The organism is Shimazuella sp. NTD247, from assembly GCF_059510415.1.
On record NZ_JCAJZU010000001.1, the window covers coordinates 1 to 57,671 of the forward strand.

Sequence of the window (57,671 nt, forward strand, 5' to 3'; positions counted from 1 at the left end):
CTGCAAGAACGTGCTCAGACAGAAGAAGTAATCAAGGATCAAAAAAATTGGCTTGAAATGAAAAATACTATTTTGCCGCAAGATAAACTCGGAGTGAATATCGAATCGTCAACAGCAGAAGTACAGCTCATTTTGTCAACAAGTGATACAAAGAAACTATTGACAGAAACAACAGGACGGACACATGCCACAGTAGAGGAAATCTTATTAACAGCCTTAATGCAAACTTTGAAAAAGTGGAGTGACAGCAGTACGTATATCATACACATGGAAGGTCATGGACGTGATGAACGAACAGATATAGATTTATCTCGAACCGTTGGATGGTTTACTGCTATGTATCCCATGATGATTGAGGTGTCTTCTATCGAGATGGGAGAAGTTTTACAAGTAGTAAAAGAGACTCTGCGAACCAAAAATAAACAAGGAATGAACTATGGGCTGCTTAGGTATTTTCATCCATCACCAATACCAGCTGTTCAAGCGCCAATTAGTTTCAACTACTTAGGTCAATTTCAAGCCAATCTTATGGATGACCAGAGCAAATTCATTTTAGGTAATGCTTCAGAAGGCTCAGGTAGCCCGATTGCAGTTGATGCAATGCGATCTCATTTACTCGATGTCGTAGCTGTGATTACGCAAGGAAGACTCCAAGTTACTTGGCTGTACAGCAAAAATATTTATCATGAACAAACAATTGATTGTTTGAACAATGATTATCAAGCATATCTGGAAGCTCTGATTCTTGGAAAAGAGAAAAATGTAGGAATGACAGCATCTGATTTTCCAGAAGCGGACTTATCCAAAAAAGATATGCAAAAAATACTTCAACTCCTACAAAAAAAATCAAAGGGGAGATAAATATTGGAAGAAAATCAATTCTCTTTAAATTTAGAGGATATGTATACTCTTTCACCACTTCAACAAGGAATGTTACTGCATTCTGATATAACAACGAGCGATGGTATGTACATCGCTCAGTTATCTTTTTCGATTAAAGGGGAGTTCCACCTCCCTGATTTTCTTCGTGCATGGCAAGAAGTAGTGAACCGGCATACCATTTTGCGAACTGCTTTTTTATGGGGAGAAAATGTAGAGCCACAACAGCTAGTTTTTTCAGGAGTGCAGATACCAGTTTTAGAACTTGATCTTCGTTCATTATCCGATGATGAACAGTGTTTTGAATTACAAAAAATACAGAAAAGAGACAGGGAAACGAAGTTTTCTTTCGATGAACCTCCCCTCATGCGATTTTCTTTTTTACGAATTGCGGATGATGTTGTCACATGTATTTGGAGTTATCATCATGTTTTGATGGATGGTTGGAGTCTTCCCATTGTATTAAATGAGGTATTCCAATACTACGAGGCATTTTCAAAAGGGAAGACGTTGCATTTACCTTCTCCTAAACCTTATCGTGATTATATTTCTTGGTTAAAAAAGCAAGATAAAACAGCAGCAAAAGCATTCTGGAAAGAGCAATTAAGTGGATATGATACTCCTGTAGTTTTGCGTTTTGACCGAAAAGAGACTGATAAAAAAGGTTATCGATCCGTTACTAAACGAGTATCCCCCGAAATAACACAGCTGTTGCAGAAGACAGCAAAGCAGCACCGACTGACCATAAGTACTATTTTGCAAGCAGCATGGGGATTGTTATTAGCACGAACACACTATACAACAGATGTGGTGTTTGGTGCTACATCATCCGGACGTCCAACGGAGTTGCTTGGATCAGAGCAAATGGTGGGGTTATTTATCAATACAATTCCTGTAAGATTGACATTGGAAAAAGAGAAAAAACTGCTCACTTGGTTAACTGAACTGCAAAACAAACAAGTAGAGGCACGCGAATATTCTCTTCCTTCCTTAGTAGATATTCAAGGATGGAGCGATATTCCACGAGGAATAGACTTGTTTGAGAGTATTGTTGTAGTGGAAAATTATCCTATTGGTCAAGATGCTGCATCAGATGAAGCAAAATGGCATATCTCCGGAGTCGAAGGACAAGAAGAAACACATTATCCTCTTACATTGGTATGTACTCCAGGGGAAACAACACAATTAAAAATAATGTATCAAGCTGATCGATTTGCGAAATCAACGATGGAGGATGTACTAGAACGATTTACACTCATTTTAAGGCAAATGATTCACTACCCAACACAGAATATCGATCAGATTTCGATTCTGACAGAAGCGGAACAAAGTCAGATGCTCGAAGAATGGAATCAAATGAAAGTAGATGTACATACGAAACCGATTCATCGAATGATTGAGATGCAAACAAAAGCTACCCCAGAAGGTATAGCGGTAACATGGGGGAAACAAAAACTTACATATCAAGAGCTCAATCAGCGGGCAAATCAATTGGCAGATTATTTACTCTCGAAAGGAATTCAATCAGAACAAACAATTGCTGTTTGTATGCCAAGATCCCTCGATTTAGTCATTAGTTTGCTTGCTGTTTTAAAAACAGGTTGTGCATATGTTCCGCTTGATCCAAAATATCCAAGTGATCGAATTACCTATATGCTCAGAGATTCCAAAGCAAAAATGGTGATTACTACAGAAAATGTATTGGATTTGTTATCCGCATCATCTGTGGAAATCTGCTGTTTGGATAAGCTGGAGTTATCCTCTCGATCCATTACTGATTTGGAAAGAGAAGTAGATACACATCAGTTGGCATATATCATTTATACTTCTGGTTCAACTGGGAAACCAAAAGGAGTAATGATTGAACATCATAGTGTTTCCATGTTGATTCAGTGGGCGAAAAACATGTATCTTCCAGAAGAATATACAGGAGTATTAGCATCTACTTCTGTATGTTTTGATTTATCTGTTTTTGAGATCTTTTTTCCTCTATGTGTTGGTGGAACAGTAGTAGGGGTAGAAAATGCACTTTATATAACAGAAGCCTCTCAAGAGGTTCCGATTACTTTGATCAATATGGTACCATCTGCAGCAAGTGAACTTATAAAAATGAATGCAATCCCTGCCAGCGTAAAAGTAGTGAATCTAGCAGGCGAGCCGCTTGCTCGTAGTTTGGTAGATGAGCTGTACCGTTTTCCTCAAGTTAAAAAGGTATATAACTTATATGGACCATCAGAAGATACAACGTATTCAACTTGTGCATTAATGGAGCAAAAAAGTAGACAGATACCATCAATAGGCAAACCGATTGATAATACCAAGACATTTGTGCTCGATACCCAACTGCAGCCTGTTCCCATTGGTTATACTGGTGAACTCTATTTGGCTGGAGACGGCTTAACTCGCGGATATTTTGGAAAGCCTGAGTTAACTGCAGAACGATACTTACCTTCCCCTTTTAAAAGTACAGAACGTATTTATCGTACCGGAGATCTTGTTACGTATTGTACTGATGGAACAATTCAATATATAGGGCGGGTTGATCATCAAGTAAAATTACGAGGTTATCGTATTGAACTTGGGGAAATAGAAGCAGTTCTCCATGCTAATCCGGATATCAAAAAGGCGATCGTAATCGTAAGCGACCAACGATTGGTTGCATATATTGTCACAGCCAATAAACAGGCAGATTTTCAAACATATTTACAACAGTTTGTTCCAAGTTATATGATCCCTAGTAGTTTTGTATATTTGGATGAATTTCCTTTAACTCCAAATGGCAAGGTAGATCGAACCAAGCTGCCGAATCCGATAGAACAGCAACAAGTTTCACAACAAGATCATTTTCTCTCTCCAGAAGAAGAAATAGTGGCAGTGGTCTGGAAACAAGTTTTAGGTATAAATCATATTCAAACAAGTGACAACTTCTTTCAACTCGGAGGACATTCGCTACTAGCTACACAAGTAACTTCCAGACTTGCTGAATTTTTGAATCGGGACATCCCCCTTTCTTATTTATTTGAAAATCCCACTGTTCGTGCATTTGCAAAGCGGATTATCTCCTTAGATAAAGAAGGGTTCTCTTCTATACCAGTACGTGATCGATCTGATCAATTTGCACCTGCTTCCTATGGCCAGCGAAGACTATGGTTTATGGATCAAATGCTGGATGATAAATCCGCGTATCATTTGCCGTATTCCATTAGAATAAAAGGGAATCTGGATATTTTTGCTTTTCGAAGAGCATTGCAAGCGATCGCTATTCGGCATGAAAGCTTACGAACTACTTTTAAAGAAAAAGATGGACTTCCTGTTCAAGTAATTCAACAAGTTCCTCTGATTGATTTTTTATTTACAGATATGCGGACAGAAGAAGAATCAATGGATGAAATGATTGCTCGCGCATACCATCAGCCGTTTTCCCTTACAACTGGTCCTTTATGGAGAATAAACTTATTTCAAGAATCGGAAGAAAACTGGGTGTTGCTATTCACCTTTCATCATATCATTATCGATGGATGGTCACTTGGTATCTTTGGTAATGAGCTTTTTCGCTTTTATGATGCAAATTGCAAAGGACAACGGGATAAAGTTGAACCGCTGACATTACAATATCGGGATTATAGTGCTTGGCAGCAAGAATATTTGTCTGGATCGCAGTTACAGAATCATCTGGATTATTGGCAAGAACAACTAAAAGACATCCCTGTTTTGCAATTACCCACAGACAAACCAAGACCCTCCGAGCAAACATTACATGGGAAAACGAAAACCTTCTCTATACCTCTTGAGATAACAGATGCTTGGAAACAACTGAGCAAAGAAGAAGGTACGACATTATTTATGAGTTTACTTGCCTCTTGGCAAATTTGGTTGTCTAAGTATACTGCTCAGAAAGATATAGCAATTGGAAGTCCAATCGCCGGTAGAACAAGATCAGAGATTGAAGGTTTAATTGGTTTTTTTGTCAACACGTTGGTATTTCGTACCGATTTGTCAGATAATCCCTCATTTATTGAACTTTTAGAGAGAGTTCGTCAAACTTCTTTAGAAGCATATGCACATCAGTTTATCCCATTTGAGAAAATAGTGGATGAATTGGCTTCTGATCGAAATTTACGGCATACACCTTTATTTCAAGCAATGTTTGTATTACAAAATATGCCTATTCAAATGGAAGAAACATCTGATTTAAAAATATCTGCGTTTCCCCTTGCTCAAGAAACAGCGAAATACGATATGACACTGACCATGATGGATACACCAAATGGGCTGCAAGGAGCTTGGGAATACAATGCAGATCTGTTCAGTGAAGCGACCATCGATCGAATGATCAATCAATATATATTATTGTTGCACGCGATATTAAAAGATCCAACACAATGTATTGGTGAAATTTCTTTGTTATCAATAGAAGAAAGCACATTTATTGCTGGTCAAAATCAATTATTACCATCCTATCCACAGCAAACACTTTGTGAAATATGGGAACAACAAGTTATAAATGAGCCTGCTAAGATAGCTTTGCAGATGGAAAATGAACAATTGACTTATGAACAAGTGAACCAACGAGCAAACCAATTGGCTCATTACTTACGAGAAAAAGGTGTGAAACAGGAGACGAAAGTTGGAATTAGTTTAGATCGATCTCCAGAACTTATTATTGCTATTTTAGCAATAGTAAAAACAGGTGCTCTTTATGTTCCATTTGATGTGACATATCCAATGGAACGATTCCAGTTTTTGGTGGAGGATTCTCAAGTTGCTTTTGTGATTACTGAGAAAAAATGGGGAGATCGATTTCAAGATAATGTGAATTGCTGTTTTGTGGATGAAGAGAGAAATCAGATATATGAGAAATCGAAACATAATTTGGGTGTTTACGTTTCTTTGGATTCTCTTGCTTATATCATGTATACGTCTGGTTCCACGGGAAGACCAAAAGGAGTAGAAGTAACCCAAAAAGGCATCATACGTCTTGTCAAACAGACTAACTATGTATCGATCACTGCTGAAGATGTGTTTCTCCAGTTAGCGCCTGTTGCTTTTGATGCTGCGACATTTGAAATTTGGGGTCCTTTACTCAATGGTGCAAAACTAGTAATTATGCCAGCTGAACTGCCATCCCTATCTCAATTAGGAGAGGCAATAGTAGAGTATGAAGTTACTATTTTGTGGTTAACAGCTGGTTTATTTCGCCTGATGGTCGATCATCAATTACATTCCTTAAAAGGCGTGAAGCAGCTATTAACAGGTGGAGATGTTGTTTCTCCTGTTCATGTACAGAAGGTGCTTGCCCTCGGAAAGGTTCAAATCATAAATGGTTATGGTCCAACAGAGAATACGACATTTAGTTGCTGTTATCGTGTTCCATTTGACTGGCAAGGGGATTCACTGCCAATTGGTAAGACGATTACTGGATCTACGGCATACATTTTAGATGAACACTTACAACATGCTCCCATTGGAGCAATTGGTGAATTGTTTGTTGGTGGTCATGGATTAGCTAGAGGCTATGCAGATCATGTTGAATTGACGGAAGAGCGTTTCTTGCAACATGAACAATATGGACGCATTTATCGTACGGGAGATCTTGTCCGATATTTGCCGGATGGAAACATTGCATTTTTTGGTCGAGTAGATGACCAAGTGAAAATACGAGGATTCCGTGTGGAATTAGCTGAAATTGAATCGACAATTACAAAATTACCAGAAGTTAAAGATGCGATTGTAGTAGCAGAAGAAGGGAAACTATTCGCTTATTTCTCTAGCGATTTGGAAATGGATAGCAATAAGGTGCGGAATTATGTAATAGAGCAACTTCCTGAATATATGGTGCCTGTGTCATTTGTTCCATTAAATGCTTTTCCTTTGACAGAAAATGGGAAAATCAATCGTAAAGCACTTCCCCAACCTGTTAATCATCATACTACAGATAATTTGCCCCTTAATGAAACGGAACAAACGATTGCGAATATATGGAAGGATGTACTTGGTGTTTCGTTTGTAAATCGACAAGACAATTTTTTTCGTTTAGGTGGAGATTCTATACTATCTTTGCAAGTCGTTGCCAGAGCAGCTTCACAAGGAATTGGCATCACGCCGAAACAAATGTTTCAACATCAAACAATAGCAGAACTTTCAAAGGTAGTTACCTACAAAGAAAAACTAGCAGCTGAACAAGGAACAGTAACAGGAGAAGTGGCTCTTTCACCAATCCAATCTTGGTTTTTTGCTCAACAATTGGACAATCCACATCATTTTAATCAGTCTGTAATGGTAAAACTTATGCTTCCACTCTCTATCGAAGAGGTCGAGGAAACATGGAAAAAGTTACATGAACACCATGATGCATTGCGCATGACTTTCACAGCTCAAGAGACGGGATGGCTGGCTGAGATGAATGAAAATGGCAGTGTTTCGATGAAAGTACATGATTTATCTTTGTATTCTGATGAGGAGCAGAAGATGGAGATAAACCGCCTTGCTGAATATTATCAACGGAGCCTGCATCTGTCTGATGGTCCAGTCAGCCGTCTGATTTATTTTATCTTAGGAGAAAATCATCATCCACGTCTATTATTCATTGCTCATCATTTGGTAGTTGATGGGGTTTCTTGGAGAATTATTTTAGAAGATATGTCGACGCTATGTGAGCAAATTCATTTTGGAAAACCTATGCGGTTACCATTAAAGTCGACATCTTACCAAAAATACGCACATCAAGTAACAATGCAGGAAAAAAATCACCATCAAGAGACCAAGATGATAAGGACAAAAATTCCTGTAGACTGTCATGGTGAAAATACAGAGTCTACTTCAAAAATCATGCATCATGTATTCAACGAAAAAGAGACTACACAATTAATTCAATCAGCAGCTAAGATAGAAGATATTTTATTGACTTCATTGATTCGTACGATGGTGAAGTGGACAAAGAATCAGGATGTTACTATTGATCTAGAAGGACATGGACGAGATGTTCTCGATGAAGCATTTGACTTTTCACGAACAGTGGGTTGGTTTACAAAACTGTACACAGTACCTTTCTCCATCAAAGAAAATTTGACAGCATTAGAAGCTTTACGGATGGTAAAAGAACAGCGTTATGAACGGCTTCAACAAATAACAATAGGTCAGAAACAAAGTATAAGCAGCATTAATTTTAATTATTTGGGACAGTTTCGCCAGTTCAACCAAGAATCAGGTATACTCGCTGCGACCTCGGAATCAACAGGAGAAACGGTGCACCAAGCAATGAAGAGGCCATATTTATTGGAAGCCTTTGCTGTTGTATCTGCTGATCAATTAACATTTAGTCTTCGTTATAGTGATCAAATACATCATGCAGAAACAATAAAACAGCTATTAGAACAAATTTGTCAAGAAGTCCACATTATCATGGCTAAATTAAACGAGACATCCGAAAACGTTTATACGCCTGCTGATTTTCCATTAGCAAAGCTTTCATCCGCAGATTTTGCTCATTTACCAAGCAGAGGTGTAGAAGATATTTATCCACTTGCACCATTACAACAAGGGATGCTATTTCATTCCCAATATGCAAAGTCAAAAGGAGAATACATTACACAGTTAGCAATAACGATAGAAGGGGAATGGAAAAAGGACAGATGGATACAAGCGTGGAATCAATTGACACAGCGTCATGAAATCTTGCGGACATCTTTTTGGATTAAAGGCTTAGCCGAAGCTCACCAACTTGTACATGAAAAGGCACAAGTCCCAGTAAAATATATGGATTGGAGTCATCTATCCCAGACCGATCAATTAGAATATTTATCGAGTTGGATGAAAAAAGATCAGGAAGAACCTTTTGATTTACAGCATGCACCAGTCATGCGACTAACTTTTATTCAACTGGAAAAAGAAAAAGTCATCATGGTGTGGACGCATCATCACATATTATTAGACGGTTGGAGTGTTCCACTAGTCTTACAGGAATTGTTTCAGCTGTATCACAAGCAAACATTACCAGTAAAACCAACACCTTATCGAAAATATATCAAGTGGTTATCCGAACAGCCTAAACAAACAGCAAAAGTATTCTGGCAAAAATATTTACAAGGGATAAAAGCACCTACATTAGCAAAAAAAATCGTAGGAAATCAAACTGCAAAACAGAAGAAAAGATTTTTGTCCAAAACGAAAACAGATCAAGTCAAGCAATTTGCTAAAGATAATCAATTAACAGTGAACACAGTTATTCAAGGAGTTTGGGCTCTGCTCTTGCAAAGTATAAGCAGCCAAAATGATTTGTTATATGGAATGACTAGTTCTGGTCGACCAGGGGAGTTACCAGGGGTAGAGAGTATGGTTGGATTATTTATTCAATCACTGCCTGTACGTGTATCGATCCAATCGGATCAGAACGTTATCGATTGGTTGCAGTCTTTGCAAATACAACAATCGAATCTCCGAAAATATGAATACCCAACCCTAGTAGAGATACAAGGTTGGAGTGAAGTGCCAAGAGGTTTACCGATGTTCGAGACATTGTTTGTCTTTGAAAACTATCCTGCTACTGAATCAAATCAGGATCATGCTAGTGGTTTGCGAATATCCAATTTTCATGTGCAAGACCAAAGCAATGTACCATTGGTCTTTATATCCGGACCAGGTGAACAGCTAATGTTTCAATTTCAATATTATTCGCCAGCATTTATCGATAAGGAGATAGAAGGATACTTGGATCAATTCGTCCTTTTACTAGACAAATTGATTAGTAGGCCCGCTCAAAAACTAGCGGATATAGGGGAATGGGAGTGGAGTGCACCTAAACAGCAGGTCGATGTTCTTCAAAAATATCGGTATTTATCTTCCAATAAATCGCTTATGCAGCAGATGAAGCAGATCTGGGAAGATGTATTGAACCAAGAAATTATTGATCTGGATCAGAACTTTTTTGAACTGGGTGGACATTCGCTTGATGCTCTTTCCATCGTTTCTCAAGTCGAACATAAACTTGGTTTTAAAATCCCACTAGCGAAATTATTTCAATATCCGACGATTGCAGAGCTTTGTTATCAATTGGAAAATGATCAAGCTGTTCAATCAGTGGTATTACTGCAACAAGGTGATCCTGCCCAAACTCCGTTATTTCTAATCCATGGACAAGGAGGAGGGGTATTGAGTTACTATGATCTTGTGCAAAAGCTAGATCCTGCCCAAACCATTTACGGCATACAATCAAAAGGGTATGAAGAGGAAGCAGAACCAATGCAATCGATGGATGAAATGGCAGATTACTATGTTTCTTTGATACGAGAAATACAAGAAGTGGGCCCCTACCGCCTCGGAGGATGGTCAATGGGAGGAGTTTTAGCTCATCTGATCGCCACGAAATTAGAGAAACTGAGAGAAGAAGTAGAGTTACTCATCCTAATCGATTCAACTTGGTTGGATCAAAAGACGAACGATCAACTTACTCAGCAATTGCAAACAGCCCATGTTCATTCCACCATGGACATAACCAAAGATAAGTTATGGTTAGAAAATGGATTTGCGTTTGCACAGTATCAACTCAGTCATGTTGTGAATGCCCCTGTTCATCTATTTGTTGCTGAAGATCAAAGTAAAACAATTGGATCAACCAATTGGTCTTCTTGGACGGCGTCTGCTGTCCACGCCAGCATTGTCGATGGAAATCACCAAACGATGCTCCAAACAGAGTACATCAATAAATTGGCAAACTATTTAAATGAATTGCTGCATGCAACATACTTAGCACGTGAGGGGGATAAATAATGTTAAGCCATTGGTTGCCTTACACCAAAGAGATTCGTGCGGATGCACATGTATTATTTTGTTTTCCTTATGGCGGGGGCAACCCCGCTTTTTATCAAAATTGGGAAGTATTTATGGAACCGGATTTTCAGATTTGTCCAGTGCAGTTACCTGGAAGAGGAATCCGTTTTTCCGAGCCGAATTATACAGAATTTCCTGCTTTAGTCAAAGATATTACTGCTGCAATTCAACCTTATTTAACAAATCGCTTTTCCTTTTTTGGACACAGCATGGGTGCATTATTGGGTTTTGAGGTTACAAGAAGCTTGCAAGAAAATGGTTCTCGATTACCAGAAAATTTGTTTGTCTCTGGTTATCATGCACCTCATCTCCCTGATCCAGGGAGAAAAATCCATCACTTATCGGATGATGAATTTATGGATGGGATTATCGGCATGAATGGCTTGCCGCAGGAATTAGCGAAAAATCGTGATTTCTTATCTGTATTTTTACCAGCGCTACGTGTAGATTTTACAATGTGTGAAACATACCAATACAAAACGGGTGAGAAGTTAAGGAGTCCTATTGTAGCTCTTGGAGGCAAAGATGATCCAGAAGCAGGAAAAGAACATTTGCAAGCCTGGAGAGAGCAGACAACAAGGGATTTTTCTCTACATATATTAGACGGGGATCATTTTTATATTCACCATAAAGAAGCGGAAATAGTAGAAATAATTAAAAATCAATGCAAGACACTTTATTTTTAAAATATAGTAGTAAAAACAAAAAAAATATGTTACTTTGATGGAAAGATCCCTTCTATAAAAGAATGCAGAGGAATACCGTGAAGATCTTTCCGATTATCCGTAAGGTTCTGTCCTTCGTTCCGGAGCATGAAACGGATATCCGACTTGCTCATCTGGTGGTTTCTGGTTACTTCTGGATCGTTGATGAAAAGGGAGAAGCAAAGCTTCTTCTTCTGAAGCGTTCTCCTGATGATCCAGGCCAGTATCCTATTGAAGTTTCTGGTGGAGGAGTCGATCCGGAAGATGGTAGTCTTACAGAGGCTCTGAAGCGAGAGCTGATGGAAGAGACCGGGATCACCGACGTAAAAGTCTTCGACTATATGCTCCCGGGTGAGGTTCAGCACATTACCCAGCGGTATCTTTTCTTCTTTAAGAAGCGTGCAACCCGCTATGTGTTTCGTTTCGCTGGTCTGATCAACCACAAGCCTGACGACCTGCAGGTAGTTCTGTCACCTGATCATGTGGATTGGGCGCTAGTGCCCATGTCCAATGAGAAGAAGGATGGCAAGATCTCCTTCAGCGATCTGCCGGAGGATAAGCAAATCATCGCTCGTCTTTCTCACGATGTGGTCTTTGGACCGGTGAATCCGATGATGCATTAGCGGATGCAACTGGACGTAGGTACCCCCTATTGTCCAGCCGTTTATAATGATAGATCAAATAGACAGACCCTCTTCATAAAGAAGAGGGTCAAATTATTTTTATCCACATTATCCAGTAAATACTTGTGTCCAATACCCGTTTTCATCCAACCTTCGACAACAGCTTTGGCTCGCGATCAAACTGAGTTTACTACTTAGTGTCAGTGGTTTTTATCTTCGCTTCTCACAGGGCAATATAATCTATAAAACTTGCATTTTAATCCTTATAAATGACTCGGTGGATCGCTTGATTAATGAAAGATCGATCAAGAGTCCGCCGTTTGAGCCGCGTTGAAGGGAGATTAGTCGGAGTCGCTACGGCGGTATGCTCGCACGATCTCTTTAAGTACATGGTCGATCGCATACTCCGTGTAGTTGTCTGCGTCGTCATCGGTGACGTTCATCTGGCGCTGCTCAGCCTCATTCAGGAAGATCTGTTTCACCTGCTCGAAGATCTTCCCTTCACGAGCGATCTCTCGAGTGAACAGAGGGCGCGCCTTCCCACAGTGCTCCAGGATGAGCTTCTCGGCATTCTCGAAGACCACCTCGCGAATCTCGTTGTGCTCATCCCAAGTTGTCGTTGTTTGGGTCATCTCGACCTCCATGCGCTCGTATTCAACCTTAATTTCATTTTAGAATTACGAATCAACGAATGCAAGATGCGAGTCATATATCAGATGACAATAAGAAAAATTATTATGCTGAATATCTCATTGATTCCCAAATAGTTCGTTTTAGGGATTGATACTTATAGCTCTTAAATCCTTTTTTTATGATGGCTTTTATTCCCTAAAACCAATTCGTTTTTCTAGTTCCCCTTAAATTTATATTTTATTGATTTTAACGAAAATTTTACCGGATGTACTTTTGTATTTTCCAATAAAAGGGACATTGATAAAATTACATACAAGAAATCAGTGTTTTTACGCTTATGTTGCAGAAGTACAAGCTTTGCACAAAACAGGTAACAGTATTTGAACGGCGAAAAATCTTTAATATTTGTAGAAAAAGTGTAACATATAGATAGAAACATCATCCGTACAATTTCTGCACATTCTATTGGAGAGGAGGGATAAGCTTGGATGAGCGTAGTGTTCATCTACTGACACAAGTTATTCAACATAAAGGATACTTGCCAATTGAAGAAGTGCTGGACAAAATGCAAATTTCCAAACGAACACTTTATTATGACCTGCAAAAAATCAACGATTGGTTAAAAACCAAAAAACTCGAACCAATAAAAAATGTTCGTTCGCTTGGATTATCTCTTTCAGAAGAAGCGAAAGAGAATGTTTCTGTCTTGTTAAAAGAAATGGATACCAAACAGTACTATTTCTCAGAAAAAGAGAGAAAAAACTTGTTGGCTGTTTTCTTGCTTACGTATCGAAAGCAATTATTTTTAAAAGATCTAATGGATAAAATTAAAGTAAGCAGAGGGACAACGATTCATGAGTTAAATCGGCTTAAGGAAGAATTCGTTTCTTTCTCTCTCCATTTGCATTTTCAACATGGCAGAGGATATGTCGTTGAAGGAGAAGAAAATCAAAAACGAAAAGCTCTCTTGCACTATTTGTCTCCTATTGTCATTTCGGACAGCTGGAGTCAAATATTAAATGAAGTACAAGTAGTACTCAATGAGAAGACTACCGATACGAAAAATGGACAACAAAACATATTATTATTCATTCACACTTATTTTCCTTCTATTGAAAAACTAATCAATGAAAGCGTGTACAAATTTGATGTTCAAATTACCGATGAGATGCATCGTCAACTGGCGCTCCGTTTATTGATTTTTAGTAAACGCATAATAGAAGATAATCTGGTTGAAATAGATCAAGAAGAAATAGAAGTATTACGGACTACTTCAGAGTTTAAAGTAGCAGAATATATTGCTGGAAAGCTGGGCTTGATTTTTAATCTTACTTTTCCAGAAGATGAAGTGGCATATATTACGATGCATCTGTTAGGGATATCAATACAGTTGGATCGGTATGAATTGGATCATACCGAGTTAACGAATAATCTCAAATGGATTATAGAAAAAATGGTATTTGACTTCCAGCGATATGCTTGCGTATTTTTTCTCGATTCACCACGGTTAAAAGAAGATTTGCTCAAACACCTTAAGCAAACGTACTACCGCTTAAAATACGATTTGGAAATTGAAAATCCGTTGGTTGGGACCATTCAGCAAGCATATGGTGAAGTTTTCCAACTTACGAAGAAGGTAGTTCATCATTTAGAGTCTTATATTGGAAAGCGGCTCAACGAGGAAGAGATCGGATTTTTAGCAATGTATTTTGGTGGCTGGTTAAAACGTGAAGGCACAGTTCCACAAGCGAGAAAAAGAACAATGATTGTCTGTGGAAATGGTGTATCAACTTCTTCGTTGTTACAATCGCAGATCGAAAACTTGTTAACAACCGTTGACGTGGTAAATATATTATCGCTCCGAGAATTCGATGAATATAAGCCTTATGATGTTGATTTTATCGTTTCTACGATTCCTATTAAACATGAACTGCCCGTTTTTCATGTTAATCCGATTTTAACAGATTTGGAAAAAGAGACATTGTTGAATCAATTTAATTCCCTTGTTCAACGAAAATCAAAGCGAACAGATCAATCACTAGCAGATTTGCTAGATATCATAAAAAATCATGCAATGATCAATGATGAATCCAGATTAGTTGCCGATTTAGCGCAATTTTTATCAATTGAGAAACATTCGATTAGGAAAGGGGTGAAACCTGTGCTGAAACAGTTATTGACTGAAGATGTGATTCAACTTCAACAAAGTGCAAAGGATTGGAAAGAAGCCATCCGATTGGCGGCAACTCCTTTATTAGAAAAAGGGGCAATCCAAGCAGAGTATATCGAAGCAATGATTCAAAATGTATTGGAGCTCGGTCCCTATGTGGTGATCGCTCCTAAAATTGCCATCCCACATGCCAGACCAGAGCAAGGAGTCAAAAAAATGGGTATGAGTTTACTCACCTTGCAAGAAGGCATCCTATTCGAAAATAGCGATACTCCGGTAAAGTTGATGATTGTATTAGCAGCAGAGGATAAAGAATCTCATCTAAAAGCACTAGCCCAATTATCAGAGCTGCTATCCAACGAAAATGATGTGGAATCGATTTTGAATGCAGACAAAAAACAGCCTGTAATCGAATTGATTGATCGATACTCAAAAATTTAGGAGGAAATAAAGATGAAAATATTAGTTGTTTGTGGATCAGGTTTAGGAAGTAGCTTTATGCTAGAACTTAATGTCAAAAAAGCAATCAAAGAGTTAGGAATTGAAGCGGATGTAACACATACAGACTTAACAACAGCAAAATCAGAACAAGCAGATTATTATATTGGTTCTGGGGATATCATGGATCAACTAAGCGGTAAAAAAACAATTTCCCTTAAAAATATGTTCAACATGGACGAGCTAAAACAAGCATTGCAAGCAAACATTTTAGATACTTAAAAAACAATATCCATCAAGGAGGTTTTCTTTTATGCTAGATTTGATCATGAAAGATATTTTAGGTACACCTGCGATATTGGTTGGTCTATTTGCACTCCTCGGATTGTTGTTACAACGAAAAAGCGCAGCAGATACCGTTTCTGGTACATTGAAAACGGTGATGGGTTTCTTCATTTTATCAGCTGGAGCTAGTGTGATAACAGGTACACTTGATTTTTTTGGAAAGATGTTTGAAAAGGGATTTCATATTCAGGGGGTTATCCCGAATAACGAAGCGATCGTAGCGTTAGCACAAAAAACATTTGCAACAGAGACAGCTATGATTATGTTGTTTGGGATGATTGTCAATATTATACTCGCTCGATTTACACGTTTTCGTTATATTTTCTTAACTGGTCACCATACACTGTACATGGCTTGTATGATCGGAGTTATTCTTTCTACTGGAGGAATCAAAGGAGTTGCTCTTGTTATTATTGGTTCCATCATTCTTGGTCTCCTAATGGTTCTCATGCCTGCTTTATTACAACCAACGGTACGGAAAATTACTGGCTCTGATGATATTGCAGTAGGTCACTTTGGTTCAGTTGGATATTTTGTTTCCGGATTAGTAGGAAAATATTTAGGAAATCCTAAAAAATCGACCGAAGATGTGAAAGTGCCAAAAGGATTAGGCTTTTTGCGGGATACATCTGTAGCAATTTCATTAACAATGGCAATCATGTTTTTCGTTGTTGCTTTCGCAGCAGGAAAATCTTATATTGAATCACAGCTTAGCGGTGGACAAAACTTTATCGTATTTTCCATAACGCAAGCGATTACATTCGCAGCTGGTGTTTATATTGTACTTGCTGGTGTACGATTGGTTATTGCTGAAATTGTTCCAGCCTTTAAAGGAATTGCTGATAAAATTGTTCCAAATGCAACTCCAGCATTGGACTGTCCTTCTGTTTTTCCATTTGCGCCAAATGCTGTTATTATCGGATTCTTGTTTAGTTTTGTTGCAGGGGTAGTCAGTATGTTTTTACTCCCGTTATTTGGATTAAAAGTTATCGTTCCAGGACTAGTTCCACACTTTTTTACGGGAGCGACTTCAGGGGTATTTGGAAATGCAACTGGCGGACGAAGAGGAGCAATGCTTGGATCATTGGCAAACGGTTTCATTATTAGTTTCTTGCCAGCACTTCTTCTTCCTGTACTTGGATCTCTTGGATTCCAAGGAACAACCTTTGGTGATGCCGATTTCGGAGCAGTTGGTCTGATTTTTGGAAACTTAATTAAACTATCTTCTGCTTTGGTTTATATTGTTCCGATCTTGGTAGTTATTCTTCTTGTTATACTTGGTATTGTTAAAAACAGAAAAGAAAAAACAACAGCGTAAGTAACCCAGGAAAGTAACCCCATTGTAATTATCCCTCTATACAGGAGGGCAATGGGGTTACCTATTGTGAAACAAGAAATGAGGCGAACTTCAATGCGGTATAGACATAACGCTTTAGAACAACTAACCATTGACACGATTCGTACTTTGTCTGTCGATATGGTTGAGAAAGCCAATTCAGGTCATCCAGGTATGCCTCTTGGTGCTTCTCCAATGGCATATACACTTTGGACGAAGTTTTTAAAGCAAAACCCAGCAAATCCAAATTGGTTTAATCGTGATCGTTTTATTTTGTCAGCAGGACACGGTTCTCCACTGCTGTACAGTATTATGTATTTGCTCGGTTATGATTTAAGCATCGATGATCTAAAAAATTATCGTCAGTGGGGCAGTGTGACACATGGCCATCCAGAGTATCGTTATCCTGCTGGAATAGAGGCGACAACAGGTCCGCTTGGCCAAGGGATTGGCATGGCAGTTGGTATGGCAATGGCAGAAGCACATTTAGCAAGTGTTTATAATCGTGATTCATTTTCCATTGTTGACCATTACACCTATGCAATATGTGGTGATGGAGATCTGATGGAAGGTGTGACAGCAGAAGCTGCTTCTTTAGCGGGACATCTTGGATTGGGTAAATTGATTGTCTTGTACGATTCCAACGATATCTGCCTTGATGGAGATTTGGATCAGTCATTTACAGAAAAGACAGCTGATCGTTTTGGAGCTTACCATTGGCAGTATTTGCGAGTAGAAGATGGCAATGATATAGAAGCGATCGCTAACAAAATTGCTGAAGCAAAAGCGGATACAAGTCGTCCAACATTGATTGAGATAAAAACGGTGATTGGATATGGCAGTCCAAATAAAGCAGGGAAATCAGCAGCACATGGGGCACCACTCGGAACCGAAGAGGCTAAATTGACAAAGCAGTCACTCGGTTGGAAATATGATCCTTTTACAGTGCCTGAAGAAGTGAAATCTTATTTAGAACCATTAAAACAACAAAGTCAACAGCAAGAAGAGGAATGGAACAAGCTATTTGCTTCTTATCAAGAGGCTCACCCTCAGTTGGCAAAGCAATTGTTGCAAGCACTCGATCAAGAGCTGACAGAGGATTGGGACAAATTTATTCCTACGTATGATGGTGATTCTGCTCCTCTTGCTACGAGAGATGCCTCGGAAGCAGCACTAAATGCACTAGCAAAAACAGTACCTGCTCTCATGGGCGGTTCAGCTGATTTAGCATCATCAAATAAGACACATTTAAAAGATCAAGCAATTTTCAGCAGAAATTCGTATGATGGTCGAAACATTTGGTTTGGGATTCGTGAGCATGCGATGGGGTCTGCATTAAATGGGCTTGCATTACATGGGGGGATTCGCCCTTACGGTGCTACTTTCTTTGTATTCTCTGATTATTTGCGGCCTGTGTTTCGACTTGCTGCCATGATGGAGCAGCCAGTACTTTATATTTTTACCCATGATAGTATTGCAGTTGGGGAAGATGGACCAACACATGAACCAATTGAACAACTACCTTCCTTACGTGCCATTCCCGATTTAACGGTTATTCGTCCAGCAGATGCTACGGAGACGATGGAAGCTTATCGTTATGCACTAAGCAAGGCAAAGGAACCTGTCGCGCTAGTTTTATCAAGGCAAAAGCTTCCTCAATTAACTTATAACAAGGCACAAGATGGTTTGGTTCGAGGAGGATATGTGTTAGCAGATCCAAAAGACGGTAAAAAACCAACTGCCATATTATTAGCCACTGGCTCAGAGGTGAGTCTAGTGATGGAAGCACATTACCAGCTCACAAAAGAAGGTGTTGCAACAAGGGTTGTCAGCATGCCAAGCTGGGAATTATTTGAGCAACAAAGCAGAGAATATCAAGATTCTGTCCTTTTACCAGATGTTCCTCAAAGATTAGCAGTTGAAATGGCTTATCCATTAGGATGGGAGCGATATACTGGAAGAGATGGGGATATACTAGGCATTACTACCTATGGCGCTTCTGCACCTGGTGAAGTAATACAACAAAAATATGGATTTACTGTGCAAAATGTGGTAGAAAAAGTAAAACAGTTATTGAAATAAATGAAGTATTAGAGGTGTCGAGAATGGATAATATTGCACAATATATTGATCATACATTATTGAAAGCTGATGCAACTACTGCAGAAATTCAAAAACTAGCAGAAGAGGCAAAAGAACATCATTTTGCTTCTGTTTGTGTTCAACCCAATAAAGTAGCAACAGCATATGAGATTTTAAAAGATACTCCTGATGTAAAAGTTTGTACTGTCATCGGTTTTCCACTTGGAGCGACACTTTCCGAAGTTAAAGCTTATGAAACCAAACTATCCATCGAAAAAGGTGCTACTGAGGTGGATATGGTAATATCCATTGGTGAACTAAAAGAGGGCAATGATGAATATGTGCGAAATGATATTCGTGCAGTGGTGGAAGCAGCAAAAGGGAAAGCTTTAGTAAAAGTTATCCTTGAAATTTCTCTTTTGACCGATGAGCAGATTGTTCGAGCTTCTCAGCTTGCCGCAGAAGCAGGTGCAGATTTTGTGAAAACATCTACTGGATTTTCTACAGGTGGCGCGACGGTGAAATCAGTTGCATTGATGCGTAAAACCGTTGGGGAGAAACTAGGAGTAAAAGCCTCTGGAGGAATTCGTAGTTTTGAAGATACAAAAGCGATGATTGATGCAGGGGCAAATCGGATTGGAGCAAGTGCAGGTGTAGCGATCATTTCAGGGGAAAAAGCAAATACTGATTATTAATACGGAAAAATTTGGGGCTGCGGGTACAAGAGATCTCTTGTACCCGCAGCCTTTTTGTCAGATCAGGCAGAGCTGGATGTTCGCCTCGAAGGTCAGCACCGCCCTGTCGTGCACCTTCTTAGTATACTGAGTGAAGCTAACCTCACCGACCTTGCTGTCGTACCACCTCAAGTTGTAGCTGTTCTCGTCTCCGTCGAGCTTAGTGAGTCGGAACTCGAACTAGACATCGTTCAGCTCCCATCAGAAGGTGGTCTTGTGACGATGTACCGACTTGTCGTGTTTTTGCTGATAGCCTACTCACACTCTACCTCGATCCGCATCTTCGGACAGATTCCTCGAAATTCAGATCGATTGGTAGAGAAGAAGCAGATTTCCCGACTGTATGTACTCATGTTGATGAGTGACCACTCGATCGAATGGAAGTTCGGCATCACCGGAACGGGAACGGCTTGTGGATGGTGGCGAACATGACTCTCCTTGATTCTCTACAAACTATACTTTTAGTTGTTTTTCACTCCACTCATCTTTTTTTGATTTATTCATTGTTTTGCAGATACTGCCGAACATTCACTTCAAAAAAGTGATTTTTGGGAAATGTCACTGCTCCAATATAATCATCATGCTCAAATGATAATAAATCCCATTTTGCCTGATTGTTTGGATTTGCTTGATCTTTTAATATTTTCGCATCTTCCTGTAAACTAATGGTTACTTGATCAATTGGATAGGATAACCCCATACCGATTCCTTTGATATAAGCTTCTTTTCTTGTCCAAGCCCGGTAAAATGCAAGTTGTTGTTCTTCTTGTGAAAGCGTTTGAAATTTTTTTCTTTCTTGCGAAGATAGAAAATGTTTCGTTAAAGATAAATAGTCTTCTAAAGGACATATTTTTTCTATATCTACCCCAATCGGACAAGTAGAGATAGCTAACGCTCCCAGTTCATGAGAATGGGTTAAATTAAAATGAATAGAAGGATAGCTGGCAGCTAAGGATGGTTTTCCATATGCATTTGTTTGGTATGATATATCGTTTGGCTTACATCCGAGGTAGGAGGACAATAATTGACGCATTATACTATGGCTGATAATATATTTTTCGCGATCAGCAGCAAAATGAAATTTATTCGCTTTCTCTTGTTCAAACGGACATAATAAGGAGTAAAATGCAGCAGCACGATCAGTGTAAAAATTAGGTTCAATCGAAAATAGCCATAAATCAACATGTGATGAAGATGATAACGTATACATAAAAATCCCTTTCTTGACAGTGAAGTAATAACCATATTATTTCGAGTGTTTTCTTTCAATTCCTGTATGATATAAAATTTTCACAACTTTACCTCATTCCTTTGACTTATTGGCAAAAGGATGCTATTCTTTTTCGCAATAGGATAAAAAGCGTTGAACAAGAAAAGTACACTTTATCTTCTTTTTTCAGAGAGCTTGTGGGTGGTGTAAACAAGCAAAGGCATATTGTGGAATGGGCTTGGGAGCTTTTTCGTATTACTCACGTTACGAGTAGAGAGCGATTTTCAATTGAAAATAACTAGGGTGGCAACGCGGTCCATTCGTCCCTAACCATAGGGATGAGTGGGCTTTTTTATTTTGAGGAGGATTTGAAATGGCAGTTGTATTTTCGGGTGTACAGCCAAGTGGAGCATTTACGTTAGGAAATTATTTAGGTGCAATAAAACATTTCGTCCATTACCAAGAGGAAGAACAAAGCTATTTTTGTATTGTTAATCAACATGCGATCACTGTTCCTCAAGATCCAACACAACTTCGCGAAAATACAAGAAGCCTTGCTGCATTGTATTTAGCAGTTGGTTTGGACCCCAAAAAAACAACGCTGTTTGTTCAGTCAGAAGTTCCTGAACATGCGCAGTTAGCTTGGATTATGCAGACGATTTCTTATGTTGGGGAACTGGAGAGAATGACCCAGTTCAAGGAGAAAGCGCTAGATAAAGGGGAATCCATTCCTGCTGGTCTGCTCACCTATCCACCATTGATGGCAGCTGATATTTTACTATATAAAACAACTGATGTTCCTGTTGGAGATGACCAAAAACAGCATATTGAAATCACACGTGATCTCGCACAGCGTTTTAATCATCGATATGGTGAATTATTCCCGCTGCCGAAAATGCGTGCACCAAAAGTAGGTGCGCGGATTATGTCGCTGCAAGAACCAACCAAAAAAATGAGTAAGTCAGACCCAAATCAAAATGCTACCATTCGTCTGTTAGACAGTGAAAAAGATATTTTAAAGAAATTAAAACGAGCTCAGACTGATTCAGATAGCATGATCCGTTTTGATAAAGAAGCAAAACCCGGAGTTTCCAACCTTCTAGCGATTTATTCTCTTTGTACTGGCAAAACAATCGAGCAGTTGGAGAAAGATTATGAGGGAAAAGGCTATGGACATCTCAAAGTAGACACAGCAGAAGCAGTGATCGAATTGCTCCGTCCGGTTCAAACTCGTTATCATGAGTTGATTACCACATCTGAATTAGATCAAATTTTGGATGAAGGTGCAGCAAAGGCAAGAGAGGTTGCATCCGTCACATTGCGAGAAGTAGAACAGGCAATGGGATTACGTAGGTAGTAAAATAGAGAGCATGATTAGGAATTACTTCTAGTCGTGCTCTTTAAATATAAAAGGGGAGATCGATGGACAAGGAAAGCAAAGAGATTCAAGTGATAGTAAAGCAACTGTCAAAAAAGCATTTTCTCTTTCATCAAACAGCCCCGATCGACATTCTGTATTCAATTGCTATTGCTTTATTACAAGAAGAATCACAAATTGGCAGTGTTTATTCTGATGTCTATCCCAATGATCCCGGCAAATTAGGTTTGGAATTATTATACTTCGCTGCAGAGAAAAATCATCGAAGTGCGATGTATGAATTAGGTTACCACTTAATCGAGGATAGCCCTAACGAAGGAGCGAAATGGCTGCGTCTTGCAGCAGAAGCGGGCCATATTGAAGCGATGTGGACATTAGGGAGTTATTTGATTGATGGAGAAATAGAGCAGAAAGAAGACAAGGAAGGAGTGATATGGCTGCAAAAAGCGATACAACTTGGTAGTACAGGTGCACTTTATGAATGGATTGGCCGTTTATTGAACGGGGAGGGTATAGAACAACAAATAGAAGAAGGAGAAAAACTTTTACGAAATGCAGCGGAGATAGGGCAGAAAATAGCAATGAGAATGCTTGGTGAACGGCTTCTAACAGGTACTATTTTAGAAAAAAAACAAAAAGAAGCTGTTCATTGGTTAACAAAAGCGGCAGAAGCCGGAGATGGTTATGCTAGTAAATTATTAAAAGAATCAATGAATAAATAACAGAATCCTATTGCTTTTTTAAGATTGGTAGAATCGACTTTCCAATTAGAATTGAAAGTAGTATGGTTATTTATAATACTTTTATTATTTCAATAGAGTTGGAGGTTTACTATGAATAGTACATCTGTACAATCAAAACCTTTATTAAATAGCCAAACAATGTTTACTTATGGAATCGGTTGTCAAGCTTTAATGGTGTTGCACACCGTTGGGATTCTTCCAATATTAGAAAAAAGAGCAATTCAAAAAGAAGAAATTGTGGAGAGTGAACGGTTTCCCCATCCCATGGCGGTAATTGGTGCGTTTCAGGCTTTGGCATATGCAGGAGTAGTAGAAGATAAAAAGGATTATTATTTGTTAACAGATGCAGGTAAGGAAGTAGTCCAAAATATTGATATGTTCGTTCACTGGTTTAATGCATATGGAAAACTGATGGCGCATAGTGTAGAAATCGCCAAGAACCAATATCATCCATTGCCAGATGTTGATTATGATATGGATCAAGTCGCATATTCTGCTTCGCTTATTAAACGCAGATTAATTACACCGCAATTGAAAGAAATCATTTCAAAACTGGAACCAAAAGGTGTTTTATGTGATATGGGTTGTAGTTCTGGTGAAGTCCTCATCTCACTTTGCGAAGATTTTCAAGTAGATGGATTAGGTTTTGAAAAAAATCCAAAAATGGTAGAATTAGCAAATAAAAATATTCAAATGAATACTACTTCTTCCATTCAAGCTTACTATGCGGACTATACTAATATTCAAGGTGTATATCCGGAAGTTGATATATTGATTTGTGATTTCTTTATGCATCATATTACCGATGATGATATGTGTGTTAAAATGCTCCAATCTTTCAAGAAATCGTTTCCAAATAGTCGGTACATGCTTTTTATTGACAACTTTACTCCTGAACAACATCATGCAACAAAGCCAGAACTATTTGCTCCGGCATTTGATTTTGTGCATCGGTTGCAAAAGATCGAGACAAGAAACTACACATCTTTGGAAGATATAATTTATCGGAGTGGTTATTTGTTATTAGAGTTGGTAGATATAGCGATACCAAACGGATATTTGTGGGTCTTAGAGATGAAAAGATAAAATGAATTCAATTAGCGGTAAAAAAAGAAGTGTAGAGGATTTCTACACTTCTTTTTTTGTTTTTATGTATTAAACATTTGTTTGGTATAAGAGTTTCTCGTTATATTGTTTTACAGCGATTATTCCCCAAACGATGGTAATAGGATGAGTGATAAAAAGTCCAAATCCAAACGTTAGTATTCCAACAACAAGATCCACAAGTAACATAATAAAAAAGCCTAAAATACTGCAATATAGCAGTCCAAATGGTCCAAATAAAAAGGTTAAGAGTATCGAGAGACCCATACTTTTCATAGGCATAGTAATGACAATATTATTTCTGTTTCCTTCCATCTAATCAATTCTCCTTATATTTGAAATCATCTAAAATAATACCATATCAGGTAGCGAAGTGGTTTATATTCTTAAAAAATATTTCCCCTGTTTTTAGTAATCATTATATTAATTAATTTGGGAACATTTCTGGAAAGTTGCATTGGATGTGTTGTTCAAGATAGTATCACGATTTTCTTTAAAACAGGAACCATGGTACGACAATCTATATAAATTACTACAGATGAGCAAATTTAATAACATTTTGTTCCAAATGTGTTTGATGTGTACGTCTTTCGCGTCTGTTGTAAAAAGCAACAAAGGATGCTACAGCCAGTCATATCTTTGCTTGGGATTTTTTGTATCTATTTTTGCTCAAGTAGAGTAAATTAAATATTTATTCATATCTACAGAGTTATTCTCTTTTTTATTCAAAAAATGAATCAATTTGTATTAACTAATCCCAAAATTTACGATCCAATGTGCGATATTGAATTGCTTCTGCAATATGAGAAATTTCGATGTTTGTGCTGCCAGCTAAATCGGCAATAGTCCTTGCTACTTTTAAAATCCGATCGTGAGCTCTTGCACTTAATCCCAAAACATCAAAAGATTGACGCAGTAATTCTTGTGCATTGGAATCTAGTTCACAAAATGCTCTTATTTCAGATGGGGTCATAGTGCTGTTGCATAGCGTAGCTGACTGGGAAAATCGTTCTTTTTGAATATTTCGAGCCTTATTGACACGTTCGCGAACTGTCTTAGAAGATTCATTCGCAGTTTTATTGGATAATGTTCCAAAGTCAACTCTAGGAACTTCGACATGCAAGTCGATCCGATCGAGCAGCGGGCCGGATATTTTTGCTCGATAACGCTGAATCTGTTGCGCATTACATGTACAAGGCCGATCATCATCGTATTTATAATATCCGCACGGGCAAGGGTTCATCGAACTAACAAGCATGAACTCAGCTGGAAATGTCAGCACTGCACGTGCTCTTCCCAAGGTGACTTCACGGTCTTCTAACGGCTGTCGCAATACTTCCAAAGCGGATTTTGAAAACTCTGGTAATTCATCTAAAAATAATACACCGCGATGAGCCAGACTTACTTCTCCTGGTTTAGGAATAGCGCCGCCGCCTACTAATCCAGCTTGAGAAATGGTATGGTGCGGTGATCGAAACGGTCTTTCCGATATTAATCTGCCTCTGTCTTGAATCAATCCGGCAATACTGCAAATTTTGGTCACTTCTAATGCTTCTTGTTTCGCTAAGTGAGGCAGGATAGTTGAAATTCTCCTTGCTAACATGGTTTTTCCCGAACCAGGCGGACCGATTAAAATGAGGTTATGGGAACCAGCAGCAGCTACTTCCATGGCTCTTTTAACATGTGTTTGACCCTGAACATCTGCTAAATCGAGTACAGTTTGAAAGGATTGTTCTGCTACTTCTTCCGGTAATGGTGATGGTTTCCATTCTCCTTTAAAAAATTGCATTGCTTCTTGCAAGGTTTCTACAGGTATTATTTCCATCCCGTTTACTAAAGCAGCTTCGGCTGCATTTTTACGCGGCAAAAGCACTTTTGTCAATCCGCTTTCACGGGCTGCCATAACCATTGGCAGAACACCAGAGAGAGCACGAAGTTTTCCATCCAGAGCCAGCTCACCGATAATTAGGTATTGTTCAAAATCAGCGATTTCCCCTTGCCCGCTGGAAACGATAACACCAAGCGCGATAGCGAGATCAAAAATGGAACCTTCTTTTTTTATATCTGCTGGAGCTAGGTTCGTAGTAATTCGTTGAAGTGGAAAATTTGCTCCACTGTTTCGGATTGCCACTCTCACTCTTTCTTTTGCTTCCCGTACAGCAGAGTCAGGGAGCCCGACGATATCAAACATCGGCAATCCATTACTAATATCTACTTCCACTTCTACCAAGAAACCGTCAACTCCAAGAACACTCGCACTCATCAGTTTTGCGTACACTTCTCCACCACCACGAACGTATTTTCTGTTTTATAATTCCACACATATGATCGTATTCCTGCTACATATTTGATTTTTAATAGTTATAATTTAACCATTTTTATTTTTATCGTAGCTATTTGACTACTGGAAAGAAGGGTTGTTATCGTATGGAATTCGTAATTCCATACGATAACTAAAACAACTTAGAAAATCACTACCCAATGAACTTCTGCCTCTTTTGAAAATAAACACAACATACCCAGAATATGGTGTTTACCACGATCAGGACATCAATGCAGCCAAAAACATCGTGAAAGAAGGCAGACGATTACTTGCCGAGGGGCTCTCGGTCTAAGCTTTGTAAATTTCCTTATAGTATGGAGGATTACCCAAGAATCCCATGGTGTCAAAGGAAACAATTGATATTGAAGGGTATTATTATGTAAAATATTCACATAGTAATCCCTTTTAGGAGAAAGACATGGACACATCCATCACACCATTCAAAGTTGAGCACATGGTTCGGACACTTTCGAAAGCGTGTAACCGCAACTTTGAGCCAACTCTAAATTCGGAAACCAACACTTGGTTTATTGATGTGGAAGAGCTGAGGGAGTGCAGCCACATTCTGCACAAGGTACTCGCTTCCCTGACAGGCAAGTCATACCATGACTGCACCGCCGGACACCACATTTGCAGGATTAAGATGGAGTTTAGGAAAGCAGGTAAGAAGTCGACTGCCAAACGCTGGGTCAGCAAGACTTATGCATGGATTGATAGCCAATACGGTGGATACATCAATTCGATCCAAAGCACGTCGCTGATTATGTCATTGTTGGCTAAGCCCACTAATCCAGAGGGTAGAGATAAGGTCAGTGGTGAGGCAGCTGGGGATAACAGTCAGAACATGAAAGTCAAGAAGACCACGGTTATCCGAAGGTAGCTGAAGTACAGATTTCCGATGTGATTCGTTAGCTTCTGAAAGGATCTGACCTGCTGCTTCTTTGGATGTAGCAGGTCGCCTAATTTTACGCATAAAAAGTGAGAGGGAATCCTCACTTTTTATATTTTATATCACATCTAAACTTTTCTTATTCTGGCTGGCTATCGCTGGTCAGTTTTTTATTTTTTGCTTTCCTCATTTTAGTCTCTTTTTAATTCTTTAGTAAAAATAATACCCTTCATCATTTGTTAGAATATTATATAAAATAACAATTTTATATAATATAATTAAAATAGAAAAAATAGGAAGGGAGAAATGGCATGAAAAAGATAATTCTTCTTTGGATTTTTGTTTTAAGTTTAATGGCAGGTGGGTGTATTCCAAATCAACCTAAAGCAGATACTTCAAAGATAAAAATAAATAAACAAGTGGAAACCTTTCTGAATCAACTAGATGACTTAGAGAGTTTGACCGCACAAAGAGATACCCTATCAGTTCCGGATTCGTATACAAATCCAAAAATCGTAGAAGCTCTTTCCAAATTTAAAAAACAACCTCAATCTACTGAAGAGGCTGCTGAACAACAAGAAAAACTAATAGCAACAACACTTTCTTTTTACTATACAAAAGATAAACAAAAAGAACTTGATGATATACACCAAGAAGCGCTTGACCTACTAAGTGAAGTAAACAGTCAATCTGGAGAAAATAAAGCTTTAGTACAACAGGCAGTAAATAACTTTATAAAATTGACTGAAGCAGATATTAAGTCATTCAATGATGCTTTAAGTTTCATAAGTAGTGTAGATCCTGAACTGCCTAAATTTTCTTTTATTGGTGTTGCAGAAGCTAGTACGAGTAATTGCGATTGTAAAGAAATAAGTAGAACGAGAGTTTCACCTACACTTATCTTAATTAGATACCGTTGTATATGTAAAGTAACAATAAAACTCGTCCAAAATCAGGTGCAAAGTCAACGATTGGCAGCAAGATCGAGGATAGCCCTTAATGAATTACAAAATTTAAAAGCAATAGCAGATAAACAATATCCGAGAGATCGATCAGTTCCGACTAAGCATACTCCCAATTCCAATATGGGGAAGGTAGAAGCAGGTTCAAGAGGGAACAGATATGTAACTGATTACTTAGGCAATAAGGTTAAACTTAGAGGTAACAAATATTGGAATAAAGGAAAAGAAATTGAGATAAACGGGCAAAAAGATACTATAAAATATAGTAAGGACGGTTTTCCTGATTTTAAACGTTATACTACTTATGAAACCAAACTACAACAAAAAGATTGGTTTCAATCGGATACAGCTCAGTTTAACAAGTTGAACAGAGAACTCTATACGAAAATGAGTAATTCTCCTTCTTTAAAAGGAAAAGTCGATGATACATTTTTACGTGTCTTGCAACATGGAAATGGCATTGGAAACGGTAAAGTAAAGATGGAAAGTTTTCTGAAGGAAACACCTAATGTGGAGCAAATGGGTTTAACCACAGTAGATCAACTAATGCTAAAAAACGGATTAGGAGTAACTCCACAAACGTGGAATAAAATTAACAATGATCCCAACTTGAAAAGACAGTTACTTCAAAGTAATATGGATTGGATCAAAAAAGGACAAACCCCTATTGGCTATGTGTGGAATCACAACGAAACTCCAGGCAGAATGCAACTTGTTGATCAACAAGTACATGATATGATTCCACATACTGGAGGTCGAACTGTCTGGGGCGGGGGAAATTACTACAGGTAAAAGATAACTGAAACGAGTTAGGAAAGGATGCGGGAATGATGTTTGATCATGAATGGAAGCAAAAAATTATTGCTTCCTATGATGAAAAACGAGAAGCTACTCTAGATGTATTAAAGAAAATATTAAATTTTCCTTTTCATCCAGATACCCATCTCATTTTATTTGAGATACAAGGTTATTCTGGAACCTTTGGATTTACCCCTTTTGCTATGAAAGATAGTGATTATCATATAGACGAAGATGCATTTGGTACTCCTTTATATAAAACCCAATTTGGTAAGTTATCCTTCGGGTTTCTAGCTTATAATCACTTAGATGAAGTCAAACAAATGAGTTCTGAAGAAATTGGGGAGTTAGATGATTTAGCAATTGATTATCTATGTGAATGGTTTGCTAATTTATATCACGAAGCAAGTGGAAACTCTCCAATCACTGGTATGATCCAGATACACGACACGACGGGAGTGTACTCTCTACAAGAAAGAGAATGGCTTACAGAAGAAGAATTCGAAGATTATTTTGAAACAAAAGAGGATTAGGTTTATGTGATTAAACTTCATAGGATGGACAGAAAGATAGAGTAAGGAAGTTATCAATAATGCAGTATTAGGGATAGGCCGCTGATATGAAAATTCGCCACCTTCACAGGTGGTTTTGTTGTGTTTGTACAGCTTGACGATGTTTTCCTATCATTAAATCACGGTCATATGAACGTGTTTTTAATTTATATCGCCATATTCGAACTCTACGTGGTCAAATTCAATAAATATATCAAGGTAATATAGGATTTCCCTTAATTTTATTTTCGTTCGTCTCAGAGGAAAATAGATGCCTATTTTATATACAAGAGTTGATAGAATGATTCGAATACTCAAAAAAAGGAACATCGTCCAATTGAAAGGTGGTCAGCGTGGAGTTTTATTCTACATTAATCGTAGGATTTTATATTATCAGACTATAAATGAAGTATATCACAAGTGGTATAATCAAGAAAATTATGTCTTTATGGTGAATTTTTTGTCCGGATTGAAATGAGAATTGAGTGGAAGAGGGTATAGCGCAAAAATAGTTAGAGGACGAACCATTTCAGCAGATCATGGGGAAGGATTTGAAAATGGAGTAATAAATAGAATCGATAAACAATCACATAAGGAAAAGGAATTGAAAAAGCGATTAGAAAAACAATTAAAAAGGCGCAAAAAAAGAGAGGCTGAAATAAAGCGATCTATCTCAAATAAGGAAGAGAAAAGAAAATTAACTAAATTGGAAAAAGCTCGTATTGCAGCAAAACTAATATCAAATAATCCAAAGATGAGAGGTAGTCGCAAACGATGAACCATCATGCGTGCAGTCAAGTACAATTACCCTAATAAATGGAATTTATCTGACGAGTACAGCAGCAAAGGAGGATTGGGATGTTTGAACGAATTTCTTAAGATTCTTGCTTATCCATTCTCTAATATGATGAGAGGTGGACTTAATAAGAGAGCATCTAAAGTGCTCCATATAGCTCAAAAAGAAGCGTTACGTCTAGGGCATAGTGCACAGTTACGTTTTGCGTAACTCAGGTTTAGTGGCGCTTTTTTATTTGTTTTCGTTATAAGCCAATTCAGACGACAATAACACTATTATACAGATCGGCGTATATAGTTTTCGGATACGAACAACGTTACAATCATCTGATTACTAAAATAGTAAGAGTATGTTAGATGATAATATTGGTATTAAAGAATTGTTCTATTCTATAATGGGTTTAGGCTGAAATACAGTCTGTGACTTTGAGAGGATTCTCACATGAACAAACTAACGCTTAAATCTGTTCTTGGAGATTATTGGGAGATCGAATACGATGATGCTTACACAATTCATAATCACGAGATTGGCAGCACCAAGCTAAATGGAGATCCACAAGAACCGCGTGAGACTGTCACTTTGGGTAAGTTCTCCAATCCCAAGAAAGAGTATCTTCTAGTTGTTGAACGCAAATCTGTAGACCTTATTCGAGTAGAGAAGTCTCGTTGGAATACGTTCATAGATAGGTCGCAAACAGAGGTTGTGAAAAATAATCCTCTCTGTGATCCTAAATATCGAACAAATACGATTCAAGTAGGAAAATCAGAGATTCTAGAAGACAACGGCGAGATTAAGTGTTCAATTAAGCGTTTGAAGTAGCATTTACTTCATGTTCTTTGCTGGAATCCTAGTAAATGTGCACACCTGATGCACTCGTCTGGTCAACATCCAGTTGTCCAGGCAGCCGAATACGAGGAAAGTATATACATGAGAGTCGTCAGATGACGGCTTTTTTCATTTGCACACAAAAATGATCGCCATGCTCAAAACAGGAGCCAAAATCAGCGATCGAACAGAAAGCATCGTCGATGTCAATCGCTTGATCAATTGTTATCAGATTATGTACACGAAGAAACGTGGGGGATCGTGCGTTTGAGGATTTGAAAGTAGGTGGATCAACGAGAAATTCGCAACTAGTTCGTGAATCTTAGAATAGGGAAAGTGTCATATTTTAAATTCCTGAGTCTCTTCAGTCTGGAGGTTCGTTTGAAAAGTACTATTATCTACAACGACAAGTAGGAAACGGCTACCGTCTTCATATTCTTGGAAAATAGTAGTTCCTCTATACCAGACCATGAATGTTTCACACCTTATCGGATTTGTTTTTTTATATGACTGTAGCTTGTTCTAATAATTTTTTATAATCTGTCTCTCTGCAGGAAAAGGTTTATACTATACAGTATTAGTTGGGAATGAGTTTCGCGCATTGTATTGAAGTTGGATAGAAAACAATTTGTTTTTCCCCTTCATCCTTATATAAAGCCAATTAACATAAAGTGACATTTTATTAAATTAGTATTTTTTAGCGTTTATAAAAGTATAGTAAATTGGGAAAATGACTCAGTTAAGGGAATGATGAAATGAAGAAAAAAGGAAAATACGGGATAGATGCTCCCTATGTACCGTTGATGTTTTTTGCTTTAGGTCTGGTGTTCGTTTCATTTGGTTTGGTTTTCATTAGTCAAAGGTATTCATGGTTTTATTGGCTTTTCATATTGGGAGCTTTCTATTTAATATGCGGGTCTATTTATTTACATTCGACTTTTCGTGGAAAGTTTAATATTTGGGAGAAGATCTTTGATCATCTATCCATTCATCCAGATTCAGAAATATTGGATTTAGGGTGTGGCAGAGGAGCTGTTTTGGTGATTGCTGCTAAACGGCTTGGGAATAAAGGGAAAGTAGTGGGTGTTGATATATGGAGAAGCATGGATCAGTCTGGTAATAAAATAAACGTTACAAAACATAATTCAGTATTGGAAGGTGTTGATGAAAAGATTGAGTTGAAGACCGCCAATATGATGGATTTACCGTTTGAAGATGAGCGTTTTGATTATGTGACGAGCAATGTTGCTATTCACAATATCAAAGATCAAGCAGGAAGAAAAAAGGCTTTAACAGAAGCCTATCGTGTATTAAAAAAAGGCGGAATTCTTATCATAGCTGATTTAAGTAAATCAAAAGAATATGTGGAAGTTCTAAATTCGATGGGGATGAAAAATGTTCAAATGAAAGATGCTGGGTGGCAAGGTTGGTGGTCTGGCCCGTGGGTACCTACAAAGATTGTTAGCGCTAGGAAATAAACTATGACGAGTTTCCTTATTCTCTATTTCTGACATTAAGTGAATCTTAAAAGAGAAATCGGTAGATCTGGATCGTTTACAATGATCTGGACAGAAAAAACAACGTCACTTACACTCATCAAAAGAGCAGATTCTATGTTAGAGAGTCTGCTCTTTTGATGAGAATATGTAATTTTTGGGGATAACCTATTCTGTTAAATCATCCACTTCATAGCCAATTCGTGCAATAGTCTGACGTAAGTTATCTGTCATTTCACCAGTAAACCTTTTTTCTTTTCCGGTAAACAACGAAACATCACATTGGGTAACTTTTGTTGTCCTTGTATTACTTCTTCTATATTGTAGGAGTGTTCCAGCTTTGCTTTGCTGTTCTTCTGAAAGTACCAAACAAATTTTTCGAAGAGAATTAGTCGTGCCCGATGTTTCAATCAGAATGAGGCTAATTGAAACATCGAGCGTTGTTTTACAGAAAAGAGGTTGCTTCGTCACAACCCGTGCAAACTTCCAGACTGTAGAGAAAATTCTTCAGTTGCCGCATCTGTGTAGGAGTGTAGTTCTTCTCTCGACTTGTACGCTCAACGACCTTATTGATGATAGACTCCCGTGAGTAATTATCCGTCTCTCGGAAAAAGTCGATCACCCTGCTAGTAGCCCGAGCAGACTTTGTGGGCTTCAGAGGGTGGCAGTGAAGCTTGGTGGACTGCTCATCAGACATGTATTTTCTCTTTCTGTGTGAAGAATCATTATTACCTATTTATTATAATAATTAGTAAGTTGTTTGTAAATCTATCAATTTAAGTAGGTTACATTGAACTCGAATGATAGACGAGTATCGATGTAATCAAATTGCATAGTTGGTTTAACTTTCAGTATCCCATCCTCATGATGGTGATCAATACTATTTGCCCTGATTCTGTCATCGGATTGATTTGAGATTTGAACTTTTTAATCCATTGATACTCATTTATAATGGGTATAAGGTTTTTATTTCCTACACGCCTACTGGAGCTGTGATGTTTGACTATGTTGGTATGCACGAGGTTCCTTTCATCGTCCGACCGAATACAGATGGCACCTTTCAGATCGTGGGGAGGTTCGAGGGTTTTATTCGGCACATGCGTCACCGATTCGAAATGTCTGCATCAGTTTCCAATGAAATGGAGATCGTTATTGGGCATTCAAATCGTCAGAATGAAGAAGTTACTGGTTCTCTGTGGATGAATAACACAGCAATGACCTTTTCTTACAAGGGTGCCGATTTTCGTACGCCTCTGGAAGGCCATTCAGAGTTCGTCGTGTCAACAGATGGACCGTCTATCTTTTTCGAAAAGGATGGACTCATGCTTGAGTCTGCTCAAGTGCAGAAGGAATCGGAGACGTTCAAGACCCCTCCGAGTTTCCGCATTACTTATGCAGAACTCTTCGAGTTGAGTTTCCTTCCTTTGAACGAGTGGGTAGCTAAGTACACTTGTTCCAAGTAGGTGAGCGTGACCACTTGAGTTGATCTTCGGATTGATTCAGGTGGTCACTGTCGTATTGTGATGAGAAGTAGTAGGAAAGAAGGACCAGACCTATCCATTTTCCTGATTTTGATAACGTATTATTCATATTAAACTAGAATCCTTTCTTAAAATAGATATAAAATCATTGATTCTCTTTCGATATTTCTCGCTAGTTTTCGGATATCATTTTCCCAATTATTCAAGAAGATAGAGGAAATAAAATTGAATAAACATATTGAAGAGAAATGGTTCCTGTAAATTGCAAAAAGACCGAATAAGGGGAAATTTACATTTTGGAAACAAATTGTATATTTTTTTGAAAAAAATTCCCACTAGAATAAAAAATGTAACCAGAAGAGGGATAATCATTTCCTCATCGAGCTACCTAGGAGAAAAACTTGTCTGGTATCAGTGGTAATATTGGTAAGGAATACACGAAGAAGACGGACTGTCCTGAGGAAATCCCTGGGGAACAGCAGAGGAATGCTGAGATTTTGTGGGAGGCAAGGAAGGATGAGAACCATCCTCTTCTGCTAGCGGCTCTGGGAAAGAAGCCGCAGACTGCACTGGACAGTGAAAATAGCTCCTGAGGGAGCACGGTGAGCTGCTATGTCTTCGGATGTAGCAGGTCGCCCGCTTTTAAGAGCCTGCGTGCAAATTTTATCCTAGTATAGAGCTGATATGGAAGTCCTATGGGAGACGTTGAATGAGATGTTCCAAATAGTAATAAAGATTTTAATTACCCAAATTATAGTGATAAAATAAAAAAATGACAGATAACCCATCTGTCATAACATAGGGAGATGATCATGCGATCGATCATTGCATTCATCTGTAGCCTTGTGGGATTATGCGGTCATAAAGCTCTTTCCACATGTGGTTACTGTGGTAACTGCTCCTCTTGCTGTGATGGGTTTGACTGTCGCACGTAATGAGCTGCTCCTATTGTGTCTGCTGAGTCTATCTATAAGATTGTTCAGCAGACACCCAATTTTACAAATTAGAAAACGAAGGTTTTCCCTCTCTTGTGGCATTCTATATCAACTTCTAAAATCTCTCTATTTCTGGATGGCTGTAAAAGAAGAAATTTAGGGATAAACGAACAGTTTCTATATTAATAGAAAAGACAATAAATTTTGTCAAAGAACAAGGAATCCAAAAATGATTACTAGATTAAAGAAAAAATTATCCAATGTTAGCTGTTAATCAAGGCTACGGATTTTCATGAAAATGAATAAGAATCATTTAGGATGGCTGTTTGGATGCTATCCTTTATTTATTAATAATGTCCTTCTCCGCTGTCTAGCAAGTGCAGAATCACTGAAACTTTTGGTTGATCGGTATCTTTGAGAGTCGGAAAGAGGAAAGGATTCTTTTTTTGATGTACATAGAGGACGTTATCTGTATTCGCTATACGATAAGAAGGAGTATAGTAACTTTGGAGGTTAACAAATATAATAAGAATAAGTTCGTTCTAGTGATTGGGAGATCACCATGTCTGAGAATGAAGAGTTCTATTTTCATAAATCTCCTGAGTGGGGAGTGCTTAATGCGCTTGCCGATGAAGAACTCACGGAGCTGATGCTACAAGAGTTCCCTAGTCTGTTCAAGAAACTCAGTGAAAACTACAAATTTCAGGTGTGGAACGTGCTTACTCTACGGATTAAGAACCCTAAGGATTGTGACATCAGTGGTATGTTCATTCAGGTTGGGAGTGCTCCATTGATTTCCGAATTTGATCTGATGATCGGTGCACTACTCACGGCGCGACGAGAAACTCTTGTGAAGCTGTACTTCAAATTGTTCACCTTCGTTGCTACAGATGAGGACAAGCATATTCTGCTGGCTCGCATGCAGAAAAGGGAAGAGATCCGTCGCTCTCTGTAACATCTGGTATTTCGGACTAGTACCAACTCACCGCATCGGTGATCACCCACCCCTGTCAGCAGCAAGATGGCTGATAGGGATGAGCAAATTATTTCTCTATTAAAATAAATAAACATAACTCTCACCTTTTACTAGGTATATGCAAGATCTGTTAAATCGAGAGAGGGAATCACTTTTTTGATTCTGTTTTAAACTTGCTTGAGAATTAGGATGCATTTCTCTTAATGGTGAATTCTGCTGTGATTATAAACACATTGATTGCAGACGAAAAAGGATATGATTGAGATGGATTCCCAATGACAATGTGTAGAGTAAGTGGGAGCCGTACGTTATATTAAATCAAAGGAAAATAGAAGAGCTGATTCGTGATTTTTCAGTCAAGTAGAAATTTTCCAGATGGAACTGTTGCTAAGATGGTTGTTCCTTAGATGGAGACTATCTGCGAATTAGAGCACAAAACGGTTCACACCCATTTAGGAGGATAGCAAATATGAAACAGGTGATAATTTTTAGATCAAATTCAGAAGAGCATATACAAAAAACAATTAATAACTGGATTATAGCGAATCATAGAAAAAATGAAATTCTGGATATTAAATTAAGCTCCTATCAAGATAATAATTATTCTACCATGCATCATTTTACAGCTATGATTATCTACGAGAAGTAGAATAGCAACCCAGTCACAAACCAACACATGAGTTATTGTTGTAAGCATAAGAAGAGGATGGAATCGAGAACAATCCAAAACTAACATTTCTGGTGTATTTCTTATTAAATTATTGGGACCATCTAAGGAGTGCTTTACAGAACAATCATAGGTATGGGCAAATAACCAGCACCTTGCAACTAAGAGATAACAGAAATCATATAATGGAATCTCTGACGAATCGGGACTCAAACTATCATACTATGATTCAGGAGGTTAATACTTGAAAAAAGACAAACAATTAGGTATAGAAATTAGGGGCACTATCTTTGCAAAAGATGAACAAACAAATATGAACCACGATGAGTTTTTGGATAAATTTATTGCGTTTGTGGAGAAAAATAATTGGTTATTTGGAGGAGGAACAAAGCAAATAGATGAGAACGGAGAGGAGTTAAATAATTAAATATCTGTTATCCATCAACTCAACTGCCAACAAGATCATTATTTTTGGCGAAATTGTTAATGGATAGATATCTTGATCGAAGATTATTCCTTATAGGAATGCTCTCTTGGTGGTTGAACTTAAATTAATTTTAATCAACAAAATGAGTACAAATATGAATAATATCTTGCAAGGTTAATGAACATACCCAATTTTTTCATCTTTCAACATACAGTATCTTAAATTTTTTAAATGACTTGCAAACCAAGCTTAACGTGTCGAAGACATTAAAACAAGAGGGTCACCCCTCTTGTTTTTGTTCTCTAAGTTTGTAACTCATATATTATAAGGTTTAAGTTGTCTTCTGTGGTGTTCCATTCATTTGGGGTCAGGATAATTCTTTCGATAAGAAACACTCCCTTTTTGTAGATTCACTAATATTTATATTATACCATCTATTCAAAATAAAGGGAACGATAAAAAAGGAAATAAAAGTGGTAACCTGGCGTATATGTTAACGAGCGTTAAGCAAGAGAGATTCACTCCTCTCATAGAGTTCAACACTTTTTTCGAGAATTGTATTTACAAACATACAGTCAGTGGTATACTGTCATTACTTACAATTTTTGGATAGTTTTAGATGTGAAAAAACAAGCAGGTAGACTACTTTATGAGATAAGGGAAACATGGAGCTCACGGGTTCAGCTTGGTAATGAAGGATTCAGAAGACTACCATACCAAGAATCTTATAGTTTATCCGTGTGGAGTGTTAATTGTTCATATGTTAAACTGTATGAAAGTGAATCTAGGCGATGGAGTTCGCCATAACTGCTGACAAAGCTGATGACTCCTACCAGTATAAATACTGGTAGGAGTCTGTTTATTTTTAGGAGGCGATCTCATATGATTTATTGGGTAATTGGAATTGCAGGAGTAATTGGTGCATTACTTCGTTATTATGCAGGGATATGGATCCCGTCGAGTGAAGTGTGGGGATTTCCAATTGGAACCTTGACAGTGAACTATATTGGCTGTTTTTTACTTAGTTGGTTCACTATCTGGACTGTACAGATAAAAAATATTCCAAAATGGCTTCAGGTAGGCTTTTCTACTGGTTTCATTGGTTCTTTTACTACTTTTTCAACCTTTAGCTTAGAAATAGTAAAGATGATAAAAACTAGTTCATGGGTTATGGCGTTTCTTTATTTCTTACTAAGTTTATGGGGCGGTTTATTATTAGTTTGGTTTGGATACCAAATGGCAATGAAACAGAGAAAAAAGAAAGTGGTAGAAGGTGATTACGTATGATGATAAATAGTGTATTGGTGGGAGTTGGAGGTTTTTTAGGAGCCGTCTCTCGTTATATTATAAGCAGATGGCTAAATAAACCTATACCAAATTTTCCTTATGGAACGCTGATAGTGAATCTTTTAGGTGCTTTTTTATTGGGGTGGATCGCTGGAATACCCTTATCTGAACCTTGGATTTTATTAATCGGAACCGGTTTTATGGGTGCTTTTACTACGTTTTCCACTATGACATGGGAAAGTATTCAGTTGAAACAAAGACACGAGTGGAAAAAATTTTTAGTGTATATAGGAGTAAGCTATACATTTGGAATCCTTTTGGCGTTTGTTGGTTATTGGCTTGGAGTAAAAACGGGGCTGATGATTTAAAATTAAGTGAGAACTACACTTGATGAACTAATGCTTCATTCATCAATGTGCTTTGCAGCTGCAGATGTATCCTTCTGATAAAGAATCATAAAAAAACTGCTAATTACCTTTGCAAAGAATGAAGACTATTCAAACTCATCAATAAAGATAGTATAATATAATAGTCCGAATATAGAGATAAGGAATGAAAATGACAAGAAAGAAAGATAATGAAACATGGTACAGTGGTATTGTGAAGATCAAAGACAAGCCAGCTAAACGATTTGGTGTGGCTGAGCTGAAAGATGGAGAATACTCCCGTCTTATTGTTGAAGGGAGACTCGCTGTACAGATCGTTGATGGAGAACTAGAGATCGATTATGTATCCTATTATCCATCAGTTTTTTCTCCGATCGTTCTGATATTTTAACCTAATTATTTCCCTCTGTTGATAACAACAGAGGGAAAGCTATGTATAAGTAATATAACTGGAAGTTATTAAAGGTGATGATAATGTGTGTGGCTCTGATGTTACTTCAAAGAATAGACCAACCATGCAGCAATAGTAACATCAGAGCGTAATTTCGATATAATAACTAAATTTTAATATGATGATAAGCTATGGTTATAACCAAGGAAAAGTACTTTTTAAAAATTTTTTTGTAATTTTTGGTCCTGTCAATCGTAACCAAACTGAATTATTGGATTTCACACACAGTTCAAATGTTAAAAATGGGCAGCATAATCGTTCTATTGAAATAAACTCAGCAAGCTTTTTAATAATCAAAGAATCGTCAAATCATTTTACTGGTAGTCTAAAACAAAAATCAAGAATGAATATGTTGAATTTTCATCCGGTCTTTTGGAGAAAATTTTTTGATGATTTCTACCACTTTCATTGCTAATAGAACAGAAAAAATGGTTTTACTATATTCTTTGGTTGCCTTTGGCTTGCAGATAGGGAATATAAATATTATATTATCATAGCGTTCTATTATTTATTCTTTGTTCTAAATATTACTTAACAAGGAGACTATTGTATTATGCTCAAACTACGACCCTTTTTATATGCGCTATTTTTTCCGATGCTTTTAGTCGCATGTTCTAGTCAAATAAAAACGCTTACACAAACAGAAAAAACTAGTAATATATCCTCTGCTGAAGTTGCAAAAGCAATAGCTCCTTTTCTGCCAACCGGAGCGACATGGACTTTTCCAAAGTTTGGAGAGAATCGCACCCCTTTTTTCGCAGCAGATCTTGATAATGATCAATATGCAGAAGGAATTGGCTTATTCAAACAAAATGAGAAATTAGGAATAATTATTATTAAAAAGGAAGGTCAAAAATGGAAGAAAGCAACCGTAGAAACCTTCAATGGAGATGATTTTCAACTCGCTGAAGCAAAAGATTTAACGGAAGATCAACTACCTGAAATTGTTTTAAGTCTGCAAGAAGGATCTGAGATAGAAGCACAAACAAAAGTATTTCAGTGGAGTAAACAACATAAATTATCCCCTGTTCTCGATCAAATGACATATGCTACCGTAGTGGCAGATTTGGATCATGATCAGAAATCAGAATTAATTCTTTTTCAAAAATTATCAAACATGGAAACGGAGATCGTTCTTTACAAATCGAATCAAAATAAGCTTCTTCTAAAAGACGCAAAAAAAATTAATGGAACTGTTCAAATGGATTATATTACTGTTGGACAGGTGCAAAAAAATCGCAAAGGTATCGTTGCAGATATCTTTGAAGGTGCACACGGTGGAAAAGCTGGGATTTTCTACATCGATGACAATAAGCTGTACAATGCATTTGACGACCTTAAAAGTGATAAAAATTACCGATTATATAATATAAAAAGTCGAGACATGAATCATGACGGGATAATTGACATTCCATTCACGGATATTGTGAATAACAGCCAAAACCTTTCTAATGCTGAGCAGCCATCATTTTATAGCTGGTATAATTGGAGTGAAAATAATCAATTAAAATTAGTCTATCAACAATATGAAGATGATATTTTAGGTTTGCGCTTATCTTTTCCTTCACAATGGAGAGGAAAAATACAAGCATCCATTAATCCAGATACACGTGCTGTAAGTTTTGGTCTTCCCTTACCGCAAAATAAACTGACTATGTTAGTCTTGGCAGAAGTTTCGGCTGTTAAGAAATCCGATTGGCCAAAACTAAAACAAAGTTTAGACGCTTATCAAAAACTCGGAACATTTGACTATTCCATCATATCTGAGCAGAATGACACAGTATATATATCTACTATCTATAACAAAAAAGCAGCTCATCAGATGAATGCAGAAGAGACTTATGACCAGGCAAAACAGTCAGGAGTAATTCCTACACATTCTGATTTAAAAAAATGGACTGATATATATCATGCTGCAAATAGAGAATTTTTACAAATGCCGGCACTGCCCTAGTAATTTGTAATTTTGGTTATAAAGGAAATAGCAGTTTTAAACAAACAAGTGGAGGAAAAGCCAAATCCGAATCAACAGGAAAATTGGCTTTTTTTCTATGAATGAAAATCAGTATTATCTGTCTGCTAGATATTGATCGAATCTTTTTGTACTGTTATCATGTGAACAATTGATGGAAAAGAAATTTGAAAAGAGAAGGTAATTATGTATATTGATTTGTTGGTTCTACATCTGATTGAAATATCTCCTGTGCATGGGTATGAAATTAAAAAGAATATCCAAGATCAATTAGGGGAAGTAATCGATGTTAATCATAACTTGTTATATCCATCCCTCAGAAGATTTGAAGAGAAAGGAGCAATCATCAAAAAGGTAAGTGAACAAACTGGAAAACCCAATCGACATGTATACTACATCACAGATAAAGGCAAAGTTCTCCTTAGCGAAATGGTAAGTGATTTTCATGCCAAACATGCAAAGAATGATATTGAATTTTTAGTGAGAGTGGCCCTGTTTGACAGAATTAGTAAGAGCGATAAGATGCGTATATTGGACTTGCGAAAAAATCATCTCATTAAATTACTATCAAGAGAACCATCAGAAATCGAAAAAAATGAGTATACAGAAGAAGTACTGCGATTTTCAACAAATCGACTCCAAGAAGAGTTGAATTGGATAAATAATTTGATGCGAAAAGTAAAGTGAGTAATAAACAGAACCTAATAGGTTCTGTTTTTTGATTAGAAAGTGAAATAGGTTAAAGAGATAAATAATTCAAAATTTAGGAGATTATTCTCTTGATAATCGTAATTGCAATGTGGTAAATTAATATATGTTAAATTAACACAAAGGGGAAAATCTGATGAACAAAGAGATTATTTCCACCAATAATATTACGAATTTTTCATCTCGATCGATGGAATTTTTTCCGTTGGAATGGTACAAAAAGATGCTGCAAGATAATCCTGTTTATTATCATCAAGAAACGAATACATGGAATGTGTTTAAATATGAGCATGTAAAACAAGTGATGGGGGATTTTGAATTTTTTTCTAACGTGGGAACAAGAACGACGACAAGTGTGGGTACAGGTGAAAAGTTATCCCATAAATTGGCTTTGACTGATCTTGACCCTCCTCTGCATCGGAAAAGCCGTTCTCTGTTTTCATCTGCATTTACTCCTCGTAGTTTAAAAGAGTGGGAACCGAAAATTCAGAAGCTTGCTAATGATCTGGTAGCAGAAATCCCCGCTAATACAACGATTGATGTGGTACATAATCTAGCAGCACCTCTGCCTAGTCTAGTTATTGCGGATTTATTTGGAGTTGCAATAAAAGATAGGGTACAGTTTAAACAATGGGTGGATATATTGTTTCAACCATATGACCAGAGCAATGAAGCAGAAGTATTGGTAAAGAAGCAAGCAGCCGCAAAAGAGTATTATGAGTATTTGTACCCGATTGTGATAAACAAACGTACAGATGGTTCGGATGATATTATTTCTGATTTAATAAAAGTGGAAGTTGACGGAGAAAAATTTACAGATGATGAGATTGTCAAGGCAACCATGCTTTTATTAGGTGCAGGAGTCGAAACCACTAGCCATATGATTGCAAATACCTTTTATTCTTTTCTTTATGATGATAAAACGCTTTATGAGACGCTTCGAAACGATTTCAATTTAATACCAAACGCAGTAGAGGAAATGCTGCGGTATCGTTTCCATATCGCCAAAAGAAATCGTACAGTGAAAGTCGATAATGATTTATTAGGTGTACCGCTGAAAAAAGGAGACGTAGTAATTGCATGGATGAGTGCTGCTAATTTGGATGAAGATATGTTTGAAGATCCTTATACCATAAACATTCATCGCAAAAACAATAAAAAACATCTCACTTTTGGCAATGGTCCTCACTTCTGCCTTGGAGCACCACTAGCTCGATTGGAAGTGCAGATGGTATTACGATCGTTTTTGCAAAAGTTTTCTCGTATTGAGGCTGTTGCATCTTTCAATCTAGAAAGGAATTTGACAGAATCTGCGACAGGTCAATCATTAACTTCTTTGCCAATAAAAGTGTTTGTTTAGAAAGGAACCGTCTGACTTAAAAATCAGACGGTTTTCTGTATAAAGCATTATTCGAATATATATCACTATTTGTAGTGAATGTGCATCCTTTGACAATTCCATATGGCTGAACTTTAGGCGAACCGATTGGGCAGAGATCATGGAGCTGGACAGATTTATGAAACCTATAAATAGGAGACAATCTGATTCAGATTTATTTTGGACAAAGGTTACTGATTTAAGCAAATGATTGGTTTTGTCTTATCGTTAAAAGGATGTTATTTTTTATAAAAAATGATATATACTACGGAAACAAAGAAATCGACCGAATCATTCTATTTTTCGCAGTTGTTTTTTTCTCATACCTGCTTAGTACTTCTTATGCTTTCTTATCCTGTTTTATTCGGAATGATTGATTCGATAAAGATAGGGTAAACTACTTTCGAGGAGGGATAACATGTCTACTCAAAAGAAAGTATGGATGACAGGTCTAGCTTTATCAACCGTTGGTGTTGCAACTTATGTGTTAGCGAAAAAAAAATACCGTACAAAACTCATTGATGGATTTAGGGATATGTACACTGATTTACAATCGCCGCCCCCTGAAAAAGATCACTATAATCAAGATATAGAAACAAAGATAGGAAATCCTCACCCTCGTGATGAAGGGGATAATAATATGGTTTCGGAAGGGTCATTGTATTCGGTAACCTATTATAATGAGAAAAAAGATTAGAAGAAGACTCCTTGGCTCCTGTCAAGGAGTTTATTTGTGAGAGGCAGAAAATTGAATTAGACAAAAAAGTCTGATTCATTTATGATAAATCTGCAATAATGTCGCACAAAGGAGTAGCAATGGCCGCTAATTCCAATAAAAAGTGCAAGTGTAAGTGTGGTCCTCTCCATAAAGGGGGGAAGGGACGAGTGTATGTCATGTGATTGCACTTGTCCCCCAGTGATGAAAAACGGCAATACTACCTGTGTATGCTGTGGAGCTGCTGACACTGGGGTTATCAAGTAGGTAAATGAGTAGGTGTGACAAAGAGCCTTTCAGGTAATAACTTGAGAGGCTGCTACTTTCTATACAATCTATGTTTCTATATAATAATGATGTATCAACTACTACGAAGGAGCATTCATGTCGAAGCCTAGGGTGGAGAAGGATCGGATTACTTTTGTAAATTCTGATTTTACGTCCAAGAGGCAGGAGGGTCAGATCATTACCCCTACTGGTAAGACACTGAAATACATGTGGTATGGGCACATGATGAATGGGGAAATCGCTGAGAAGAATGTTGATGTATTCGATGGTAATGGAAAGAGGCTGAAGTTTCTTACTGTAGGCAGTGATCCATGGACATATGAGGGCATGACATTCGTGCACAACGGCGATTATTCTAACCTTCCTTAGCTTAGTAGTTACAACCGCTTCATTCGTCTTTCCATGAATGGAGCGGTTGCTCGTCTTTATGATAATTAGAGATGAATTCATTTTCTGTTCATAAAGTGTATTTATACTCTACTTATAAATACACGAAAGGATTTCGATATGATGAATAGTGTAAGTGCTAGTGTAGATTCTTACACACCAAGCAAAAGCAATAAAATACTCGTGATGATCGGACTCTTGTTAGGACTGATTTTTTCCGAATTGGATGAGACGGTAGTGAATACAGCACTGCCTACGATTATAAGAGATCTTGGCGGATTATCCTTGTACGGATGGGTCGCTGGCGTTTATATGCTTGCGATGTCCTCTTTTATGCCAATTTTGGGGAAATTAGCAGATTTGTTTGGCCGAAAAAAAATATACCTTGTTGCGATGACTCTCTTTATCGCTGGTTCTATTATTTGTGGATTTTCTCATTCGATGACTTGGCTACTCATCGGCAGGGGGATACAAGGGATGGGTGCAGGCGGTTTGATGCCTCTTGCCATGACGATTTCTAGTGATCTTTTTCCGATTGAGCAAAGAGCAAAAGTTCAAGCTTTTATGGGTCCGATTATGTTTATTCCGATGCTGCTCGGTCCTTTTATGGGTGGTTATTTTGTTGATAAATTGAGTTGGCATTGGATATTTTTTATTAATATTCCTGTTGGTTTAATTGCTGCATTTTTCCTGACTCTAGGTTTAAAAGAATCAAATGAAAAACAAAAAGTTTCCATCGATTGGACTGGAGCGGTTTTGTTAATGACGTCGATCGTATCGCTGCTCATCACACCTGTTTTAGTTGATAATAACGGCTATGCATGGAGTTCGCCATTGATTTTAAGTTTGTTGGGATTAGGTGTTGTTTTACTCGGTCTGTTCATTTGGGTAGAATCCAAAGTAAAAGAGCCGATTGTGCCTCTTCATTTATTTCGTAACCGAAATATCCTTGTACTGTCTTTGATTGTGTTTACAGTAGGCTTAGGATTGATGGGGTCGTTCTCTTCCTTCCCGTTTTATGCACAGCATGTATTGGGGCTTAGTCCGACTAATGCTGGTTATCTTACTCTGCCAATGATGGTAGGGGCAGTTTTATCATCTATGATTTGTGGATTTTTGCTGACGAAGGTGCGTTATCGTGAATTAATGGGAGTAGCATTTATTCTCCCAGTAATCGGTTTTTATTTGTTATGGCATATTCACCTTGGTACCACTGTCATTGATATTATTATCTTCCTTTGCATAACTGGTTTTGGTCTGGGTGTTTTATTTGGGGGAGATAACTTGATCATACAAGAATCTGTAGAAGATAAGCACAAAGGAGTTGCATTGGCAACAGTACCTTTGTTTCAAACGATTGGAGCTACAGTAGGAGTGAGTGTTTTTGGAACTATTTTGTCCTCTACGCTAATGAGCAAATTAGAGGGACTTGGAGATAAGCTGCCAAAAGGTTTATCTGAAAATGCAAGTCGCTTGGCATCTGGTGGAATTCCTAACAATCTCCCTCCTGATTTGGTTACTGCAATAAAGACGATGTTTGTAGAATCATTCCAACACATCTATTCCATTGCCTTTGTTTTGTCTGTAATCGTATTTATTTTATGTTGGTTTTTGAAGAAAGAAGTACTTTTATCGAAAGAAGAAAACACACAAGAAATCCAGATGAAAAGCGAATAGATCTTCCCAAAACAACCGACGCTAATAACAGTTGGTTGTTTTCTTTTTATCGGGGGGTGAATCGTATTTCTATTTTCGATTGTGCAGTTATAGGTGGTGGACCTGCTGGTTTAAATGCAAGTTTGGTACTTGGAAGAGCTCGCAGAGAAATAATTCTTTTTGATGATAATATGAATCGCAATCGAGTAGCACAAGAAGCACATGGCTTTCTGACAAGAGATAAAATAAGTCCAGAGGAATTAAGGCAAATTGGGCTAAAAGAAATACAACACTATCCATCGATTCAGTTTTTCTCCGAAAGTGTTATTCAGATTACCCAAATAGCAGATAAACCTATTTTATTTGAGCTCAAAACAAATCAACAAAATTCCTACATAGCGGAACGCGTTATTTTGGCGGCAGGAGTGAGAGAAGTTCATCCAAATATTCCAGATTTACCGGAGTACTATGGGAAAAGTATTTTTAGTTGTCCTTACTGTGATGGCTGGGAACATCGAGATCAGCCGCTTGTGATTATCGCAGAAGAGGAAAAAGCCATATTTCATATGACTAAATTAGTCTATAATTGGTCGAAAGATTTAATCATTACTACCAATGGTCATTCAATTTCAATGCAATTACAATGGAAATTAAATGAAAAACAAATTACAATTATTACCGAACCGATTGAGAAATTGCACGGGGAAAACGGCTGTTTACAGGGAATATCTTTTCCATCCGGTTTGGAGATAAAGCGCTTAGCTGGATTTGTGACTCCAAAATTTATTCGACCAAATGCTTTTGCCGAACAGCTCGGTTGTGAACTAAATGACAAAGGTATATTTGTAATGGATGGACTTGGCCGCACTACGAAAAAAAATATATATGTTGCAGGGGAGTTCTCACAGATGAGTCCGTCAGCATTAATTCTCGCAGCGGCAGATGGGTGTAATGCTGCATTTGCAGTGAATGCAGATATTTCTAGTGAGCGGTTTTAGTGAAGGGAGAGGCTGGAGTTTTTTGTGATAAAACAATGATCGGCAGATTTATCGATGATAAATCTGCCAATCGTAACTCCTGCTAGAAGTATTAATTCTTCTTAAGGGAGCTCAAATACTCCCAACCAGAGGAATGTTCTTCTCCAATTTTCCGAAGAAGCTCTTCAGCTGTTTCTGTATCCCAATTTGCAAGCACATCAAATGGAATCCATTCCATTTTGCCATGACCGAAGAAGTCGATAAGCAAGTAGGTTTTTTCGAATCCGAGTTCGTTCAATGTCTCAAGGAATCGATCGGAAATGCCAGTCAAGTTCAGAATATACAGAAGTGCATCTCGGTACTGTCCTTTGAATTTTTCGTAAAAAGACAACTTTTCAGATGCTTTTCGGATTGCTTTCATCAAAGGAAACTCAAACATCAGATCCTCCATCTGGCAGGTGGGGTTTTCGGATTTATTATACTATAAATTATGAGTATTCCAAATAAATTGATATCTGGAGTGGATTTTTTTGTTAAAAGTTTGGATAAAGGTTATGTTCGACTCGTTAATCATATGGGTTCAGATTTGACTGTTGTAAATGCTGCTAGGGTGTCCTATGAAAAAGAATCGATGGAGTGGAGTGATAAAGATCAAGGATTGATAAAATTTTTGGCGAGAGAAGGACATACTTCTCCTTTTCGACATGTTCTGTTGCAGTTTGAGGTCTATGCTCCATTGATGGTAGCAAGACAATGGTGGAAGTATGTTATTGGTTCTGCCCATTTGGAATCAACTGGTGATAGTTTAGAAGCATGGAATGAATCCAGTAGAAGATATGTAACAGAAGAACCGAATTTTTACATTCCCAGTGCCAGAGAATGGCGAGAAAAACCGGAAAACTCCAAACAGGGCAGTGGTGATTTGATTTCATGGGAACAAGGAGAAAAATATACCAAAGAGCTAATGGAATACGTAGAGCAAGGTGTAAAAAAGTATGAAGCAGCATTAGCAGATGGTGTATGCGCAGAACAAGCTCGCTTGTTTTTACCTTCTTACGGGATGTATGTTCGCTGGTATTGGACAGGTTCGCTTCAATCCGTCAGCCATTTTCTTTTGCAGCGATTGGAACACGATGCACAGTATGAAATTCAACAGTATGCGAAAGCCGTTTTGCAATTGAGTAAACCGTTATTTCCAAATGCTTTGTCAGAGTTAGTAAAGGATAAATGGTAGTCCCAACACAAACAATCCATGATAAGATGGGAGTAGAAGTACACTCTCAAGTGGATAGGATCTATAAAATGGACAGACGAGATACGAATCGACGAAGAGAGCACAGCGAAAAAGGTCATCTACTTCGTGATGCAACAGATGATGTGGTACGTAGGAATATCGAAACTACTACCAAACGATTTTTTCGTTGTTCAGATGCCTGTGGGTGGTTTGGCTGGCTGAACGTTTCGTTCTAAATAGTACTTCATCGATTGGCTGAATGTATCTCATTCAGCCAATCAGTACATTTAATTTTGTCTAATTTTCGGAATAATGCTGCCTGTTTTCTCCTTGTACCTACGATATTCTTCTCCAAACTGCTCCACCATCATTTTTTCTTCTTCTCTTACACGAAAGAGATATAAAATCAAAATGGATAAAAACGGAGCTGTTCCTGCAATCCAATTTGGTATGATCAGTATTTGTGCTAATGCCCATAGTAAAGAGGATGCATACATGGGATGGCGCAGATAATGATAGATACCAGTTGTAATAAGTGTGTGATCTTCTCTTATCTCCAATGTAGGTGACCAGTTTTTTCCCAGATCAATGTGAGTTCGCCAAAATAGCAAAAGTGCTAGTATACTTATGATCGTACCTGTAATAGGAATCCACAATGACGAGGTAAACTGTGCAAAATCAAACCAATTTGTAAACGCATACAGAATGGGGATTAAGGAAGTACCGATTGACATTATCGTTAAAAGTGTTTTCTCCAATATTGTTTTGTGGGCTTTTATGATTGTGTTATTTTTTGTTTGTTTATAATGAGGAAATCGGATGATAATCATTGCGAACATACCAAAAAAATAGATAATAGTAAACATATTTTCACCTCATAGATTCAGTATAGATGAAAAAGGGTAGAACTAAGCGGATTGACTTATAAAACACAGAAACTACTGAATATTATATACAAATGCCGTTACAATTGGTAGAATTTCCATCTATTATAAAAGAAAGAGGAAGGAGTAAAGGGGAATGGAGATCAAACAAAAATTAATACCTGCTAGCTTAAAAGATACTAGACCGGGAATAGCAATGGATCCTGTTTATATCACAATACATGAAACAGATAATACAGATGCTGGGGCAGATGCTGAGGCACATGCTAGATTACAAGCTTCTGGAAATAATAGATCTGCCAGCTGGCATTATACCGTGGATGATCATGAAATTTGGCAGTCAATACCGGATGATGAAGTTGCATGGCACGCTGGAGACGGTTCTAAAGGTACTGGTAATCGGAAGAGTATTGCTATTGAAATTTGCGTAAATTCAGATGGAGATTTTACGCAAGCGAAAGCAAATGCTGCATGGTTGGCAAAGACCTTGATGAATCGTCATGCCATTCCTATCGGCAATGTAGTCCAACACCATCATTGGAGTGGAAAAAATTGTCCACGCAATCTTCGGGTAAGTGGCTGGAGTCAATTTGTAAGTCAGATTAATTCCATAGGGAGTGGAGATGACATGGTAGAGAACATGTATGATCTCTCTTATTTCAAAGACTATCAATTGATTGGCATCCGAAGCAGCAAACATCCAAGTGAAATCAATGAGAAAGTAACTTGGGCGATGGAAGCCAATGCAAACTGTGTATTGCTGCTAAAAAGAGGTTTTGATTTGCGAGCACTGCAAAAGATGCTAAATGATATGTATCCACCCGCGTCTTAATAGGATGGTGCCCCTACGAACAACATAAATTATTGTCCGTAGGAGCTTACATAATGCTGTTCATACTGTTTACAACAGCAATGACCTCGGTTTGATATATCTTCCACTTTCTATCTATTCATATTCGCAAGAAATGGTATAATTATTATCGTACACAAAAACCAAGCGGAAGGCCGAAAATGAAGATCAACGTACGGCACGTTCACGTCGAGCCATGGAAGATCCGTATTGTGCTGGCTCACTCTTGGATGACGGCCAAGGAGGGCCACCGCGCGTTGCGGATCGTGCAGATGCATCTCAGTGGCAATTATAACATCAATGATCGCGTCATTGAGTTCTATCGTGGACTCACGGAGAATGTGAGTCCACACACGGTCGGGGCACTCAACACGCTCGAACACTGTCAGCGCACGATGGATGCCCATGCAAACACACGTATCACTGCCAAGTTCGGTAAACTGGAGGTATGGGCGCACCGAGATCAGCCAGAACACAAGAAATACGCTGAGAGCCTGGGCTACAACATCAGCAGGCGCGAAACGCTCGTTGAAGCAAGTGCGCGCGGACTGAGTTTTGGCGCACGGCTGCCGGTGAAGTTGAGCCTGCCTGTGTTGTCCGAAGATAGAGAGCTGATTCGAAAGCGTCTTGCCCGCTCCTCTAACCCACTTGTCGAGGTAAGTCGGCATAATACAGATCCCTACATGTTCCACGTGCACTGCTCGTTTCACGGAGCGCTCGACATCTGGTCGGAAGCCGACCGGTGGAAGAAAGAGATCCCCAAGGTGATCGTCTAACGCTCTTTCCTAGGTCGATCCGTGCCCTCGTCTATGTTAGGCGATGGCACGGATGCAATAAGAAAAGGTATGTTGGGTTATAAATCCACTTAGATCTTTCTTTTTATTTGCGGTAGCGTCACTAATAGACTTTATCCGTCAATGCTTGCCGGCACTCCTCATGAGTACGAGTTTTATAATCTTGCGAGTGAGAAAACCCACGGTTTGAATCGTGGGATGTTAGCGAGCATCACTACAACGGGAGCACAAGTTTCGCCAATTCACTAAAGTAGCAAGTCTCACTTTGTAGACGAGGGAGGTTTCTACCTCTCGTAAATCTGACAAATTTTTCAAAAAACACTTTACAAACATACATTCTATTGTTAGACTATCGACAGTTGCTCTTTGAAAAGTGGATAGTATATAGGGTTGTGCAAACCAATCGTTTTGCACGTAAAATGCTATGCGTACCGAAAAATGGCTAGACTGAAATACGAAAACCAAGCAGTAAGTCTTTGCTATGACGTAGCAACAAAAACTCTGTTCAACCGTGGGGCTCACGGAGTTAGCTTGGTAATGAAGTAGTCAGAAGGCTACCGTCCCAAGAATCCCATGGCTTCAGCCATGTGGAGTGTCAAAGATTAATATATCACTGTTTTGAACTCACAAATTCAATTTACTGGCTACTAACGTATCTATCTCGAGAAAACCCCATTATAAAACTTCGATAATTTCCCAATCATCATTATTTCCCCTCAATCCTTCAGCAAATGCCCTAATTTTACTATTTTCCTTCAGCTTATACCAGATTAACAGTATCCCTGCTGATGAGTGATTCTTCTTTTACTATCTATACCACGAGAGCTTATTGAATCCATGAGCCGCCCCTTCAATGAAGCTACAAGTTGTTTGCATTTTTTTAATATAATGAAAAAGTGTTACCTTTTAAATTAATGTTCAAAGAATAGGATAATACCGCTCAAAACGCGGATTGCAGAAATAAGGCGGTCTTGGTCCGATTAATGGCATTTTCCAAGTGTAAGGATTGGCATTGTACTGCATAGATACTTTTTCATCGGAATATGGTATTAGCAGCAAAAGCCTGTGCTTATCGCTATTTGTTCTCATTGATAACTAATCCCCTTTTTAACCTGTCTTCTTTCTAATATAGGCACCTATCTACAGCATGTGCATATCTTGTAGCAATAAAATTTATCTAGGGGGGTTGGTTTCATGTCATCCAAAGAACACAAACGATCTCAACAGCAGGACTGTGTATATCCGATGCATCCGAACTATGGCACCATTACTCGTTACGAAGAAGTGCCAATCACCGTTCCTGAACAGCGTCAACTTCGCCAGCCAGGATTAGAAAAATATATGGTTCCTCGGCCGATTATCGAGAACCAAAATTATAGAGGAAGCAAAAAGTTATATGGAAAAGTGGCGCTGATCACAGGAGGTGATAGTGGAATAGGAGCAGCAGTTGCCATAGCCTTTGCTAAAGAAGACGCAGATGTTGCTATTTCTTATTTGGATGAACAAGAAGATGCGGAGAGAACCAAAAGACGAGTCCAACATTTTGGAAGAGAATGTTTATTGTTGCCAGGAGATATGCGGGATAAACATCATTGCAAAAATATCGTTGTTCAAACAATCGAAAAATATAGCAGACTCGATATATTATGCAATAATGTTGGAATACAGTTTCAGCAGTTGAGTCTACTTGATATAACCGATGAGCAATTTGATGATACATTCAAAGTGAATATATACTCTCATTTCTATACGACTAGAGCTGCTTTGCCGTATTTGCGAGCAGGGAGTTCCATTATAAATACAACTTCGATTGTTACATACGCTGGAAACAAACAGTTGATCGATTATACTGCGACCAAAGGAGCAATTGTTGGATTTACAAGGGCATTAGCTCATAATTTGATCGAAAAAAGAATACGGGTGAATGCGGTTGCTCCAGGCAGAATATGGACACCACTGATTCCAGCGAGTTTTTCTGCTGATGAAGTAACGCAGGTAAATAATCCAATGCACCGTCAGGGCCAGCCATTTGAGTTAGCACCAGCATACGTTTATTTGGCTTCGGACGACTCGCGTTTTATGGTTGGACAGACGCTGCATGTCAATGGAGGGGAATGGACTTCTTCGTAGGCAAATCTCTATATAAGTTAACTTGATTTATTGAGAAATCAGTTGAATGAAAGATACATTTTGAAAATCAGAAACAACGAAAATCCTTGTAAATACTGGAGTTGCACATAATGGGTTACAAAAGAATCGTTTTGTAACCCATTATGTGCAGAAAAACTGCTATGTAATTAATCAACTTGTTAATTTATGCTGACTTTTCATTTGTCATTAAATTGCAGTACTGAAGAATAATAAACGAGAAAGATCTATAGCATAAAAAACACTGACCCCGCTTGCAATTGCAAGCAGGGTCATTACAGCTACAACTTTATCGAAGTAAGTATTAGTTAGTGATTTTCGTAGGTAGTTACCTTTGCACCGTTTCCAATGGCGTAATTGTTGATACTGCCCCAGCAGCGAGACCTCCATTACTAGCAACGATCATGCTGCCCCTACGGGGAGAATCCTCTGAAGCAATGGATATGGAGTGCAGCTTTATATGATAGGATTAGACTCTTGTGTAAGATAAGGGAGATAGTTGGCAGCATCCGATTGTTTGCATTCTACTAAAATTTTTGTACCCGTATCTTCATAGGCAATAGTAAGGATATTTGCTTTATTTTTTAGTTCAGCTAGTAATTGGCTTTGCTGGTAGGGAATGATCAGCTCATATTGTTGATAGTCTTTAAAGATTTCTTTGTGAATTTGTTGAATTAACTCGGTGATGCCGATTCGCTTTTGCGCAGAGATAGTAATCGCATTGTTTTCCACAATCGGAATAGGAAAATCAGCTAAATCAGCTTTGTTGTATACATATAAAATTGGTATGTCTTCAACACCAATCTCTTTTAATACTTGATTGGTGACATCGATCATTTGTTGGTAGTTGGGACTAGAAAAATCGACGACATGGACAAGCAAATCTGCTTCTTTTACTTCTTCCAGCGTGGAGCGAAATGCTTTCACGAGATGGTGTGGAAGTTTGTTCACGAATCCTACTGTATCCGTAAGTAAAAAGGATTTGTGATCAGGTAATTGTATTTTTCGAATGGTCGTTTCTAAAGTAGCGAATAACATGTCTTTCGCAAATACTTGTTTAGCAGGTGTGTGCTGTGATTGTTCGACGATTGCATTCATGATTGTTGATTTTCCTGCGTTGGTATATCCGACTAACGATACAACAGGAATACCGCTTTTTTTCCGTTGTTTTCGTTGTATTTGCCGCTGGGAAACAAGGATTTTGAGTTCTTTATTTAGATGTGTGATTTGTTCTTCGAGGTTTCGTCGATCCAACTCTAATTTCTTTTCTCCAAGTCCTTTGTTTCGTGTACCAACGCCACCGCTTTGTCGGCCAAGTGATTTTCGAAGCCCAACAAGCCGTGGAAGCATATATTGTAATTGTGCGATCTGCACTTGTAATTGCGCTTCTTTGGTACGGGCGCGATTACTGAATATATCTAAAATCATGATGGTTCGATCAATTACTTTACACTGCAAATCCGCTTCCAAGTTACGTATTTGTGTTGGAGAAAGTTCATCGTTAAAAATAACGAGATTTGCTTCATGTTCATCAATTATTCGTACTAATTCTTTGACTTTTCCCTTGCCGATATAATGAGAAGCTTGAATGTGATCGAGTTTTTGGATTAGTTCTCCAATTACTTCTACATCACAAGCATCAGCTAAATCAGCAAGTTCTATCATACTTCTCTCAAAATCTTCTTCATGTTGCAATTTTACGCCTACTAAGATCGCTTTTTGTAATTGTTCCAATTAGCAGTACCTCGCTTTATTAAATATTTTCGTATTAACTATCTTACCTATTTGCTAATGGATGTGCCGCCAAGCAATCTTACTTAGGGATGTCTATCCTCGATCAAAAATATTTGATGTGATTTAACAGGAAAAACATAAAAAAGCACAGCAAAAAGAGGGTAGATGTGTTTTATCTTACCCTCTTTTTGTACGCTGATACGGTTTTGCCATTGAGAAAGGTAGACGAATCCCACATACTCTGCCCAGACAGAGTCATTGATCACTATTCAGTTAGCGACACATGTGTTCAAACGCAATCTTACCATTACCAATGGAAACCCCTCCGTTCAATAATAAGTTTTTTCATCTTACCATGTTTTTTGCTTTTTTACAATTAGAAATTTATAAATTTTTATTTATTGTGCTGATTCTTCGGTTAAATTTTCTTGCTTTCCAAATGTAAAGAAGTACAGCAACGCACTTGCGACAACAATAACGGTAAAGATCAGCATCAAATTGCTAAACGTATAAGCACTTGGATTTGTTACCAATGGATGGATTGCTGTTTTAAAAACAGGCTGCTCCATTGCTTTGGAGACAAGGGCAGTTCCGACAGCACCAGATACAAATGAGATCAAATTATAGAAGCCCATTCCCACACCAATTTGTTTATTGGGCAAAATGTTTGTCACACTTTCGATCAGAGCTGTTTGCAAGAAAGAGAAACCTACATATTGAATAACAAGCGCAATACCGATATACCAAACCCATGTACCGACGACAGAAGCTTGAAGAAATAAACTTAGCGTAATCAATCCAAGCCCCAAATAAACGACAAAATGGCTTCCTTTACGTACAGTTAAATTACCTGCCACAGTACCAAAGATAACTGCACTAAATGCTCCTGGGAACATGATTAAACCAATGGTCTGAGTATTAAGCTGATATAGATCATGCAGCATGAGCGGCAAGATAAACATTACACCCATCACCGTACTGAAAATAAGAAATCCAATGATCAATCCATTGCGATAAAATCGATTGCGGAATAACTCTGGTTCAACAAAAGGATTTTGAGCGCGTCGGATATGGATAATAAACCAAATGAGTGAAATGATAAAAATCGGAATATAGTACAAATTACCTTCAGTCAAGAAAAGAATCAAACTGGAAACGCTTATTGCCATCAAAAGGGTTCCAAGGATGTCTAGTTTTGCACTGCTTGTTTCCTCTGATGGTAAGATTCTTTGAATAAATGGTAATGCAACCAATGAAAAAACAGGAATAACAAACAGATATGACCAATGGTAAGTACCAGATACATAACCGCCCAATACTGGCCCAACTCCAATAGCAAAAGATACAGTGGATGTAATGATTCCAAACAGTTTTCCTCTTTGCTCTTTGGAGAAATAGCGGGCAATAATGATCATAACGAGTGCAGGTATAGCAGATGCTCCAGCACCTTGCAGTGCTCTAGCAACAATTACAACAGGATAGTTATTATGGAAGATAAACCCAAGAATAGAGCTTAAACTATAGAGCAATATTCCAAATGAAATGAGCTTCTTAATGGAAAAAGCATCGGATAGTTTCCCATAAATAACAGAACCCATACCAAAGAAAATAATAAAAATAGTGATTATCCAACTCACTTGAGTGGGATTTAAATGAAATTGACTTGCAATGTTTGGGGTTGAGACGTTAAAGACAGTCTCATTTAAAACAGCAAAGAAAATAATATATATGATCCAAGGCACCAATCGCTGTATATTGGCTGTCTGGGTAGTCTTTACTGACATGATTTTCTTCCTCTCCGTATTGATGGTGGTAACTAAGTGATAGCAATCATAGAAATATATTTAATTTTTAAAATGTTTTCTAGACTTAAGAACAACACAAATGAAAGCACATTCGAGCGAATGAATGACTACAACACGTTTTTATAATTCCTTTCCATATCCTTTATTCGTAAGTGTTTATTTATTAATCGAAACAAAGGAGAGTAGATTTACACAGTAAAATCCTATATAATTCATACTGTGCTAACAAAGATAATAAATGAATGTTTACTAATTGTCAATGCATTTCAAAAAATGAAAGGGATGTATGGGAATGGCAGCAGAGATAGGGTGTATCGCGGATAATTTCATTCGGCTTCTGCCCGTATTTTACGAGAAATTTCATACCCGTAAACGATCGGATTTGACTTCGCTTCAAATTCATATTCTGGAAAGTTTAATGCAATGCAAGGAAAATATATCGATGACTGGACTTGCGCTAAAATCAGATATATGTAAACAACAACTGACTACACTGATTTATAAATTAGAAGAGAAAAAATATGTCATAAAAGAACAAGATGAAAAAGACAGACGAATTGTAAATTTAGTCATCACAAAAAAAGGAGAAGAAGTAGTCAAAAAGCATTGGGATGAAATATGCAAGAAACTTCAATCTTTAGATAAAGAAGATCTTGCTGATTTGGAATATGCTGCATCCAAAATGAT

51 protein-coding genes, 1 riboswitch and 1 other annotated feature (1 of these 53 running past the window's edge) are annotated in these 57,671 nt (G+C 37.9%); of the genes, 40 read left to right on the forward strand and 11 right to left on the reverse strand.

Annotation, left to right across the window (positions count from 1 at the left end):
- The 4 genes from AC5WOC_RS00005 to AC5WOC_RS00020 form a co-directional block, all read left to right on the forward strand.
- On the forward strand, nt 1–861 hold an 861-nt coding region (locus AC5WOC_RS00005; protein ID WP_496053358.1), incomplete at its 5' end, for a condensation domain-containing protein.
- A 3-nt stretch (nt 862–864) separates the two neighbouring features.
- Nucleotides 865–10,644 (forward strand): non-ribosomal peptide synthetase, encoded by a 9,780-nt coding sequence (locus AC5WOC_RS00010; RefSeq protein ID WP_496053359.1) that lies wholly within the window; start codon nt 865–867, stop codon nt 10,642–10,644.
- Nucleotides 10,644–11,390 (forward strand): thioesterase II family protein, encoded by a 747-nt coding sequence (locus AC5WOC_RS00015; protein ID WP_496053360.1) that lies wholly within the window; start codon nt 10,644–10,646, stop codon nt 11,388–11,390. Before AC5WOC_RS00010 ends, AC5WOC_RS00015 begins: the two co-directional genes overlap by 1 nt.
- Nucleotides 11,391–11,467: 77 nt before the next feature.
- Nucleotides 11,468–12,031, forward strand: coding sequence for an NUDIX domain-containing protein (locus AC5WOC_RS00020; protein ID WP_496053361.1), 564 nt, complete (start codon nt 11,468–11,470; stop codon nt 12,029–12,031).
- A gap of 341 nt (nt 12,032–12,372) precedes the next feature.
- Here AC5WOC_RS00020 and AC5WOC_RS00025 read toward each other — a convergent pair whose 3' ends face one another.
- A complete protein-coding gene (locus tag AC5WOC_RS00025) occupies nt 12,373–12,663 on the reverse strand; it encodes a hypothetical protein (protein ID WP_496053362.1) in 291 nt (96 codons plus the stop codon).
- 485 nt (nt 12,664–13,148) lie between these two features.
- On the opposite strand from AC5WOC_RS00025, the gene AC5WOC_RS00030 reads away from it, so the two are divergent.
- The 6 genes from AC5WOC_RS00030 to AC5WOC_RS00055 all read left to right on the forward strand — a co-directional run bounded on the left by AC5WOC_RS00030 (nt 13,149) and on the right by AC5WOC_RS00055 (nt 20,201).
- Nucleotides 13,149–15,275 carry a BglG family transcription antiterminator gene (locus AC5WOC_RS00030; RefSeq protein ID WP_496053363.1) on the forward strand — a complete coding sequence of 709 codons (2,127 nt, stop codon included), beginning with the start codon at nt 13,149–13,151 and terminating at the stop codon, nt 15,273–15,275.
- A 12-nt stretch (nt 15,276–15,287) separates the two neighbouring features.
- Nucleotides 15,288–15,554 (forward strand): PTS sugar transporter subunit IIB, encoded by a 267-nt coding sequence (locus tag AC5WOC_RS00035; RefSeq protein ID WP_496053364.1) that lies wholly within the window; start codon nt 15,288–15,290, stop codon nt 15,552–15,554.
- Between the two features lie 31 nt (nt 15,555–15,585).
- Nucleotides 15,586–16,935 (forward strand): PTS ascorbate transporter subunit IIC, encoded by a 1,350-nt coding sequence (gene ulaA, locus AC5WOC_RS00040; RefSeq protein ID WP_496053365.1) that lies wholly within the window; start codon nt 15,586–15,588, stop codon nt 16,933–16,935.
- A gap of 51 nt (nt 16,936–16,986) precedes the next feature.
- The gene (gene tkt, locus AC5WOC_RS00045) at nt 16,987–19,035 is read left to right on the forward strand and encodes a transketolase (RefSeq protein WP_496053366.1); all 2,049 of its coding nucleotides are present in this window, start codon (nt 16,987–16,989) and stop codon (nt 19,033–19,035) included.
- A gap of 23 nt (nt 19,036–19,058) precedes the next feature.
- On the forward strand, nt 19,059–19,730 hold the full coding sequence (gene deoC / locus AC5WOC_RS00050) for a deoxyribose-phosphate aldolase (RefSeq protein ID WP_496053367.1): 672 nt from the start codon (nt 19,059–19,061) through the stop codon (nt 19,728–19,730).
- A gap of 108 nt (nt 19,731–19,838) precedes the next feature.
- Entirely contained in the window at nt 19,839–20,201 is a 363-nt protein-coding gene (locus AC5WOC_RS00055; protein WP_496053368.1) for a hypothetical protein, read from the forward strand.
- 64 nt (nt 20,202–20,265) lie between these two features.
- Here AC5WOC_RS00055 and AC5WOC_RS00060 read toward each other — a convergent pair whose 3' ends face one another.
- Nucleotides 20,266–20,979, reverse strand: a complete 714-nt coding sequence (locus AC5WOC_RS00060) for a 4'-phosphopantetheinyl transferase family protein (protein WP_496053369.1) — start codon at nt 20,977–20,979, stop codon at nt 20,266–20,268.
- A gap of 144 nt (nt 20,980–21,123) precedes the next feature.
- Nucleotides 21,124–21,310 (forward strand) — a binding site (T-box leader).
- A 42-nt stretch (nt 21,311–21,352) separates the two neighbouring features.
- Between AC5WOC_RS00060 and trpS the strand changes: the two genes are divergently transcribed.
- The 3 genes from trpS to AC5WOC_RS00075 all read left to right on the forward strand — a co-directional run bounded on the left by trpS (nt 21,353) and on the right by AC5WOC_RS00075 (nt 24,186).
- The gene (trpS, locus tag AC5WOC_RS00065; protein ID WP_496053370.1) at nt 21,353–22,336 is read left to right on the forward strand and encodes a tryptophan--tRNA ligase; all 984 of its coding nucleotides are present in this window, start codon (nt 21,353–21,355) and stop codon (nt 22,334–22,336) included.
- Nucleotides 22,337–22,401: 65 nt separating this feature from the next.
- On the forward strand, nt 22,402–23,079 hold the full coding sequence (locus AC5WOC_RS00070; protein ID WP_496053371.1) for a tetratricopeptide repeat protein: 678 nt from the start codon (nt 22,402–22,404) through the stop codon (nt 23,077–23,079).
- A 111-nt stretch (nt 23,080–23,190) separates the two neighbouring features.
- Complete coding sequence (locus AC5WOC_RS00075; RefSeq protein WP_496053372.1) at nt 23,191–24,186, forward strand: class I SAM-dependent methyltransferase; 996 nt, start codon at nt 23,191–23,193, stop codon at nt 24,184–24,186.
- Nucleotides 24,187–24,255: 69 nt separating this feature from the next.
- Here AC5WOC_RS00075 and AC5WOC_RS00080 read toward each other — a convergent pair whose 3' ends face one another.
- Together AC5WOC_RS00080 and AC5WOC_RS00085 are read right to left on the reverse strand one after the other, a co-directional pair.
- Nucleotides 24,256–24,519 carry a hypothetical protein gene (locus AC5WOC_RS00080; protein WP_496053373.1) on the reverse strand — a complete coding sequence of 88 codons (264 nt, stop codon included), beginning with the start codon at nt 24,517–24,519 and terminating at the stop codon, nt 24,256–24,258.
- Nucleotides 24,520–24,955: 436 nt separating this feature from the next.
- Nucleotides 24,956–26,482 carry a YifB family Mg chelatase-like AAA ATPase gene (locus AC5WOC_RS00085; protein ID WP_496053374.1) on the reverse strand — a complete coding sequence of 509 codons (1,527 nt, stop codon included), beginning with the start codon at nt 26,480–26,482 and terminating at the stop codon, nt 24,956–24,958.
- 463 nt (nt 26,483–26,945) lie between these two features.
- Between AC5WOC_RS00085 and AC5WOC_RS00090 the strand changes: the two genes are divergently transcribed.
- From AC5WOC_RS00090 to AC5WOC_RS00115, 6 genes are all read left to right on the forward strand, one after another.
- Nucleotides 26,946–27,407 carry a hypothetical protein gene (locus AC5WOC_RS00090; protein WP_496053375.1) on the forward strand — a complete coding sequence of 154 codons (462 nt, stop codon included), beginning with the start codon at nt 26,946–26,948 and terminating at the stop codon, nt 27,405–27,407.
- A 320-nt stretch (nt 27,408–27,727) separates the two neighbouring features.
- Nucleotides 27,728–29,170 (forward strand): HNH endonuclease, encoded by a 1,443-nt coding sequence (locus tag AC5WOC_RS00095; RefSeq protein WP_496053376.1) that lies wholly within the window; start codon nt 27,728–27,730, stop codon nt 29,168–29,170.
- 35 nt (nt 29,171–29,205) lie between these two features.
- On the forward strand, nt 29,206–29,709 hold the full coding sequence (locus AC5WOC_RS00100) for a hypothetical protein (protein ID WP_496053377.1): 504 nt from the start codon (nt 29,206–29,208) through the stop codon (nt 29,707–29,709).
- A gap of 622 nt (nt 29,710–30,331) precedes the next feature.
- Nucleotides 30,332–30,505, forward strand: coding sequence for a hypothetical protein (locus AC5WOC_RS00105; protein WP_496053378.1), 174 nt, complete (start codon nt 30,332–30,334; stop codon nt 30,503–30,505).
- 6 nt (nt 30,506–30,511) lie between these two features.
- Nucleotides 30,512–30,733 carry a hypothetical protein gene (locus AC5WOC_RS00110; protein ID WP_496053379.1) on the forward strand — a complete coding sequence of 74 codons (222 nt, stop codon included), beginning with the start codon at nt 30,512–30,514 and terminating at the stop codon, nt 30,731–30,733.
- Between the two features lie 231 nt (nt 30,734–30,964).
- Nucleotides 30,965–31,342 (forward strand): hypothetical protein, encoded by a 378-nt coding sequence (locus AC5WOC_RS00115; RefSeq protein ID WP_496053380.1) that lies wholly within the window; start codon nt 30,965–30,967, stop codon nt 31,340–31,342.
- A gap of 345 nt (nt 31,343–31,687) precedes the next feature.
- On the opposite strand, the gene AC5WOC_RS00120 is transcribed toward AC5WOC_RS00115, so the two are convergent.
- The gene (locus AC5WOC_RS00120; RefSeq protein WP_496053381.1) at nt 31,688–31,819 is read right to left on the reverse strand and encodes a hypothetical protein; all 132 of its coding nucleotides are present in this window, start codon (nt 31,817–31,819) and stop codon (nt 31,688–31,690) included.
- A 284-nt stretch (nt 31,820–32,103) separates the two neighbouring features.
- Between AC5WOC_RS00120 and AC5WOC_RS00125 the strand changes: the two genes are divergently transcribed.
- Nucleotides 32,104–32,826, forward strand: a complete 723-nt coding sequence (locus tag AC5WOC_RS00125) for a methyltransferase domain-containing protein (protein ID WP_496053382.1) — start codon at nt 32,104–32,106, stop codon at nt 32,824–32,826.
- A gap of 186 nt (nt 32,827–33,012) precedes the next feature.
- On the opposite strand, the gene AC5WOC_RS00130 is transcribed toward AC5WOC_RS00125, so the two are convergent.
- A complete protein-coding gene (locus AC5WOC_RS00130) occupies nt 33,013–33,315 on the reverse strand; it encodes a hypothetical protein (protein ID WP_496053383.1) in 303 nt (100 codons plus the stop codon).
- A 626-nt stretch (nt 33,316–33,941) separates the two neighbouring features.
- Between AC5WOC_RS00130 and AC5WOC_RS00135 the strand changes: the two genes are divergently transcribed.
- The 14 genes from AC5WOC_RS00135 (at nt 33,942) to AC5WOC_RS00200 (ending at nt 47,556) form a co-directional block, all read left to right on the forward strand.
- Nucleotides 33,942–34,307 (forward strand): hypothetical protein, encoded by a 366-nt coding sequence (locus AC5WOC_RS00135; protein WP_496053384.1) that lies wholly within the window; start codon nt 33,942–33,944, stop codon nt 34,305–34,307.
- A 419-nt stretch (nt 34,308–34,726) separates the two neighbouring features.
- A complete protein-coding gene (locus AC5WOC_RS00140) occupies nt 34,727–34,918 on the forward strand; it encodes a hypothetical protein (protein ID WP_496053385.1) in 192 nt (63 codons plus the stop codon).
- Between the two features lie 904 nt (nt 34,919–35,822).
- Nucleotides 35,823–36,215, forward strand: a complete 393-nt coding sequence (locus tag AC5WOC_RS00145; protein ID WP_496053386.1) for a hypothetical protein — start codon at nt 35,823–35,825, stop codon at nt 36,213–36,215.
- A 932-nt stretch (nt 36,216–37,147) separates the two neighbouring features.
- Nucleotides 37,148–37,330 carry a hypothetical protein gene (locus tag AC5WOC_RS00150; protein ID WP_496053387.1) on the forward strand — a complete coding sequence of 61 codons (183 nt, stop codon included), beginning with the start codon at nt 37,148–37,150 and terminating at the stop codon, nt 37,328–37,330.
- Nucleotides 37,331–38,108: 778 nt separating this feature from the next.
- Nucleotides 38,109–38,169: riboswitch (Fluoride riboswitch) on the forward strand.
- Nucleotides 38,170–38,212: 43 nt separating this feature from the next.
- Nucleotides 38,213–38,617: a fluoride efflux transporter CrcB gene (crcB, locus tag AC5WOC_RS00155; RefSeq protein ID WP_496053388.1), complete on the forward strand. Its 405-nt coding sequence runs from the start codon at nt 38,213–38,215 to the stop codon at nt 38,615–38,617.
- Nucleotides 38,617–38,985 carry a fluoride efflux transporter CrcB gene (gene crcB, locus AC5WOC_RS00160; protein WP_496054130.1) on the forward strand — a complete coding sequence of 123 codons (369 nt, stop codon included), beginning with the start codon at nt 38,617–38,619 and terminating at the stop codon, nt 38,983–38,985. The genes crcB (AC5WOC_RS00155) and crcB (AC5WOC_RS00160) overlap by 1 nt, the downstream gene beginning before the upstream one ends.
- Before the next feature lie 190 nt (nt 38,986–39,175).
- Nucleotides 39,176–39,394 (forward strand): hypothetical protein, encoded by a 219-nt coding sequence (locus tag AC5WOC_RS00165; RefSeq protein ID WP_496053389.1) that lies wholly within the window; start codon nt 39,176–39,178, stop codon nt 39,392–39,394.
- A 613-nt stretch (nt 39,395–40,007) separates the two neighbouring features.
- Nucleotides 40,008–41,408: a hypothetical protein gene (locus tag AC5WOC_RS00170; RefSeq protein WP_496053390.1), complete on the forward strand. Its 1,401-nt coding sequence runs from the start codon at nt 40,008–40,010 to the stop codon at nt 41,406–41,408.
- A 204-nt stretch (nt 41,409–41,612) separates the two neighbouring features.
- Complete coding sequence (locus AC5WOC_RS00175) at nt 41,613–42,113, forward strand: PadR family transcriptional regulator (protein ID WP_496053391.1); 501 nt, start codon at nt 41,613–41,615, stop codon at nt 42,111–42,113.
- A 157-nt stretch (nt 42,114–42,270) separates the two neighbouring features.
- On the forward strand, nt 42,271–43,494 hold the full coding sequence (locus AC5WOC_RS00180) for a cytochrome P450 (RefSeq protein WP_496053392.1): 1,224 nt from the start codon (nt 42,271–42,273) through the stop codon (nt 43,492–43,494).
- A gap of 436 nt (nt 43,495–43,930) precedes the next feature.
- Nucleotides 43,931–44,209, forward strand: coding sequence for a YbyB family protein (locus tag AC5WOC_RS00185; RefSeq protein WP_496053393.1), 279 nt, complete (start codon nt 43,931–43,933; stop codon nt 44,207–44,209).
- Between the two features lie 402 nt (nt 44,210–44,611).
- Nucleotides 44,612–44,884 (forward strand): hypothetical protein, encoded by a 273-nt coding sequence (locus tag AC5WOC_RS00190; RefSeq protein ID WP_496053394.1) that lies wholly within the window; start codon nt 44,612–44,614, stop codon nt 44,882–44,884.
- Between the two features lie 138 nt (nt 44,885–45,022).
- Nucleotides 45,023–46,579 (forward strand): MDR family MFS transporter, encoded by a 1,557-nt coding sequence (locus AC5WOC_RS00195; RefSeq protein ID WP_496053395.1) that lies wholly within the window; start codon nt 45,023–45,025, stop codon nt 46,577–46,579.
- 65 nt (nt 46,580–46,644) lie between these two features.
- Complete coding sequence (locus AC5WOC_RS00200; RefSeq protein ID WP_496054131.1) at nt 46,645–47,556, forward strand: NAD(P)/FAD-dependent oxidoreductase; 912 nt, start codon at nt 46,645–46,647, stop codon at nt 47,554–47,556.
- Nucleotides 47,557–47,647: 91 nt separating this feature from the next.
- Here AC5WOC_RS00200 and AC5WOC_RS00205 read toward each other — a convergent pair whose 3' ends face one another.
- Complete coding sequence (locus tag AC5WOC_RS00205) at nt 47,648–47,974, reverse strand: hypothetical protein (RefSeq protein ID WP_496053396.1); 327 nt, start codon at nt 47,972–47,974, stop codon at nt 47,648–47,650.
- Between the two features lie 81 nt (nt 47,975–48,055).
- On the opposite strand from AC5WOC_RS00205, the gene thyX reads away from it, so the two are divergent.
- Nucleotides 48,056–48,769 (forward strand): FAD-dependent thymidylate synthase, encoded by a 714-nt coding sequence (gene thyX / locus AC5WOC_RS00210; RefSeq protein ID WP_496053397.1) that lies wholly within the window; start codon nt 48,056–48,058, stop codon nt 48,767–48,769.
- Between the two features lie 68 nt (nt 48,770–48,837).
- Entirely contained in the window at nt 48,838–49,005 is a 168-nt protein-coding gene (locus AC5WOC_RS00215; protein WP_496053398.1) for a hypothetical protein, read from the forward strand.
- A 51-nt stretch (nt 49,006–49,056) separates the two neighbouring features.
- Here AC5WOC_RS00215 and AC5WOC_RS00220 read toward each other — a convergent pair whose 3' ends face one another.
- Nucleotides 49,057–49,635 carry a protein-S-isoprenylcysteine O-methyltransferase gene (locus AC5WOC_RS00220; protein WP_496053399.1) on the reverse strand — a complete coding sequence of 193 codons (579 nt, stop codon included), beginning with the start codon at nt 49,633–49,635 and terminating at the stop codon, nt 49,057–49,059.
- Between the two features lie 154 nt (nt 49,636–49,789).
- On the opposite strand from AC5WOC_RS00220, the gene AC5WOC_RS00225 reads away from it, so the two are divergent.
- Together AC5WOC_RS00225 and AC5WOC_RS00230 are read left to right on the forward strand one after the other, a co-directional pair.
- Nucleotides 49,790–50,485: a peptidoglycan recognition protein family protein gene (locus tag AC5WOC_RS00225; protein WP_496053400.1), complete on the forward strand. Its 696-nt coding sequence runs from the start codon at nt 49,790–49,792 to the stop codon at nt 50,483–50,485.
- A gap of 179 nt (nt 50,486–50,664) precedes the next feature.
- Nucleotides 50,665–51,279, forward strand: coding sequence for a hypothetical protein (locus tag AC5WOC_RS00230; RefSeq protein ID WP_496053401.1), 615 nt, complete (start codon nt 50,665–50,667; stop codon nt 51,277–51,279).
- 936 nt (nt 51,280–52,215) lie between these two features.
- Here AC5WOC_RS00230 and AC5WOC_RS00235 read toward each other — a convergent pair.
- Nucleotides 52,216–52,386, reverse strand: a complete 171-nt coding sequence (locus AC5WOC_RS00235; protein WP_496053402.1) for a hypothetical protein — start codon at nt 52,384–52,386, stop codon at nt 52,216–52,218.
- A gap of 105 nt (nt 52,387–52,491) precedes the next feature.
- On the opposite strand from AC5WOC_RS00235, the gene AC5WOC_RS00240 reads away from it, so the two are divergent.
- On the forward strand, nt 52,492–53,427 hold the full coding sequence (locus AC5WOC_RS00240) for an SDR family oxidoreductase (RefSeq protein ID WP_496053403.1): 936 nt from the start codon (nt 52,492–52,494) through the stop codon (nt 53,425–53,427).
- Nucleotides 53,428–53,901: 474 nt separating this feature from the next.
- On the opposite strand, the gene hflX is transcribed toward AC5WOC_RS00240, so the two are convergent.
- Both hflX and AC5WOC_RS00250 read right to left on the reverse strand, forming a co-directional pair.
- The gene (hflX, locus tag AC5WOC_RS00245; protein ID WP_496053404.1) at nt 53,902–55,179 is read right to left on the reverse strand and encodes a GTPase HflX; all 1,278 of its coding nucleotides are present in this window, start codon (nt 55,177–55,179) and stop codon (nt 53,902–53,904) included.
- 398 nt (nt 55,180–55,577) lie between these two features.
- The gene (locus AC5WOC_RS00250; RefSeq protein ID WP_496053405.1) at nt 55,578–56,963 is read right to left on the reverse strand and encodes an MFS transporter; all 1,386 of its coding nucleotides are present in this window, start codon (nt 56,961–56,963) and stop codon (nt 55,578–55,580) included.
- Between the two features lie 313 nt (nt 56,964–57,276).
- Here AC5WOC_RS00250 and AC5WOC_RS00255 point away from each other — a divergent pair, with 313 nt between their 5' ends.
- A protein-coding gene (locus tag AC5WOC_RS00255; protein ID WP_496053406.1) for a MarR family winged helix-turn-helix transcriptional regulator crosses the window boundary here: on the forward strand, nt 57,277–57,671 show its 5' portion. It continues 22 nt past the right edge of the window; the window shows 395 of its 417 coding nt (coding positions 1–395); it begins with the start codon at nt 57,277–57,279; its stop codon lies beyond the right edge, outside the window.

Bases quoted from the DNA above. Each gene is read 5' to 3' on its own strand.
- AC5WOC_RS00175 (WP_496053391.1), top strand. From the start codon at position 41,613: ATGTATATTGATTTGTTGGTTCTACATCTGATTGAAATATCTCCTGTG.
- AC5WOC_RS00215 (WP_496053398.1), top strand. From the start codon at position 48,838: ATGGACAGACGAGATACGAATCGACGAAGAGAGCACAGCGAAAAAGGT.
- AC5WOC_RS00165 (WP_496053389.1), top strand. From the start codon at position 39,176: ATGACAAGAAAGAAAGATAATGAAACATGGTACAGTGGTATTGTGAAG.
- AC5WOC_RS00015 (WP_496053360.1), top strand. From the start codon at position 10,644: ATGTTAAGCCATTGGTTGCCTTACACCAAAGAGATTCGTGCGGATGCA.
- AC5WOC_RS00025 (WP_496053362.1), bottom strand. From the start codon at position 12,663: ATGACCCAAACAACGACAACTTGGGATGAGCACAACGAGATTCGCGAG.
- ulaA (WP_496053365.1), top strand. From the start codon at position 15,586: ATGCTAGATTTGATCATGAAAGATATTTTAGGTACACCTGCGATATTG.
- AC5WOC_RS00250 (WP_496053405.1), bottom strand. From the start codon at position 56,963: ATGTCAGTAAAGACTACCCAGACAGCCAATATACAGCGATTGGTGCCT.
- AC5WOC_RS00125 (WP_496053382.1), top strand. From the start codon at position 32,104: ATGAAGAAAAAAGGAAAATACGGGATAGATGCTCCCTATGTACCGTTG.
- AC5WOC_RS00170 (WP_496053390.1), top strand. From the start codon at position 40,008: ATGCTCAAACTACGACCCTTTTTATATGCGCTATTTTTTCCGATGCTT.
- AC5WOC_RS00075 (WP_496053372.1), top strand. From the start codon at position 23,191: ATGAATAGTACATCTGTACAATCAAAACCTTTATTAAATAGCCAAACA.
- AC5WOC_RS00225 (WP_496053400.1), top strand. From the start codon at position 49,790: ATGGAGATCAAACAAAAATTAATACCTGCTAGCTTAAAAGATACTAGA.
- AC5WOC_RS00090 (WP_496053375.1), top strand. From the start codon at position 26,946: ATGGACACATCCATCACACCATTCAAAGTTGAGCACATGGTTCGGACA.
- AC5WOC_RS00135 (WP_496053384.1), top strand. From the start codon at position 33,942: ATGCGTCACCGATTCGAAATGTCTGCATCAGTTTCCAATGAAATGGAG.
- tkt (WP_496053366.1), top strand. From the start codon at position 16,987: ATGGGGTTACCTATTGTGAAACAAGAAATGAGGCGAACTTCAATGCGG.
- AC5WOC_RS00205 (WP_496053396.1), bottom strand. From the start codon at position 47,974: ATGTTTGAGTTTCCTTTGATGAAAGCAATCCGAAAAGCATCTGAAAAG.
- AC5WOC_RS00235 (WP_496053402.1), bottom strand. From the start codon at position 52,386: ATGAGAACAAATAGCGATAAGCACAGGCTTTTGCTGCTAATACCATAT.
- crcB (WP_496053388.1), top strand. From the start codon at position 38,213: ATGATTTATTGGGTAATTGGAATTGCAGGAGTAATTGGTGCATTACTT.
- AC5WOC_RS00195 (WP_496053395.1), top strand. From the start codon at position 45,023: ATGATGAATAGTGTAAGTGCTAGTGTAGATTCTTACACACCAAGCAAA.
- AC5WOC_RS00240 (WP_496053403.1), top strand. From the start codon at position 52,492: ATGTCATCCAAAGAACACAAACGATCTCAACAGCAGGACTGTGTATAT.
- AC5WOC_RS00060 (WP_496053369.1), bottom strand. From the start codon at position 20,979: ATGTATACGTTATCATCTTCATCACATGTTGATTTATGGCTATTTTCG.
- AC5WOC_RS00110 (WP_496053379.1), top strand. From the start codon at position 30,512: ATGCGTGCAGTCAAGTACAATTACCCTAATAAATGGAATTTATCTGAC.
- AC5WOC_RS00100 (WP_496053377.1), top strand. From the start codon at position 29,206: ATGATGTTTGATCATGAATGGAAGCAAAAAATTATTGCTTCCTATGAT.
- AC5WOC_RS00035 (WP_496053364.1), top strand. From the start codon at position 15,288: ATGAAAATATTAGTTGTTTGTGGATCAGGTTTAGGAAGTAGCTTTATG.
- AC5WOC_RS00080 (WP_496053373.1), bottom strand. From the start codon at position 24,519: ATGGAAGGAAACAGAAATAATATTGTCATTACTATGCCTATGAAAAGT.
- AC5WOC_RS00230 (WP_496053401.1), top strand. From the start codon at position 50,665: ATGAAGATCAACGTACGGCACGTTCACGTCGAGCCATGGAAGATCCGT.
- AC5WOC_RS00115 (WP_496053380.1), top strand. From the start codon at position 30,965: ATGAACAAACTAACGCTTAAATCTGTTCTTGGAGATTATTGGGAGATC.
- AC5WOC_RS00180 (WP_496053392.1), top strand. From the start codon at position 42,271: ATGAACAAAGAGATTATTTCCACCAATAATATTACGAATTTTTCATCT.
- AC5WOC_RS00120 (WP_496053381.1), bottom strand. From the start codon at position 31,819: ATGGTCTGGTATAGAGGAACTACTATTTTCCAAGAATATGAAGACGGT.
- AC5WOC_RS00220 (WP_496053399.1), bottom strand. From the start codon at position 49,635: ATGTTTACTATTATCTATTTTTTTGGTATGTTCGCAATGATTATCATC.
- deoC (WP_496053367.1), top strand. From the start codon at position 19,059: ATGGATAATATTGCACAATATATTGATCATACATTATTGAAAGCTGAT.
- AC5WOC_RS00190 (WP_496053394.1), top strand. From the start codon at position 44,612: ATGTCGAAGCCTAGGGTGGAGAAGGATCGGATTACTTTTGTAAATTCT.
- trpS (WP_496053370.1), top strand. From the start codon at position 21,353: ATGGCAGTTGTATTTTCGGGTGTACAGCCAAGTGGAGCATTTACGTTA.
- AC5WOC_RS00070 (WP_496053371.1), top strand. From the start codon at position 22,402: ATGGACAAGGAAAGCAAAGAGATTCAAGTGATAGTAAAGCAACTGTCA.
- AC5WOC_RS00185 (WP_496053393.1), top strand. From the start codon at position 43,931: ATGTCTACTCAAAAGAAAGTATGGATGACAGGTCTAGCTTTATCAACC.
- AC5WOC_RS00145 (WP_496053386.1), top strand. From the start codon at position 35,823: ATGTCTGAGAATGAAGAGTTCTATTTTCATAAATCTCCTGAGTGGGGA.
- AC5WOC_RS00095 (WP_496053376.1), top strand. From the start codon at position 27,728: ATGAAAAAGATAATTCTTCTTTGGATTTTTGTTTTAAGTTTAATGGCA.
- crcB (WP_496054130.1), top strand. From the start codon at position 38,617: ATGATAAATAGTGTATTGGTGGGAGTTGGAGGTTTTTTAGGAGCCGTC.